Annotated in this window: 52 protein-coding genes and 1 pseudogene (1 of these 53 only partly in view); 29 read left to right on the top strand and 24 right to left on the bottom strand. The window is 69.5% G+C overall.

Annotated elements, in window-relative coordinates:
• The 4 genes from ACZ1HC_RS00420 to ACZ1HC_RS00405 form a co-directional block, all read right to left on the bottom strand.
• Positions 1-953, bottom strand: the 5' portion of a protein-coding gene (locus ACZ1HC_RS00420; protein ID WP_472698257.1) for a hypothetical protein. Its footprint begins 529 nt before the window's first position; the window shows 953 of its 1,482 coding nt (coding positions 1-953); its start codon is at positions 951-953; the stop codon falls past the left edge of the window.
• Positions 950-2,191 carry a glycosyltransferase family 4 protein gene (locus ACZ1HC_RS00415; protein ID WP_472698256.1) on the bottom strand — a complete coding sequence of 414 codons (1,242 nt, stop codon included), beginning with the start codon at positions 2,189-2,191 and terminating at the stop codon, positions 950-952. Before ACZ1HC_RS00415 ends, ACZ1HC_RS00420 begins: the two co-directional genes overlap by 4 nt.
• Positions 2,188-4,146, bottom strand: coding sequence for a hypothetical protein (locus ACZ1HC_RS00410; protein WP_472698255.1), 1,959 nt, complete (start codon positions 4,144-4,146; stop codon positions 2,188-2,190). The genes ACZ1HC_RS00415 and ACZ1HC_RS00410 overlap by 4 nt, the downstream gene beginning before the upstream one ends.
• 90 nt (positions 4,147-4,236) lie before the next feature.
• A complete protein-coding gene (locus ACZ1HC_RS00405; RefSeq protein WP_472698254.1) occupies positions 4,237-5,079 on the bottom strand; it encodes a calcium-binding protein in 843 nt (280 codons plus the stop codon).
• Positions 5,080-5,282: 203 nt separating this feature from the next.
• Here ACZ1HC_RS00405 and ACZ1HC_RS00400 point away from each other — a divergent pair, with 203 nt between their 5' ends.
• The gene (locus ACZ1HC_RS00400; RefSeq protein ID WP_472698253.1) at positions 5,283-6,479 is read left to right on the top strand and encodes a calcium-binding protein; all 1,197 of its coding nucleotides are present in this window, start codon (positions 5,283-5,285) and stop codon (positions 6,477-6,479) included.
• A 293-nt stretch (positions 6,480-6,772) separates the two neighbouring features.
• Here ACZ1HC_RS00400 and ACZ1HC_RS00395 read toward each other — a convergent pair whose 3' ends face one another.
• From ACZ1HC_RS00395 to ACZ1HC_RS00385, 3 genes are read right to left on the bottom strand one after another with little or no spacing between them, the layout of a single operon-like run.
• Positions 6,773-7,093 (bottom strand): hypothetical protein, encoded by a 321-nt coding sequence (locus ACZ1HC_RS00395; protein ID WP_472698252.1) that lies wholly within the window; start codon positions 7,091-7,093, stop codon positions 6,773-6,775.
• Positions 7,090-9,570 carry a cbb3-type cytochrome c oxidase subunit I gene (locus ACZ1HC_RS00390; RefSeq protein ID WP_472698383.1) on the bottom strand — a complete coding sequence of 827 codons (2,481 nt, stop codon included), beginning with the start codon at positions 9,568-9,570 and terminating at the stop codon, positions 7,090-7,092. The genes ACZ1HC_RS00395 and ACZ1HC_RS00390 overlap by 4 nt, the downstream gene beginning before the upstream one ends.
• A 14-nt stretch (positions 9,571-9,584) precedes the next feature.
• Positions 9,585-10,235: a cytochrome c oxidase subunit II gene (locus ACZ1HC_RS00385; protein WP_472698251.1), complete on the bottom strand. Its 651-nt coding sequence runs from the start codon at positions 10,233-10,235 to the stop codon at positions 9,585-9,587.
• A gap of 45 nt (positions 10,236-10,280) precedes the next feature.
• Here ACZ1HC_RS00385 and ACZ1HC_RS00380 point away from each other — a divergent pair, with 45 nt between their 5' ends.
• Entirely contained in the window at positions 10,281-10,856 is a 576-nt protein-coding gene (locus ACZ1HC_RS00380) for a DUF2231 domain-containing protein (RefSeq protein WP_472698250.1), read from the top strand.
• On the opposite strand, the gene ACZ1HC_RS00375 is transcribed toward ACZ1HC_RS00380, so the two are convergent.
• Both ACZ1HC_RS00375 and ACZ1HC_RS00370 read right to left on the bottom strand, forming a co-directional pair.
• Positions 10,823-12,073, bottom strand: coding sequence for a cytochrome c oxidase assembly protein (locus ACZ1HC_RS00375; protein ID WP_472698249.1), 1,251 nt, complete (start codon positions 12,071-12,073; stop codon positions 10,823-10,825). The two genes, ACZ1HC_RS00380 and ACZ1HC_RS00375, sit on opposite strands and share 34 nt — an antisense overlap.
• Complete coding sequence (locus tag ACZ1HC_RS00370; protein ID WP_472698248.1) at positions 12,070-14,397, bottom strand: FdhF/YdeP family oxidoreductase; 2,328 nt, start codon at positions 14,395-14,397, stop codon at positions 12,070-12,072. Before ACZ1HC_RS00370 ends, ACZ1HC_RS00375 begins: the two co-directional genes overlap by 4 nt.
• A gap of 220 nt (positions 14,398-14,617) precedes the next feature.
• Here ACZ1HC_RS00370 and ACZ1HC_RS00365 point away from each other — a divergent pair, with 220 nt between their 5' ends.
• Entirely contained in the window at positions 14,618-15,208 is a 591-nt protein-coding gene (locus ACZ1HC_RS00365) for an exopolysaccharide biosynthesis protein (RefSeq protein ID WP_472698247.1), read from the top strand.
• Here ACZ1HC_RS00365 and ACZ1HC_RS00360 read toward each other — a convergent pair.
• A complete protein-coding gene (locus tag ACZ1HC_RS00360; protein ID WP_472698246.1) occupies positions 15,198-16,676 on the bottom strand; it encodes a DUF2231 domain-containing protein in 1,479 nt (492 codons plus the stop codon). The genes ACZ1HC_RS00365 and ACZ1HC_RS00360 overlap by 11 nt on opposite strands.
• Before the next feature lie 231 nt (positions 16,677-16,907).
• Between ACZ1HC_RS00360 and ACZ1HC_RS00355 the strand changes: the two genes are divergently transcribed.
• The 3 genes from ACZ1HC_RS00355 (at position 16,908) to ACZ1HC_RS00345 (ending at position 20,471) form a co-directional block, all read left to right on the top strand.
• Complete coding sequence (locus ACZ1HC_RS00355; protein WP_472698245.1) at positions 16,908-17,645, top strand: haloacid dehalogenase type II; 738 nt, start codon at positions 16,908-16,910, stop codon at positions 17,643-17,645.
• Positions 17,646-17,709: 64 nt separating this feature from the next.
• A complete protein-coding gene (locus ACZ1HC_RS00350; protein ID WP_472698244.1) occupies positions 17,710-19,851 on the top strand; it encodes an FAD-dependent oxidoreductase in 2,142 nt (713 codons plus the stop codon).
• A complete protein-coding gene (locus ACZ1HC_RS00345) occupies positions 19,848-20,471 on the top strand; it encodes a CDP-alcohol phosphatidyltransferase family protein (RefSeq protein WP_472698243.1) in 624 nt (207 codons plus the stop codon). The genes ACZ1HC_RS00350 and ACZ1HC_RS00345 overlap by 4 nt, the downstream gene beginning before the upstream one ends.
• A 15-nt stretch (positions 20,472-20,486) precedes the next feature.
• On the opposite strand, the gene ACZ1HC_RS00340 is transcribed toward ACZ1HC_RS00345, so the two are convergent.
• Both ACZ1HC_RS00340 and ACZ1HC_RS00335 read right to left on the bottom strand, forming a co-directional pair.
• Positions 20,487-21,563: an FAD-dependent oxidoreductase gene (locus tag ACZ1HC_RS00340; protein ID WP_472698242.1), complete on the bottom strand. Its 1,077-nt coding sequence runs from the start codon at positions 21,561-21,563 to the stop codon at positions 20,487-20,489.
• Positions 21,564-21,598: 35 nt separating this feature from the next.
• Positions 21,599-22,615 (bottom strand): SDR family oxidoreductase, encoded by a 1,017-nt coding sequence (locus ACZ1HC_RS00335; RefSeq protein WP_472698241.1) that lies wholly within the window; start codon positions 22,613-22,615, stop codon positions 21,599-21,601.
• A gap of 158 nt (positions 22,616-22,773) precedes the next feature.
• Here ACZ1HC_RS00335 and ACZ1HC_RS00330 point away from each other — a divergent pair, with 158 nt between their 5' ends.
• Complete coding sequence (locus ACZ1HC_RS00330; protein WP_472698240.1) at positions 22,774-24,441, top strand: alpha-amylase family protein; 1,668 nt, start codon at positions 22,774-22,776, stop codon at positions 24,439-24,441.
• Positions 24,442-24,469: 28 nt separating this feature from the next.
• Here ACZ1HC_RS00330 and ACZ1HC_RS00325 read toward each other — a convergent pair whose 3' ends face one another.
• A complete protein-coding gene (locus ACZ1HC_RS00325) occupies positions 24,470-24,787 on the bottom strand; it encodes a hypothetical protein (RefSeq protein ID WP_472698239.1) in 318 nt (105 codons plus the stop codon).
• A 134-nt stretch (positions 24,788-24,921) separates the two neighbouring features.
• Positions 24,922-26,850 carry a M28 family peptidase gene (locus ACZ1HC_RS00320; protein WP_472698238.1) on the bottom strand — a complete coding sequence of 643 codons (1,929 nt, stop codon included), beginning with the start codon at positions 26,848-26,850 and terminating at the stop codon, positions 24,922-24,924.
• 187 nt (positions 26,851-27,037) lie between these two features.
• On the opposite strand from ACZ1HC_RS00320, the gene ACZ1HC_RS00315 reads away from it, so the two are divergent.
• The 6 genes from ACZ1HC_RS00315 (at position 27,038) to ACZ1HC_RS00290 (ending at position 30,079) form a co-directional block, all read left to right on the top strand.
• Positions 27,038-27,295 carry a hypothetical protein gene (locus tag ACZ1HC_RS00315; protein WP_472698237.1) on the top strand — a complete coding sequence of 86 codons (258 nt, stop codon included), beginning with the start codon at positions 27,038-27,040 and terminating at the stop codon, positions 27,293-27,295.
• Positions 27,253-28,353: an acetamidase/formamidase family protein gene (locus ACZ1HC_RS00310; RefSeq protein ID WP_472698236.1), complete on the top strand. Its 1,101-nt coding sequence runs from the start codon at positions 27,253-27,255 to the stop codon at positions 28,351-28,353. The genes ACZ1HC_RS00315 and ACZ1HC_RS00310 overlap by 43 nt, the downstream gene beginning before the upstream one ends.
• Before the next feature lie 306 nt (positions 28,354-28,659).
• Positions 28,660-28,860, top strand: a complete 201-nt coding sequence (locus ACZ1HC_RS00305) for a hypothetical protein (RefSeq protein WP_472698235.1) — start codon at positions 28,660-28,662, stop codon at positions 28,858-28,860.
• On the top strand, positions 28,857-29,027 hold the full coding sequence (locus ACZ1HC_RS00300; protein ID WP_472698234.1) for a hypothetical protein: 171 nt from the start codon (positions 28,857-28,859) through the stop codon (positions 29,025-29,027). Before ACZ1HC_RS00305 ends, ACZ1HC_RS00300 begins: the two co-directional genes overlap by 4 nt.
• Positions 29,028-29,107: 80 nt before the next feature.
• Positions 29,108-29,623: a hypothetical protein gene (locus ACZ1HC_RS00295; RefSeq protein WP_472698233.1), complete on the top strand. Its 516-nt coding sequence runs from the start codon at positions 29,108-29,110 to the stop codon at positions 29,621-29,623.
• Positions 29,624-29,632: 9 nt separating this feature from the next.
• The gene (locus tag ACZ1HC_RS00290) at positions 29,633-30,079 is read left to right on the top strand and encodes a DUF421 domain-containing protein (protein WP_472698232.1); all 447 of its coding nucleotides are present in this window, start codon (positions 29,633-29,635) and stop codon (positions 30,077-30,079) included.
• A 14-nt stretch (positions 30,080-30,093) separates the two neighbouring features.
• Here the strand turns inward: ACZ1HC_RS00290 and ACZ1HC_RS00285 are convergent, their stop codons facing one another.
• A complete protein-coding gene (locus ACZ1HC_RS00285; RefSeq protein ID WP_472698231.1) occupies positions 30,094-30,291 on the bottom strand; it encodes a DUF3606 domain-containing protein in 198 nt (65 codons plus the stop codon).
• A 175-nt stretch (positions 30,292-30,466) separates the two neighbouring features.
• Between ACZ1HC_RS00285 and ACZ1HC_RS00280 the strand changes: the two genes are divergently transcribed.
• Genes ACZ1HC_RS00280 through ku (ACZ1HC_RS00270) form a run of 3 tightly spaced genes read left to right on the top strand, consistent with a single transcriptional unit; the run spans position 30,467 to position 32,789 of the window.
• Complete coding sequence (locus ACZ1HC_RS00280) at positions 30,467-30,976, top strand: ferritin-like domain-containing protein (RefSeq protein ID WP_472698230.1); 510 nt, start codon at positions 30,467-30,469, stop codon at positions 30,974-30,976.
• A gap of 24 nt (positions 30,977-31,000) precedes the next feature.
• A complete protein-coding gene (locus ACZ1HC_RS00275) occupies positions 31,001-31,927 on the top strand; it encodes an NAD(P)/FAD-dependent oxidoreductase (RefSeq protein ID WP_472698229.1) in 927 nt (308 codons plus the stop codon).
• 55 nt (positions 31,928-31,982) lie between these two features.
• Complete coding sequence (gene ku, locus ACZ1HC_RS00270) at positions 31,983-32,789, top strand: non-homologous end joining protein Ku (RefSeq protein ID WP_472698228.1); 807 nt, start codon at positions 31,983-31,985, stop codon at positions 32,787-32,789.
• A gap of 30 nt (positions 32,790-32,819) precedes the next feature.
• Here ku (ACZ1HC_RS00270) and ligD read toward each other — a convergent pair whose 3' ends face one another.
• Genes ligD through ku (ACZ1HC_RS00255) form a run of 3 tightly spaced genes read right to left on the bottom strand, consistent with a single transcriptional unit; the run spans position 32,820 to position 36,234 of the window.
• Complete coding sequence (gene ligD, locus ACZ1HC_RS00265) at positions 32,820-34,409, bottom strand: DNA ligase D (protein WP_472698382.1); 1,590 nt, start codon at positions 34,407-34,409, stop codon at positions 32,820-32,822.
• A 10-nt stretch (positions 34,410-34,419) separates the two neighbouring features.
• The gene (locus tag ACZ1HC_RS00260; RefSeq protein ID WP_472698227.1) at positions 34,420-35,355 is read right to left on the bottom strand and encodes a DNA polymerase ligase N-terminal domain-containing protein; all 936 of its coding nucleotides are present in this window, start codon (positions 35,353-35,355) and stop codon (positions 34,420-34,422) included.
• A gap of 3 nt (positions 35,356-35,358) precedes the next feature.
• Positions 35,359-36,234: a non-homologous end joining protein Ku gene (gene ku / locus ACZ1HC_RS00255; protein WP_472698226.1), complete on the bottom strand. Its 876-nt coding sequence runs from the start codon at positions 36,232-36,234 to the stop codon at positions 35,359-35,361.
• A gap of 165 nt (positions 36,235-36,399) precedes the next feature.
• Here ku (ACZ1HC_RS00255) and ACZ1HC_RS00250 point away from each other — a divergent pair, with 165 nt between their 5' ends.
• Together ACZ1HC_RS00250 and ACZ1HC_RS00245 are read left to right on the top strand one after the other, a co-directional pair.
• Positions 36,400-37,389, top strand: coding sequence for a quinone oxidoreductase family protein (locus ACZ1HC_RS00250; RefSeq protein ID WP_472698225.1), 990 nt, complete (start codon positions 36,400-36,402; stop codon positions 37,387-37,389).
• A 184-nt stretch (positions 37,390-37,573) separates the two neighbouring features.
• Positions 37,574-38,092, top strand: coding sequence for an SDR family oxidoreductase (locus ACZ1HC_RS00245; protein ID WP_472698224.1), 519 nt, complete (start codon positions 37,574-37,576; stop codon positions 38,090-38,092).
• Between the two features lie 24 nt (positions 38,093-38,116).
• Here the strand turns inward: ACZ1HC_RS00245 and ACZ1HC_RS00240 are convergent, their stop codons facing one another.
• From ACZ1HC_RS00240 to ACZ1HC_RS00225, 4 genes are all read right to left on the bottom strand, one after another.
• Complete coding sequence (locus ACZ1HC_RS00240; RefSeq protein ID WP_472698223.1) at positions 38,117-39,160, bottom strand: HlyD family secretion protein; 1,044 nt, start codon at positions 39,158-39,160, stop codon at positions 38,117-38,119.
• Positions 39,157-40,788 carry an efflux MFS transporter permease gene (locus ACZ1HC_RS00235; protein WP_472698222.1) on the bottom strand — a complete coding sequence of 544 codons (1,632 nt, stop codon included), beginning with the start codon at positions 40,786-40,788 and terminating at the stop codon, positions 39,157-39,159. The genes ACZ1HC_RS00240 and ACZ1HC_RS00235 overlap by 4 nt, the downstream gene beginning before the upstream one ends.
• A complete protein-coding gene (locus tag ACZ1HC_RS00230) occupies positions 40,785-41,213 on the bottom strand; it encodes a MarR family winged helix-turn-helix transcriptional regulator (RefSeq protein WP_472698221.1) in 429 nt (142 codons plus the stop codon). The genes ACZ1HC_RS00235 and ACZ1HC_RS00230 overlap by 4 nt, the downstream gene beginning before the upstream one ends.
• 89 nt (positions 41,214-41,302) lie before the next feature.
• On the bottom strand, positions 41,303-41,614 hold the full coding sequence (locus ACZ1HC_RS00225) for a hypothetical protein (RefSeq protein ID WP_472698220.1): 312 nt from the start codon (positions 41,612-41,614) through the stop codon (positions 41,303-41,305).
• 70 nt (positions 41,615-41,684) lie between these two features.
• Here ACZ1HC_RS00225 and ACZ1HC_RS00220 point away from each other — a divergent pair, with 70 nt between their 5' ends.
• The 6 genes from ACZ1HC_RS00220 to arsB all read left to right on the top strand — a co-directional run bounded on the left by ACZ1HC_RS00220 (position 41,685) and on the right by arsB (position 46,147).
• On the top strand, positions 41,685-41,990 hold the full coding sequence (locus ACZ1HC_RS00220; protein WP_472698219.1) for a hypothetical protein: 306 nt from the start codon (positions 41,685-41,687) through the stop codon (positions 41,988-41,990).
• 98 nt (positions 41,991-42,088) lie between these two features.
• Entirely contained in the window at positions 42,089-42,400 is a 312-nt protein-coding gene (locus ACZ1HC_RS00215) for a co-chaperone GroES (protein ID WP_472698381.1), read from the top strand.
• A 35-nt stretch (positions 42,401-42,435) separates the two neighbouring features.
• Positions 42,436-44,073: a chaperonin GroEL gene (groL, locus tag ACZ1HC_RS00210; protein ID WP_472698218.1), complete on the top strand. Its 1,638-nt coding sequence runs from the start codon at positions 42,436-42,438 to the stop codon at positions 44,071-44,073.
• Positions 44,074-44,267: 194 nt separating this feature from the next.
• Complete coding sequence (locus ACZ1HC_RS00205; RefSeq protein WP_472698217.1) at positions 44,268-44,627, top strand: ArsR/SmtB family transcription factor; 360 nt, start codon at positions 44,268-44,270, stop codon at positions 44,625-44,627.
• A gap of 2 nt (positions 44,628-44,629) precedes the next feature.
• Positions 44,630-45,055 (top strand): arsenate reductase (glutaredoxin), encoded by a 426-nt coding sequence (gene arsC, locus ACZ1HC_RS00200; RefSeq protein WP_472698216.1) that lies wholly within the window; start codon positions 44,630-44,632, stop codon positions 45,053-45,055.
• A 15-nt stretch (positions 45,056-45,070) separates the two neighbouring features.
• Positions 45,071-46,147 (top strand): ACR3 family arsenite efflux transporter, encoded by a 1,077-nt coding sequence (gene arsB / locus ACZ1HC_RS00195; protein WP_472698215.1) that lies wholly within the window; start codon positions 45,071-45,073, stop codon positions 46,145-46,147.
• A gap of 30 nt (positions 46,148-46,177) precedes the next feature.
• Here arsB and ACZ1HC_RS00190 read toward each other — a convergent pair whose 3' ends face one another.
• Positions 46,178-46,576, bottom strand: coding sequence for a hypothetical protein (locus ACZ1HC_RS00190; protein ID WP_472698214.1), 399 nt, complete (start codon positions 46,574-46,576; stop codon positions 46,178-46,180).
• A gap of 60 nt (positions 46,577-46,636) precedes the next feature.
• Positions 46,637-49,978 (bottom strand): M10 family metallopeptidase C-terminal domain-containing protein, encoded by a 3,342-nt coding sequence (locus ACZ1HC_RS00185; protein WP_472698213.1) that lies wholly within the window; start codon positions 49,976-49,978, stop codon positions 46,637-46,639.
• Positions 49,979-50,495: 517 nt separating this feature from the next.
• Between ACZ1HC_RS00185 and ACZ1HC_RS00180 the strand changes: the two genes are divergently transcribed.
• The 5 genes and pseudogenes from ACZ1HC_RS00180 to ACZ1HC_RS00160 form a co-directional block, all read left to right on the top strand.
• A complete protein-coding gene (locus ACZ1HC_RS00180) occupies positions 50,496-52,097 on the top strand; it encodes an ABC transporter substrate-binding protein (RefSeq protein ID WP_472698212.1) in 1,602 nt (533 codons plus the stop codon).
• 71 nt (positions 52,098-52,168) lie between these two features.
• Entirely contained in the window at positions 52,169-53,176 is a 1,008-nt protein-coding gene (locus ACZ1HC_RS00175; protein WP_472698211.1) for an ABC transporter permease subunit, read from the top strand.
• The gene (locus tag ACZ1HC_RS00170; RefSeq protein WP_472698210.1) at positions 53,173-54,072 is read left to right on the top strand and encodes an ABC transporter permease subunit; all 900 of its coding nucleotides are present in this window, start codon (positions 53,173-53,175) and stop codon (positions 54,070-54,072) included. Before ACZ1HC_RS00175 ends, ACZ1HC_RS00170 begins: the two co-directional genes overlap by 4 nt.
• Positions 54,073-54,076: 4 nt before the next feature.
• A pseudogene (locus ACZ1HC_RS00165) lies at positions 54,077-54,917 on the top strand (ABC transporter ATP-binding protein).
• Positions 54,914-55,359: ATP-binding cassette domain-containing protein (locus tag ACZ1HC_RS00160; RefSeq protein ID WP_472698209.1), on the top strand; the 446-nt coding region annotated here is incomplete at its 3' end. The pseudogene ACZ1HC_RS00165 and the gene ACZ1HC_RS00160, both read left to right, overlap by 4 nt.

Here is a 55,359-nt window from a genome sequence, read left to right as displayed (position 1 = left end):
GCGGGATCCAGCAGCCAGCCCGCCGCCAACAGGGCGCCGGACGGAGCCTGGAACACCGCATCCAGGGCGGCGGCGACGGGCAGCGCGGTCGCTGCGAGCGTGTCGATCCCCGGATAGCGGGGACGGCAGATGCGGCGATGGGTGCTGACCGCCTTGCCGTCGCCGGCCAGCCGGGGCAGCATCTGCCGCACGTGGTCTGCGGCCGCTTCGCCGTGCAGCTTGACCACCCGGTCGCGCAGGATCTCCAGCCGCCGCAGGGCGCCGTCCTGTTCGTAGAACAGGCTGTCGAGGCGATCCAGGTCGATCCCGCGCCAGTCCAGCGTGAACAGGCAGAACCCGCCGCCGGGGGCCGGAATGTCGTCGCGCAGGAAGATGGCGATATCGGCGTCGCATGTCCTCAGCGTGCCGTCCAGCCGCGCCAGCGTCTGTCTGCCGGGGACCAGCGACATCGCCCAGCCCTGCGCGAACAACCCGCCCGAGTCGGGGCTGGCCAGGATTTCGACGACCCCCCCCAGTTCGGTCGCCAGGGACAGGAACCGGGTGGCGAAATCGCGGGTGTCGGGGTGGAGATCAGCGCCCGCAGAGCCGGTCAGGAAGTTGAAGACCTCGCGCATGTTCAGGCCGTTGCGCCGGACGAACTCGGCCAGCGAGGCGGGTGAGGCATCGACCGCCCGAGGGGGCGCAATGTCGCAGTCCCGGCCGCAGGCGCCTTGTACCTGGCCCGAGCCCAGAAGCGGCGCCTCGACCAGGGCCAGGGCGACATGACCCTGCGGTCCCGGCCAGCAGACCGACTGCCACAGGGCATTCCCGCAGCAGCCCCGTTCGGGCAGCGGATCGTCCAGCCGGGACAGGGCCAGAAGCGTCCGTCCGCCAGGCAGGATCACCGACAGATCCGGGACCAGCACGGCGGGTGCCGCCAGGGCGTCGGGGAAGGAACCGTCAGCAGGGCTCATGCGGGGATCCCGTGGGTCAGGCTGCGATAAAGGTCCAGATGGGCCGCGACGAAGCCGCGATAGGCGTTGCCGTCACGTCGGGCCCGCTGCGCCGCGGCCAGTCGCGCATGACCCTTGCGGTCGGCCGCGGCGGCGCGCATCACTTGCGCCAGGCTGCGCGGGTCGCCCGGGGGCACGTGCAGGCCGGTCACCTCGTGGTCCACCATCTCGGCCATGCCGCCGATCCCCGAGCAGATCACCGGCAGCCCCGCCGCCCGCGCCTCGAGCAGCACAAGCGGCGCGTTTTCCCACCAGACCGATGGCAGCACCACCCAGTCCGCGCGGCGCATCAGGCCGGGCAGATCATCGCGGAGATAGGGTCCGTGATGGCTGGCGTTCGGCGTCGCCGCCAGGGCATCGGCGAAGGCGCGGCGGAAGCCCTCCTCGGCATGACCAAGGCCGCCGTGCAGATCCAGCGTCACCGCGTCGCCGGCAAGCCGCGCCGCGTTCAGCAGCGTCAGGATGCCCTTGTGGGCCGAGATATTGCCGAAATAGGCGAACCGGTCGGGGCGAGGCCGGGAGCCGGGATCGGCCCAGACCATCGGCCGCACCTGGTTGGGAAGGACGACGATCCGGTTTTCCTCAAGCCCCCAGTCCGCAAGGCGCTCCGCCAGGAAGCGCGAGGGGGCGATGAACCGGTCGGCCAGCGACAGCAAGGCCAGCAGATGCACCTTGCGCAGCAGATGCGCGGCGGAGGGCAAGGCGGGATAGCACGTCCGGCAGGATTCGGGCCGGGGCTGGCGGCAGCGGACCCCGTCCGGGACGGTCAGCATCAGCCCGTCGTTGGGACACAGGATCTGGTAGTCGTGCAGGGTCAGCACGATGCGCGCCTTCGGGGCTAGGCGGCGGATCACCGCCAGAACCTCGGCGCCGATGCGGTCCAGGCCGTGCAGATGCACCACGTCCGGGCGAAGCGCCCGCAGAAGCCGGTCCAGCGAACCCACCCACGCGGTGCCGTCCTGGCGCAGCATGGAAAAGCGGTCATAGCGCCCGGTGCGAAGAAGATGGTCGTCCCCCGCCAGTCCCAGCGTCCCGGGGGCGTCGTCGGGGCGCTGCAAGGCGGTCGTGGCGGCCAGGAACCGGGCGCGGACCCCGGGGGCGTCGTTCAGCGCCCGCGTCAGGTCATGGGCCAGGTGTTCCGTTCCGCCGCTGGTATGGGCGGGATGGTCGTGGGCGATCTGGAGGATCCGGAGGGTCACGGGCTGCCCCTCCCAATCAGGGCGAACTCTGCCTCGGCCAGGGCAGCAGAAAGGGCGTCCCGGTCGGCTGCCGGGGCGAAGCGGCGAAACGGAAAGCGGTGTTCGGAGCGGGTATCCCCGGCAAGGCATCCGGCGATCCATACGGCCGGATCGGGATGCGCCGGGGCATCAAGCAACCGTGCCAGTCCCGCCGGAGCCAAGGCAAGGCAGTCGGGCAAGGGTCTGCCGATCCTGCGGCCCGGCGAAGGCAGATGCCCCACGGTCAGGCCGCGGAAGGGATCGCTGCCCTCGCAGGTGGCGGCGATCGAGCCGTCGGCCGCCAGCAGAACCGGGGCGATGGCCGTCTGCCGGCGCAGCCGCCGCCGCCAGAAGGCCAGCCATCCCGCATGGGCCGGCAGGACATCGGCGCCAAGGATCAGCACGGGCGTGTCCCGTGCCTCGGCCAGGGCGGCGTGAAGGTGTAATCCTGCCGTTGCGGCAGGGGGCAACAGCATTAGCCGGTGCGCGATGCCATAGATCGCCGCCGTCTGGTCCAGGATCTGCCGGGCAGGCGCCGCCAGCGGACCCTCGGCCAGCGTGCAGACGACCTCGACCGGGGCGTCGCGTGCTTCGGCCAGGATCAGGGCGGCCCGCGCCCGGACCAGGTCGGGCGAACCACCGATCGCCGTGACGATGCGCAAGTCGCATTTGCCGATCGCGCCGAACCGCTGAACCGCAACCGGGGCCATGTCCCGTCGAAGAAGGGCGCGCGCCTTGGCAAGAGGCGCAAGGACCCCGGCCCCGGTTTGCCAAGCCTCGGCAAAACCGGTGGGAACAGTGCCGTCAAAGGCTTTGACCGGCACCTGCGCCAGCACCCTGGTCCTGCCGGAATGGCAGATGCCCTCGATCCGGCAGGGATCCGGATGGCAGGCCCTACCTGCCAGATCGGCCAGGCCGACCAGCAGCGCGGTTCCGTCAGCCCCGACCGCCGGTGTCAGTTCGACCCGCTGTCCCGCGCCATCCAGAACGACCGTCCTGACCAGCCGCGATGGATCGTGCAGGTGAAGCAGGTACAGCATTGCCCCGGGAAGCCGCGACAGATGGCCGACGGTTAGGGTCGGATCGACGGCGTCACCCGAAAGCTCGCGCTGCAGGGCAGCGGCGGTTTCGGCGTCAAGGCCCGCGAACAGCCAGTCTCGGCAGGGCTTGCCCCGGGATTGAAGCCAGACCGGAAGCGGCTGCCGCGACGGGGCCGCGCCGGCCGCGGCCAGCCGCAGAGGGGCCGGCCCCGGCACCACGATCTGCGCCTGCGCCTGCGCGGGATGCAGCAGGACATGCAGTTGATCGTTTTCAGCGAAGATCCGCGCCGCGGGCAGGCGGACCAAGCGCCCGTTCAGGATCGCCGTCGCATCGACAGGGCGCGCCGCGCCGGGCAAAACGCCATAGCTGGCCAGGATCCGCCCGCCGATCTCGGTTCTGGCCAGCGGCGGGATCGCCGGGATGGCGCACAGATCCATCAGCCGGCACAGCGCGTCGGTCAGTTCCACCTGGGGGCTGGCGCCGAAAAGCGAGGCGCCCGCCGTCAGCATCATCCGCAGCAGCCGCGCCGTTCCTTCCGCCGACAGCCCGTCCGTCAGCGCCGGAAGTTCGGCCAGAGGCAGTTGCAGCCACGCCGGATCGACTTCGGCCACCGCCATCTCCCCGACCCGCAGCATCAGATGGCGCGCCAGCAGCGCCTGCGCCCCCTGCGGCACGACCAGGACCTGACGGACCCCGCCGGACCGAAGGGGCAGCGCCGCCCCCATGAACGGGCGCGGCAGCGCCTTGCCGTCCTGTTCCGCCCAGAGCCGTCCGCCGTCGCCGGCGGGCCGGTCGATGAACACCGCGCTGCCGCAAGCCCCGAAGGGAACCACCGTCGCCTCGCCCACGGGGGCAGAGGCAGGACGGTGCAAGGATCTGCCGAAGGGAATGTTCATTCCTGAAGTGCCCGAACAAGATCGACGGTGGCCGGGCACCGCGGGGTGCCCGGAGCCCTGCCTAGCAGGGCGGGGTTAAGAATCCGTGTTTCAGACCACCGTGAAGAAGCGCCCCGGATCCGCCGTCACCTCGTCATAGGCCACGCCGTGCAGCAGCACGCTGTCGCCCTGCCCGAAGTCGATCAGGGTTCCCGCATCCCCCAGATCGACGGCGAATTCGGCCACCTGATCCGCCGATTCGACCGTGACCCCTTCCAGCCGCGAGGAAATCTGAAGGATGTCGCCGTCGGTGAAATCCATCACCACGTCCCCGCCGCCGGAAAACACGAACAGGTCGTCGCCCGTGCCGCCGTAAAGGTTGTCGTCCCCGGCGCCGCCATCCAGCGTGTCGCGCCCGGTCCCTCCGACCAGAAGATCGTCGCCCTGCTCACCCAGCAGAAGATCGTCCCCGGAATCGCCCAGAAGCCAGTCGTCGCCCGCGCCGCCCACCAGGACGTCGTCGCCCGACCCGCCCGCAAGGATGTCGTCGCCCTCTCCGCCCGACAGCAGGTCGTTTCCGGCGTCCCCGCTCAGCGCGTCGTTGCCCGATCCGCCGTCCAGCCGGTCCTCGCCCGCGCCGCCCGCCAGAAGGTCGTTGGCGGCGCCGCCCTCCAGCAGGTCGTCGCCCGCACCCCCCGACAGCGTGTCCAGCCCCGCGCCGCCGTCAAGCGAATCATCGCCCGATCCGCCCAGAAGCTGGTCCTGCCCGTCCTCCCCCAGAAGCCGGTCGTCGTCCGATCCGCCGTTGAGCAGGTCGTTCCCCGTCCCCCCGAAGACGAGGTCGTTGCCCGAGCCGGACATGACCGTGTCATGCCCCGCCCCGGCCGCCATGAAATCCGAGAACGACGTCCCGAACAAGAAGTCGCTGAACGCGCCTCCTGGTATCGTGGCCATTGATGAACCCTTCCTTGCTGATGTCCTTGCAAGGCACAGGCTATGAGAGACGGCGGCGCGGCGACGAGCGTTAATTGCTTAAAATGTCGTTCATTTTCCTGATCGCGCCGTGCAGGTGCGGCGATAGGTTTGAGGCGAGCGGCCCCGGTCGGGGTCCGGTTTCGGGCAGAAGCGTCCTCACACCTTCACGCTGGACATTCATCATGACGAACACTGCGATCCCGGCATCGGGGATCATCCCCGGCGCCTTAGCCGGGCCCTGGGCGAACGGCCCGGAACTGGCGGCCGCCCTGGCCGAACGGCAGGCGCTGCTGGACACCGCCCTGGCGCGGTTTCTGGATGCCCTCGCCGGCGGCGTGCTGGCCGGTGGGGCCGGCAGCGACACGATCCGCGGCGGGCTGGGCGACCAGGTGCTGCCGGGATATGGTGCAGACGACCTGCTGCATGGCGGGGCGGGATGGAACCTGCTGCTGGGCGGGTCGGGCGACGATGTCCTGGATGTCCGCTGGCTGACCGATCCGGCGCGCGGCGGCATGTCCCATGACGATTGGTCCTCGGCCAAGCGGGGCGCCTCGGACTGGCTGTTCGGGGGGCTGGGCGATGATGGGCTGTTCGGCTCGTTCGGGTCGGATCTGCTGCACGGGGGCAGCGGCAACGACAGCCTCAGCGGGCAGGACGGCGACGACCTGCTGATCGGCGCCGACGGCAACGACATCCTCGAAGGCGACGCCGGGCGGGACATCCTTCTGGGCGGCGCCGGGCGCGACACGATGACCGGCGGCCTGAGCGACGACCTTCTGCAGGGCGGCGAGGGCAGCGACCGGATGTCGGGCGACAACGGCCATGATCTGCTGGAGGGCGACGCGGGCAACGACACGATCCGCGGCGGCTTCGGCGACGACAGCATCCGCGGCGGCGCGGGCGGCGACTGGGTGGATGCGGGCGGCGGGGACGACAGCATCGACCTGGGCGAGGGCAACGATTTCGTCGCCGCGACCGAGGATCTGGGCCGGGGGGACGATTCGATCTTCGGGCGCGCCGGCAGCGACACCCTGCATGGCGGCCGGGGCAACGACCTGATCGACGGGGGCGAGGGCGACGACGCCCTGAACGGCGGCGCGGGCGACGACTTCCTGATCGGCGGGACGGGCGCGGACCAGTTCCAGTTCCGCAGCGCCCACGGTGTGGACATCATCGCCGACTTCACCGCCGAGGATCGCCTGATCGTCACGCAGAACATCAACGGGCAGCCGATCGACCCGCAGTCGCTGGGCGACAGCCTCCAGGATCTGGGGGATGCGGCGTTCCTTGACCTGGGGAACGGCTATGGCGTCATCTTCCTGGGACAAGACAGCGCGACGCTGGCCGAGCTGCTGCCCTCCCGGCTGGAGTTCTGGTGATCCCGCCCGCACCTTCCGGCAAGGGTGTGGGTCACTGCGATCCGGTCAGGCGCTTCTGGAACTGATCCTCGCTCAGCCGCTGGACGCCGAACCGCTCCAGGGCCTCGACGATGATCTCCGAGGGGGTCCTGCCCGCCTCGGCCGCGGCAACCTCGAGGCCGCGGCGCAGATCGTCGGGCAGATCGACGGGGGTGACGTGCTTTCCATGATGCTTCCTTCAGGCTGGTTTCCGGCGGGCCGGATCCGGTTTCGACCCGGGCCGCGCCGCCGTGGGCAGGGGCGCGGTCCGGGCGCTAAAGACACAGCGAGGTCGTGGCGACCGGCATCAGGCCCCAGACGGTCGCCACCAGGGCCACCCAGGACAGGATCACGCTGACGCGCTGCACCCAGGGCAGGGCCGAGGCGAAGCGCGGCATCCGCAGCCAGACGATCAGCACCACCTGCACGGCAATGGCCGCGGCCCAGGCGGCCAGCAGGAAGGCCCGGCCCCGGTCGGGGTCAAGCCCGGCCGCCGCCAGGTTGCCGGAACAGACGATGCCCTCCAGGCCATAGACCGCGCTGAAGGCGGCGATCCAGACCGACAGCGGCAGCGAAAGGCGCAGGATGTCGGTCATGCCAGCACCCCCGGCAGCCAGGCCGCGCCAAGCCCCAGGGCGGCGACCAGCACGGCATAGTCGATCCACAGCTGCACCACCCGCAGATCGCCGCTGCGCCGGGCCGAGATGAACCCCGCCCGGACCCGGGCGATCAGGAACAGGACCATCAGCGCGGCGATGCCGCTGTGAAAGACGCTGTAGCCGGCGATCACCCACAGCGTCGCGTCATAGGCATGGGCGTTGTAGGTGCTGCCCGTGAAGATCGTCCAGGCTCCGCAGGTCAGGGCGATCATGCCCGCCACGCTGCCCGCCAGCCAGATCCAGGGTGCCCGGCCGGCAACCACGGCGCGCACCGCCAGGCGGATGGCCAGGGCGGCGACCACCGCGCCGCCCGCCGCAAGCGCCGGCCCCAGCACGCCCGGCTGCAGGATGGCCGGCGGCGGCCAGTTCGGCGCCACCGTCCACAGGAAGGCATAGCCGAACAGCAAGGACCCGAACAGGACGGAATTGGCCAGCAGCAGGAACAGCGACCCCCACCAGCCGGGCGGGTGGGAAATCTCGGCATGGGTGGGCAGCGACAGGCCGCGGCCAGCGTCCAGCAGCCCCTCGTCCCGGCGCGATCCGCCCCGCCAGACCCAGATCAGGGCCAGCACCGTCACCACCAGGGCGGCGGCGAACATCAGCCACCACCACTTGAAAACCGGCGCCAGGAAGACAACGCTGGTGACGACCGCCATCGCGAAGGGGATGATCGAGTTCTGCGGCATGACGGTGATGAATTCCGGCCGCGCGCCCGAGACGCTGACGCCCAGCGTCTCGCGGCGCTTGCGGACGGGATGGCCCAGGAACCCCTCGCCCCGGGCGACCTGAACCGGCAGGTCGGGGTTGTCATAGAGGGGATAGCGGCTGCCGACCGTCGGGATCGAGGCGAAGTTGTAGGCCGGGCCGGGGATCGGCGTGGCCCATTCCAGCGTCCCGGCCTTCCACGGATTGCGCCGCCCGCGCACCGCCACCAGGGTGTTCACGGCCACGTCCAGGACGATCAGGGCGAAGCCGATCGCCATGATGAAGCCGCTGATCGAGGCCAGCAGGTTGATGAACTCCCACCCCGACCCCGCTTCGATCGTGTCGACCCGGCGCCGCATCCCCAGAAGCCCCGCCCAGTGCAGCAGCAGGAAGGTGCCGTGGAAGCCCACCATGACCAGCCAGAAGGCGGTCTCGCCGGTCCTGAAGAACCGCTTGCGCCCCGACAGCACCGGCAGCCAGTAATAGACGGCGGCGATCATCGGAAAGACATAGCCGCCGATCAGCACGTAATGCAGGTGCGCGACCACGAAATAGGTGTCGTGCGCCTGCCAGTCGAAAGGCACCATCGCCACCATGACCCCGGTCAGCCCGCCCATCACGAAGGTCACGAAGAAGCCGAGGATCCACAGCATCGGCAGGTGCAGTTCCGGCCGGCCCTTCCACAGCGTGCCGATCCAGGCGAAGATCTGCACGCCCGTGGGCACCGCCACCAGCGTCGAGACCGCCGAGAAGAAGGCCAGCCCCATATGCGGGATGCCGGTGGTGAACATGTGATGGACCCACAGCCCGAAGCTCAGCACCGCCAGCGAGATCGCCGCCGCCACCACCCAGCCATAGCCCAGCAGCGTGGTGCGGGCCATCACCGGCAGGATCATCGAGATGACCCCCGCCGCGGGCAGGAAGATGATATAGACCTCGGGATGGCCGAACAGCCAGAACAGGTGCTGCCACAACAGGCTGTCGCCGCCGTTCTCGGCCTGGAAGAAGGGCATGTCGAAGGCCCGTTCCAGTTCCAGGATCAGCGAGCCCAGGATCATCGGCGGAAAGGCCGTCAGGATCATCACCGCCACGACCAGCATGTACCAGGCGAAGATCGGCAGCTTGTCCAGCGACATGCCCGCGGCGCGATAGCGCAGCACGCTGACGACGATCTCGACCGCGGCGCTGATTGCGGAAATCTCGATGAAGCTGATGCCCAGCAGCCAGATGTCGGTGTTGATGCCGGGGGAATAGACGGCCGAGGACAGCGGCGGGTACATGAACCAGCCGCCGTCGGGCGCCACCCCCGCCAGCAGCGCCACGATCATGCTGGTGCTGCCGATCATGTAGCACCAGAAGGCGAAGGCGCCCAGCCGGGGGAAGGCCAGATCGCGCGTGCCCAGCATCCCCGGCAGCAGGATGATGGTCAGCGCCTCGAAGAAGGGGATCGCGAACAGGAACATCATGATGGTCCCGTGCATCGTGAAGATCTGGTTGTAGATCTCGGGACCCATGAAGGCCGAACTGGGCGAGGCGAGCTGCGCCCGGATCAGCATGGCCAGAACGCCCCCCACCAGGAACATGCCCGCCGCGCCGATGATGAACATGCCGCCGATGGTGTTGTTGTTGACGGTGGTCAGGATCCCCTTCCAGCCGGGATCGTTCTTCCAGATCGGATACAGGGCCTTGTGCAGGCGCAGCGCGGTCATGCGGGGGGTGTCGGTCACGGCGTCTCCTCGGCCAGGAAGGCGTCCCAGGCCGCCCCGTCATGGGCGACCACGGTGAAGGTGTGGCGGCGGTATCCGGCGCCGTTGAACTCGGCGCTGAGGCCGGCGTATTCGCCGGGCTCCCAGGCCTGGATGCGCAGGACGTTCACATGGCCCGGGATCGCGTCCAGCTTGCCCGCCAGGCGCGGCACCCAGAAGCTGTGGATGACGTCGGTGCTGGTGATGCGCACGTCGACGGGGCGGCCCGCGGGGATGTGCAGCTTGCCTTCCGTCACGCGGCCCGCCGCGTCGGGATAGCTGAAGCGCCATTCCCACTGCCGCCCCACCGCCTCGACCGTGACGACGTCGGGCGCGGGGCGCGGCAGCAGCCTTTCGCCGATCCACAGCCCCCAGGCCGTCAGGGCGACCAGCACCGTCATCGTGAAGCCCAGGCCCAGCCCCTTGATCCAGACCGTCTCGCGGCGCGCCTCGGACGGGCCGTCCGCCGCCTCGCCCCCGCGCCGGAAGGCCAGCACCAGCAGCACCGACACCAGCAGGAAGATCGCCGCCGCGCCCGCCAGCATGACCCACCACAGCGTGGCGATCAGATCGGCTGCGGGTCCGGCGGGATGGACGGCCGAAAGCCGCTTCTCGCAACCAGCCAGCATCAGCGGCGTTGTCCCCCACACGATCATCCGCGAAAGGGAACGGCGATGGCCCAGGACGGCGAGACGATGCAGGCGGGCAGGCATCCGCAAGGCGCGACCGGCACCGGCGGGCGTCCGGATCAGGATCTGGAAGCCGAGCTGGAAGATCCGGTCCAGGAGCTTCCAGGGTTCCACCAGACCTCGTCGATGATCGCGATCGCGGGCCATCCCCTGCACGCCATGAGCGTGGCCTTCCCCGTGGCGCTGACCTTCTGCAACTTCGGCGCCGACCTGTTCTACTGGTGGACGGGCGACACGTTCTGGGCGCGCGCGGCGGTCTGGGCGGCCGGAATGGCGTTCCTGATCGGCATCGCCGCGGCGCTGACGGGCACGCTGGAGCTGCTGTTCGTGTCGGGCATCAGGGCGCGCGCGGCCGCCTGGACCCATGCGGGGATCGCCGTGGTCCTGCTGTCGATCCTGGGCGCCAACTGGGGCTATCGGCTCTATGGCTACGAGGACGCGATCCTGCCCTACGGCATCCTGATGTCGACCTTCAGCGTCGTCATGGTGGGCGCGACCGGCTGGCATGGCGGCAAGCTGGTGTTCGACTACCATCTGGGAACCTCCGAGACCGGCAACTGACGCCCCTGCGGCTGGGTCAGCCAGCCCGGCACGGGGATTTCCTCAAGCTCGGGCTTCAGCAGGACCAGGATCAGGATGGCCAGGACCGGCAGCAGAAGCACCAGCAGCGGCACCAGGGGCCGCGGGGTCTTGTGGTGGCCCTCGGTCTCGCCCACCTTGACGATGTGGTGGCCGACCCAGGCGTGAAAGCCGATCAGCAGCGCCACGAAGACCAGCTTGGCGAACATCCAGGGCACGAAGACCTCGCGCAGGAAGATCAGCCAGGTCCCGGCGATGATCGCCGTCAGGGCGGCGGGGGTGATGATCCAGGTATAGCCGACATGTGAGGCCAGGCGGATGCGGGTATAGTCCGCCTGCCCGATTTCGGGATCGTGGCGCGACAGCAGGACCGGCAGGCCGAACAGCCCGCCGACCCACAGGGACAGGGCGATCACGTGCAGCGCCTTCAGATGCGGGATGACGGGGTCCAGCCACGAGATCATGCGGCGCGGCCCCTGCAGCTGCCGCCAGCCCCGCAGCGCCACCAGGGCGCCCAGGACGGCATAGGGGATGCCCGCCGGAACCCACATGATGATGCCGCCAAGCTGCTGGTCGCTCAGCGACGTGAAGCCCCAGGCCAGCGGCGCCGTCTGGTGGATCGCGTAAAGCGCGTCCGGCGCGAAGGTCAGCAGCGCGCCCAGAAGCCCCATCTGCATGTAGGCGCCCAGGATCGCCAGACCCGCCTGCCCCGCCGGCTGGGCCGGCGCCAGCACCGCCCGCCAGAAGGCGGTCGCCGAACCCAGCAGCGACGCCTGCATCACCCAGTAGATTCCCTTGTTCGCCATCGCCGCGTCATAGGCCTGGGGCAGGTGCCACGCCCACAGGATGCCGGTTGCCACGACCAGCAGCGGCGTCGCGGCAGCCGGCCTGCGGGCGGGCCATGCAAGCGCGATCAGCGGCGCCGCCACGGCCACCAGCAGCAGGTGATGGACCACCCGGGCCGAGAACAGCGCCGCCGACAGCGCGCAGAGCGGCGAGACGAAGGCCACCGCCAGCACCGCGACCGCCGCCGCGCCCGGCCGCGACCGCCCCAGCACCAGCCCAAGAACCGCCAGCGTCCCCAGCAGCAGCGGATCCAGGTTCCAGCTGGCCCACAGTGCGTCCGGGGCCGGCGCCGGGCCGCAATAGGTGCCCGCCAGCCCGCGGCCCGGCCCGTCCGACAGAAGCCCGGCGATCATCGCGCCGCGCCCTGAAGCGCCGCGCCGTCCTGGCGGACGCGCACCGGAACGCCCTTGTAGGCGGGGGTGTGGGACAGCTCGTCGCGGTATTGCACCGGGATCAGCGGGTTGACCTCGGGGTAATAGGCGGCGACGCAGCCATCGGGCAGGTCGTAGCCCACGACGCGCAAGCCCACGACGATCCGCCGGTGGCCGTCCTCGACCGCGCATTCCAGCCTGACCGGCTGCCCTTCGCTCAGGCCCAGCCGGGCCATTTCTTCGGGGTTGATCAGCATGATGTCGCGGCCCGTCAGGCCCCGCAGCCGGTCCGAGAAGCCGTAGATCGTGGTGTTGAACTGGTCGTTCGACCGCAGCGTGATGAGGGTCATCTCGTCGGGTCCCTCGGGTTCCTCGCCAAGCGCGCTGATGGTGTCGGGCGCGGTGAACCTGGCCTTGCCGTCGTCGGTCTTCCAGACCCGCTCGCGGGCCTCGTTGCCGCGATAGAAGCCGCCGGGGGTGAACAGCCGGTCGTTGAAGTCGCGGAACATCTCGGGATAGGTCGCCTCGATCATGTCGCGGATCAGGGCATAGTCGGCCGTCCAGTCGTCCCAGCGGACCTTCGGATTGGGCGGCAGCGTGGCCTTGGCGATGCCGGCGACGATGGCGACCTCGGACTTCAGATGAGGCGAGGCCGGCTTGCGCTTGCCCAGCGAGCCGTGGATCATGCTGAGGCTGTCCTCCATCGACACCGCCTGCCGTCCGCCGGCCTGCATATCCTCCTCGGCGCGCACCAGGCAGGGCAGCAGCCAGGTATGGCGGCCCGGGTAAAGATGCGACCGGTTCAGCTTGGTGGCGATCTGCACGTTCAGGTCCAGATCGGCCCAGCGGGGTTCGATCCGCTCGCGGTCCGGGATCGCGCGGGCCAGGTTGCCCCCCAGCGAGATGAGCCCCCGGACCGAGCCATCCAGCAGCCCCTCGACCAGGGCGGTGGTGTTGCGGCCCTCCTCCATCGGCGGCTCGAAGCCATAGAGCGTCCGCAGCCTGTCGTTGGGCACCAGGTCCGGCTTTTCGGTGATGCCCACGGTGCGCTGCCCCTGCACGTTGGAATGCCCCCTGACCGGAGAGATGCCCGCGCCCTCGCGGCCGATATTGCCGCGCAGCAGCAGCAGGCTGACATACATCCCCAGGTTCAGCCAGCCCTTGACGTGCTGCGTCAGGCCCATGCCGTAGATGCCGATGGTCCGTTCGGCCTTGCAGTACATGTCGCCCACGGCCTCCAGATCCGCGCGCCGCAAGCCCGTGGTGCGCTCGATCCGGTCCCAGGGGATCTGCTTCATCCGCGCGACGAAGTCCTGATAGCCGCTGGTGTGGCCGTCGATGAAGGCGCGGTCGATGATCCCGCCGCCGCTGCGTTCGTCCTGTTCGATCACCCGCTTGCAGATCCCCGCCAAGGCCGCGATGTCGCCGCCCGGCTTGATCTGCAGGTAGAGGTCGGAAATCTGCGTGGGCGGCGTCACCGTCATCTGCACCGGGTTCTGCGGGCTGACGAACTCGACCAGGCCGCGTTCGCGGATCGGGTTGAAGGTAACGATCCTGCAGCCCCGGTTGCGCGCGGCCTTGAGCTTGTGCAGGAAGCGCGGAGAGTTCGACCCGGTGTTCTGCCCCATGAAGATGATCATGTCGCAGTGGTCGAAATCGTCAAGGATGCAGGTTCCCACCGACACGCCGATGAACTTCTTCAGCGCGACGCTGGTCGTCTCATGGCACATGTTGGAACTGTCGGGCAGGTTGTTGTGCCCGTAGAGCCGCGCGAACAGCGCGAACAGATAGGCGGTCTCGAGGCTGGCCTTGCCCGAGGTGTAGAAGACGGTCGATTTCGGATCGAGCGCCCCAAGCCGTGCCGCGATGCCCCGGAACGCCTCGTCCCAGGTCGTCTCGACATAGCGGTCGCTGGCCGCGTCATAGCGCATCGGATGGGTCAGGCGGCCGGCCTCTTCCAGCTCGTGATCGGACAGGTTGCGCAGGTCCGACAGGCTGTGGTCGGCGAAGAAGTCGGGGCCGCAGCGGTCGCGGGTCAGATCCCAGGCGGTCGCCTTGGCGCCGTTCTCGCAGAACTCGAAGGGATGGGGATGCTTGGGCTTGGTCCAGGCGCAGGAGGTGCACATATGGCCGCCCGGCTTGTTCTGCCGCATCAGGGTCCGCAGCACCCCCGCCGAGGGCCGCTGGTCGGCCAGGATCCGGGCAACCCCCTTCAGCGATCCCCAGCCGCCGGTGGCGTGGTCGTAATAGGGCGTGTCCTCCCGCTGCCGAAGGGACTCGGGGCTGTCCTGGTCGTTCTTGCTCATCGGATCCTCCTCGGGGCGGCGCCGCGCAGATGGGGTCCTGTCGGCAACACCGCGCGGGGGCGCAGGTTCCGCACCGCGCGGACATGAACCGGCCTTGCGGCGTCCCTGTGACAGAGCCGCTGCCGGCCAGATCGGAACAAGGCAACGGCCCGTTGGTTCCCCCTGGGCCTGGCGCCGCGATGCCTGCGGCCGGGCGCGTCCAACAGCCTGCAGGTGAGCCATGCCCGAAGACCAATCCCACAAGCTCAGCGAGGTGCTGGATCACCTGGAAGCCGCAGCCGACAGCGATCGCATCACCGTCCGGCACGTGATGGACAAGCTTGGCGACAAGTCCTTCGCCTCGCTGATCCTGATCGCCACGCTCATCTCGACCTCGCCGGCAAGCGCCATCCCGGGGCTGACGGCGGGCGTGGCGCTGATCGTGTTCGTCCTGATGCTGCAGATGATCGCCGGGCGCGACAGCGCCTGGCTGCCGGACTTCATCCTGCGCCGCGAACTGCCGACCGACAAGCTGTGCAAGGGGATCGGCTGGCTGCGCAAGCCCGTGCAGTTCGTCGAACGCTTCCTGAAGGAACGCCTGACATGGCTGCTGCACCGGCCCTGGCTTTATCTGCCCCAGATGCTGGTGCTGATGCTGACGCTGTTCATGCCCTTCATGGAGGTGATCCCCACCTCGGGCTCCATCGCCTCGGCGGTGATCGCGCTGTTCGCGGCCGGCGTCCTGACGCGCGACGGCGGGCTGGTGGTGCTGTCGATGCTGCTGCTGCTGGCGGTTCCCGTGGCGGTCTGGCAGTTCGGCTTCAGCGGCTAGCCCCTTCCAGCAGGCGGATCTTCACCGCGCGGAAGGCGCGGCGGGCGCGAGAGTCCCGTTCGTGGTCCAGCATCGCCTCGATCTGCGCGCCAAGCTGGCGCAGCCGCGCATCGCCCAGGCGCTGCGCCTCCTTGAACATCGACCGCTCCTCGGAGGAGGCATGGTGATCCACCGCCTCGTGCAGGGCGCGAAGCTGTTCCTCGAAGGCCGGGGTCGAGGGGCCAAGCCGCAGGGCCACGGCCAGCATGTCGGCAAGCTGCTGGTGTTCGGCATGGGCCACCGGCACGTCCTCGCTGACCGGGCGGACGGCGGGGTAGAAGATCTCGTCCTCGACATGCTCGTGGATTTCCAGCTCGGATGCCAGCATCCGCATCATGTCGCGCCGTTCGGGATCCTGGGGGTCCATCGCCTCGACCGTCTCGAACAGCCGGCGCAGCAGTTGATGATGCTCGAACAGGACCTCGTCGGCCTTGCGCGCGCCGGCGGGGATCTCGGCCGCGTCCGCGACCGAAGCCCGGGCGCGGGCGGCCTCGATTTCCTCGGGCGTCAGGGCCTCGTCGCCGGGTTCGGGGATGCGGCGGACCTCGATATGGCCCTCGCGGATGCGCAGCGCGAAGCGCGGCTGCGGACTGGTCGCGGGGCCGTCCAGCACCCGCCCGCTGGACAGGCAGAAGCGGCTGCCGTGCCAGGGGCAGACAAGCCCGCCGTCCTGGACCCAGCCCTCGTCCAGGGGGCCGCCCATGTGCGAACAGCGCGACCCCATCGCGTGGACCTGGCCGCGATGGCGCACCAGCACGATGCCGATCATGGCGCGCGCGGCCTCGTCCCATATTTCGACGCGGCGCGGCCGATCCTCGGCCAGGGCGTCGAGGGGCAGCACCGGCTGGAAGGCCCGCGGCTCGGGCGAGCGGTCCGCCTGATCGACGCCCACCCGCCGGCGATAGACAAGATGCCCGCCCAGATAGGCGCCCGCCGCCAGCGTCAGCCAGCCCGCCGCGCTCAGCGCGCGCCCGGCGCCCAGGCGCCCGCGCCGGCGCATCGCCAGCGAGCCGACGGTCAGGCCAAGCGCGGTCGAGTTCAGCGCCGCATGGGCAAGCCCGGTGCGCCGGTCGCGGCCGTGGACCTGGCGCCAGTCCGCCGCCCCCGCCGCCGCCGCGGCGACGGCCCCTGCCGCGCCGACGCTCAGCGCCAGATCCGCCGCCCGTGCCGCCCCCCGCGGCGCCAGGCCAAGCGCATCGCAGAGATCCAGCCCCAGGGCCATCGTCCAGGTGCCGACCGGCACCGTCGCAAGCGCGGGGTGCAGCGGGTGCCCCAGCCAGGTGCCGTGCAGCGCGTTCTGGATGGGCTGCGCGGCGGTGCCCGTCAGTTCCAGCGTCGTGGACAGGACATCGGCCACCGCATAGGCGGGACTGTCCAGCCGCTCGGCCTGTTCTATCGACGCCGTGAAACCTTCCGTTGCCGATGCCATTCCCGCCCCCCGTTTGAAATTGTGACCGTGAACCAGAAGGCCACGATAGCATCCCGTCCCCTGCGGTAAAGGCTTGGGACGGACCCCCGGCGCGGCGCGCCCGTCTCGCCCGCCGCCTGCCGATCTGCTAGGCTGGGCGATCCGGAAGGGGGCGAGGCGGAGGGTCCAGCCTGCCCGGGGCTTGCCGGCCTTCGCCCCCGACCCAAACCCGCACGCAAGGAAAACCTGTCCATGACCCGCCCCATCCTGGTCTTCGACGTCAACGAGACCCTGCTTGACCTGGCCCATCTGGAACCGCTGTTCGACCGGTTGTTCGGCGACCGCGCGGCGATGCGCGACTGGTTCGCGCAGTTGGTCCTGTATTCGCAGGCGATGACGCTCAGCGGGACCGGGGGGGACTTCGCCAGCCTTGGCGCCGCCGTCCTGCGGATGATGGCGGCGATCCGGGGGCGCGAGGCGACCGAGGAGGACGTGGCCGACCTTCGCGGGCGGTTTGGCACCATGCCCGCCCATGCCGATGCGGCCGACGCGCTTGGGATGCTGCGCGAGGCGGGGTTCCGCATGGTCACGCTGACCAATTCGCCGCTGTCGGGCACGGCGCCCTCGGCCCTGGACCGGGCGGGGCTGGGCGGCTATTTCGAGCGGCAGTTCAGCGTGCTGCCCACCGGCGTCTTCAAGCCCGCGCCGCAGACCTATCGCCTGGTGGCCGATGGCCTTGGCGTCGCGCCCTCGGCCCTGTGCCTGGTGGCCTGCCATGTCTGGGACACGATGGGGCTGCAGGCGCTTGGCGGCCGGGGCGCCCTGGTCACCCACGGCGTCAACGCCCCCCTGCCCCATCCGGCGGTGCCGCAGCCCGATCTGGTGGCGCCCGACCTGACGGCTCTGGCCCGCCAGATCGTCCGGCACTGGGGCGGGGACGAGGCGGCGCCGGCTGCCAAGGACGGCGCCAGCCGCGCGGGTTTGCTGTAGCATCGGCCGGCGCGGGTCCCGCCCGGGATTCGGGGACTGTCATCCGTCAGGCAAGGAAAGCCCGTTGAAGAAACCGCTGCTGTTCGCGGCCCTGGCCATCCTGGTCGTCCTGACGGCGCTGCTGCTGTCGGGCGCAGGTCGCGGGGCGGGGATCCTGTCGGTCCTGCAGGCGAGGATCGACACCCACCCCGTCGCCACGGCGTTTCTGTATTTCCTGGTCTATCTGGCGGTGGCGGCCCTGTCGCTGCCGGTGGCCACGCTGCTGACGCTGCTGGGGGGCGGCCTCTTCGGCTTCTGGCCCGGCCTGCTGATGGCCTCGCTTGCGGCCAGCCTAGGGGCGACGCTGGCCTTTCTGGCCGCGCGCCATCTGCTGCGCGACTGGGTCCGCGCCAAACTGGGTGCCAGGGCCGCCGGGATCGAGGCCGGCCTGGCGCGCGACGGCGCCTATTACCTGTTCTCGCTGCGCCTGATCCCGGGCGTGCCGTTCTTCGCGGTCAACCTGCTGATGGCCCTGACGCCGATCCCCGCCCGGACCTTCTACTGGGTCAGCCAGCTCGGGATGCTGCCGGGAACGGCCGTCTATGCCAATGCCGGCACGCAGCTGGGCGAGGTCGACGACCTGTCGGGCTTCGTCAGCGGCCCGGTGCTGCTGTCCCTTGCCGCCCTGGCCGCCTTTCCCTGGGCCGCGCGGGCGGCGGCGGGGGTCGTCAGGCGCCGCCGCGTCTATCGCGGCTGGACGCGACCCCGGCGTTTCGACCGCAACCTGGTGGTCGTCGGCGCCGGCTCGGCGGGGCTTGTCGCGGCCTATGCCGGGGCGGCAATGAAGGCCCGCGTCACCCTGGTGGAGATGGCCGACATGGGCGGCGAGTGCCTGAACACCGGCTGCGTGCCGTCGAAGACGCTGATCCGCAGCGCGACGCTGGCCCATCAGATGCGCCATGCCGACCGCTGGGGTCTGACCCCCGCCGCGCCCGATATTCCGTTTCGCGCGGTGATGGCGCGGGTGCAGGGCGCCATCGCCCGGATCGCCCCCCATGACGGGGCCGAACGCTATGCCGGCCTGGGGGTCGAGGTGCTGCACGGCCATGCCCGGCTGGAGGATCCCTGGACCGTTCTGGTCACCTTCCCCGACGGGGCGACGCGACGCCTGACCACCCGCGCGGTGATCCTGGCCACCGGCGCGCGGCCGGTCCTGCCGCCGCTGCCGGGGCTGGATCTGGTCGATCCGCTGACATCCGAGACGCTGTGGGCGCGGCTGGCCGGGCAGGATCACCCGCCGCGGCGGCTGGCCGTGCTGGGCGGCGGCCCGGTCGGCTGCGAACTGGCCCAGGCCTTCGCGCGGCTGGGATCGGCCGTCACCCTGATCCAGGGCGGCCCGCGGCTGCTGGAACGCGAGGATCCCGAGGCCTCGGACCTGGTCGCGGCGGCGCTGCGGGCGGACGGGGTGCAGGTGCTGACCGGCCACCGGGCCATCGCCTGCGGCAGGGACGACGCCGGCACCTGGATCGAGGCCGATCACCGCGGCGGCCGCCGGCGCATCCGCTTCGACCGGATCATCGTGGCCGCGGGCCGCGAGGCCCGGCTGCAGGGCCTTGGGCTGGAGAGGCTGGGCATCGCCACCACCGGCCGCGGCATCGAGGTGAACCCCTTCATGCAGACCCGCTTTCCCAACATCCTGGCCGCGGGCGACGTGGCCGGGCCGTTCCAGTTCACCCATGTCGCCGCGCATCAGGCCTGGCTTGCCGGGGTGAATGCCCTGTTCGGCAGCCTCAGACGGTTCCGCCCCCAGGACGGCATCATCCCCTGGGCGACCTTCACCGACCCCGAGGTGGCCCGCCTGGGCCTGTCCGAGGCCGAGGCCCGCGCCCGGGGCATCGCGGTCGAGGTGACGCGCTTCGATCTGGCGGGGCTTGACCGCGCCATCACCGACGGCGCGCCGCAGGGCTTCGTCAAGGTGCTGACGCCGCCGGGCCGCGACCGGATCCTGGGCGTGACCATCGTCGGGCAGCACGCCTCCGAGATCATCGCCGAATTCGTGCTGGCGATGCGGCAGGGGCTGGGCCTGGGCAGGATCCTGTCCACGATCCACGTCTATCCCACCTGGGCCGAGGCCGCGCGCTCTGCGGCGGGCGTCTGGCGCCGCGGCCATGTCAGCCCCCGCGCCCTGGCGGTGCTGGACCGCTTCCATGCCTGGAGGCGGGGATGATCGACGCCCGCATCCTGCCCCTGCAGCGCGCCGCGATGCGGCCCCTGGCGCGCATCCTGGCCGGCCGCGGCATCCGCGCCGATGCGGTCAGCATCGCGGGCTTCGGGCTGGGCCTGCTGGCGGTGCCGGCCCTGGCGCTTGGCCATTTCGGCGCGGCCCTGGCGCTGATCGCCCTGAACCGCCTGCTGGACGGCCTGGACGGAGAGATCGCCCGGCTGACGCGCCCGACCGACCGGGGGGCTTTCCTGGACATCTCGCTGGACTTCGTGTTCTACGCGCTGATCCCGCTGGGCTTTGCGCTGCATGACCCGGCGGCGAACGGCCTTGCGGCGGCGGTCCTGATCGCGGCCTTCGTGGGCACCGGGTCGTCGTTCCTGGCCTTCGCCGCCATCGCCGCCCGGCGGGGCATGACCTCGGCCGCCTTTCCGCGGAAGGGCATCCACTACCTCGGCGGCCTGACCGAGGGGTTCGAGACCCTGACGGTCTTCGTGCTGATGTGCCTGCTGCCGGGCCGGTTCCCGGTGCTGGCCTGGGTCTTCGCGGCCGCCTGCGCGCTGACCACGCTGCTCCGCTGGCGGGCGGGCTGGGTCGCCTTCGCCGACCCGCGGCAGGGTCCGTGACCCGGCAACCGGCGCTCAGGACTGCAGGCGCGCCATGAAGCGGCGGTCGATCCGGTCCTTCAGATGCCACAGCCAGCGGCCCTGAAGCGACAGCCCGCGCCATTCCGCCAGGGCCGTCCTGCCCCCCAGCGAGACGATCTTCAGATAGTCGTCCTGCGGATGATCCGGGACCGGCGGCAGGCCGCGCTGCAGGGCGATCAGGTTGCGCACAAGCACCGGCGCCTGCCGGACGGCGAAGACCCCGGCCTTGGGGCGCGGCGCATGGATCATGGTGGCGCAGTCCCCGACGGCCAACAGGGTGGGATGCCCCTCGACCTGCAGGCAGGGCCCGACGCGCACGAAGCCCGCCGCATCCGCCGGCAGATCGCGCCCCGCCCAGGGATGCGCCCGGGGTCCGGCGGCGCCGATCGTCAGGGCGCTTGCGACGCGCCGCCCGTCGGCCAGGATCGCCGCCTCGGCGGTGACCTCCTCGACCCGGGCGCCGGTCAGAACCGCCACGCCCGCCTGTTGCAACGCCGCCCGCAGCCCCGCCGCCGCCCGCCGGCCCAGCGTCGCGGCGATCCGGGGACCCTGTTCGATCAGCGTGACGGGCCGGGACCGGCGCAGCGCCAGGGCGATCTCGGTCCCGGCGATGCCGCCGCCGATGACCGCCACCGGCCCGCCCGGCGCCAGCCCGTCAAGGCGCGCCAGAAAGCCGTCCAGCGGCTTGACCGGCACCGCATGGCGCGAAAATCCCTCGATCCCGGGCAGGGCCGAGTGGCTGCCGACGTCCAGCACCGCAAGGTCATAGTCCAGGGCCTCGCCGGTGCCCAACTTGACGCTCTGTGCCACGGGGTCCAGGCCGGTGATCCGGGCCTGCCGGAACCGGATGCCGTGGCGCCGCGCCAGCCAGGCCAGATCGACCCGGGCCTGCGCGGCATCGTAATGGCCCGCGACGACGCCCGGCACCATGCCCGAATAGGTGGCGAAGGCGGCCGCGTCGATCAGCGTGATCGCGGCATCCGGCAGCGCGGCCTTCAGCGGGCCGACCGCCAGAAGATTGGCGTGTCCGCCCCCCAGCAGCAGGATCCGGGTGGGGGATGATCGCGGCATCGGCCCCTGGGGGTTCCGGCGCGGCCGGGCCGGCCTCAGGACCGCTTCCCGCGGTCGCGCAGCCGGTGCAGGATGCCCAAGGCCACCGCGCCGGCGATCGCCGCGGCGCCGGCGCGCAGGCGCGCGGGGTGATAGGCCGACACATGGGGCCGCGCCTGGTCGCCGAACCGGCCCGCGGCGCCATAGTCCCGGCTCTCGTCCATCGGCGCGAACAGGTTGTCGGGCCGCGGGCCTGCGGCTTCGTCGGCCTGCTGGTCGGAATAGCCCTGCCGCGCCAGGATGCGGTCCACCACCACCGGGGCCGCGGCATCGCCCAGGATCGCCTTCACCGCAGAGCCTGCCAGCCAGACCTCGCGCGGGGCGGCCAGGGCGGCACGATAGACCTGGCGGGCGATGGCCTCGGGGCTGTGGATCGGCGGGACCGGCTGGGCCTTGCGCGGCATCTTGTTGCGCGCCCAGTCGAACTGGGGGGTGTTGACGGCGGGCAGGTGGATCTCGGTCACGCGGATGGGGCTGTTCTCGTGCAGAAGCTCGGTCCGCAGGGAATCGAAGAAGCCCCGGGTGGCGAACTTGGCCGCGCAATAGGGCGCCTGCAGCGGGATGCCGCGATAGGCAAGCGCCGAGCCGATGCTGACGATGGTGCCGTGGCCCTGGGCGCGCATCCGGCGCAGGGCGGCCTGGGCGCCGAAGACCTGGCCCAGATAGGTCACCTCGGTCACGCGGCGGAACTCGTCGGGGGTGACCTCCGAAACCGGTGCCAGCACGGTGGCCATGGCGACGTTGATCCACAGGTCGATCCTGCCCCAGCGGTCCACGACCGCCTGCGCCGCATCCTCGAGCGCCGCTGCGTCGGCCACGTCGGCGGGCAGCACCAGGGCCGCCCCGCCCCGCGCCTCGACATCGGCGCGCGCGCCTTCCAGGCCGGCCCGGCCCCGCGCCACCAGGCCCAGCCGCCAGCCATGCGCCGCGAATTCCTGCGCCACCGCCCGACCCACCCCGGCCGAGGCGCCCGTGATGACCGCCACGCGCGGCCCCTGGCTGATGTCCGTCATGGCCTTCTCCTTCTTGTCCTGCACCCCCAACGCGCGGGCGCGCCCGCGGTTCGGCCCGCTGCCGGCCGCGCCCCCGGGATGAACCGATCCGAAGCGCGCGACGTTCCATCGGCAGGCCGCGCCGGATGCCTGGCCGCCGTTCACGGACAGGAGCTTGCATGGACATCAGCCGCACGGGCGACGTCTGGTGGAAGAACGCGATCTTCTACTGCCTCGATGTCGAGACCTTCCAGGACAGCAACGGCGACGGCATCGGCGATTTCGCCGGGCTGACGCGCCGCATCGACCATCTGGCCCGGCTGGGCGTGACCTGCATCTGGCTGATGCCGTTCTATCCCACGCAGAACCAGGACGACGGCTACGACATCACCGACTATTACGGCGTCGATCCGCGGCTGGGGACGCTGGGGGATCTGGCGGTCTTCCTGCGCACCGCCAAGGACCGGGGCATCCGGGTGATAGCCGACCTGGTGGTCAACCACACCTCGGACCGGCATCCGTGGTTCCTGTCGGCCGCGTCCGACCGCAACTCGCCCTATCGCGACTGGTATGTGTGGCGCGACGAGATCCCGCCCGGCGGCCCCAAGGATCTGGTCTTTCCCGACGAGGAGACCAGCAACTGGGAATGGCACGAGCAGACCGGCCAGTATTACCTGCACCGCTTCTATCGCCACCAGCCCGATCTGAACATCGCCAACCCCCGCGTCCGCGAGGAGATCCGCAAGATCGTCGGCTTCTGGCTGCAACTGGGCCTGTCGGGCTTTCGCGTCGATGCGGTGCCCTTCCTTCTGGAAACCCAGGGCCTTTCGGACCCGCCCGAACTGGACCTGCACGACTGGCTGCGCGACCTGGCCAGCTTCGTGCAGCGCCGCTGCGGCGACGCGCTTCTGCTGGGCGAGGTGAACCTGGCCTATCAGGAGGTGCGGCGCTTCTATGGCGACGAGGACGGGGGCGAACTGAACATGTGCCTCGATTTCAACATGAACCAGTCCCTCGCCTTGGCCCTGGTGCGCGAGGATGCGGGGCCGCTGGTCCATTCCCTGCGCGCCATGCCCGACCTGCACCCTGACGACGGCTGGGCGCATTTCGCGCGCAACCACGACGAATGGTCGCTGGACAAGCTGACCGAGGCCGAGCGCCTGCAGGTGTTCCGCGCCTTCGGCCCCGACAAGGACATGCAGCTGTTCGGCCGCGGGCTGCGCCGGCGCATCCCGACCATGCTGAAGGGCAACCAGGACCGCATCCGGCTGGTCTATGCCCTGGTCTTCGCCCTGCCCGGCGCGCCCGTCCTGTTCTACGGCGAGGAGATCGGCATGGCCGAGAACCTGGACATTCCCGGCAGGCTCAGCGTGCGCAGCCCGATGCAGTGGGCCGACGGGCCGAACGGCGGCTTCTCGACCGCGCCCGAGGAGCGGCTGTCCCGTCCCGTGGTTTCCGGCAGCCGGTGGGGCCCGAAGGGCGTCAACGTCGCCGCGCAGGAACGCGACCCGCAGTCCCTGTTCAACTGGCTGGAGCGCCTGATCCGCTGCCGTCGCGAGATGCCCGAGGTCGCCTTCGGCCAGTGGAGCTTCATTCCCTTCCCCGATGCCCAGGTCTTCGCGCTGCGCTATGACTGGGGGGACCGGACGGTTCTGCTTCTGCACAACCTGGGCAAGCGGGCCTGCACGTCCCGGTGCCGCCTGGACGGGGCCGGGGATCTGGGCCCCCTGACCTGCATCCAGGGGGACGGGCGGCTGGACCTGGGCAAGGACGGGACCGCCAGCCTCGATCTGCCGGGCTATGGCAGCCTGTGGCTGCGCGCGGAGCCCGCGGCGCGGCCGGGCTGAACGCCCCCGGGGCGCGGCGGTCTGGCGCTCAGCGGCGCCTCAAGCCGCCGCCCACCGGGAACATGTCCTCGCCGGCATGGTGCAGCTTCATGTGGTGGCGCCGGCACAGCCACCTGACGTTCAGCGGCTCGTCATAGCTGTCGTGATGGGCATCGACCCTGCCCGACCCGCAGACCTCGCAGACCTGCCTTTCAAGCCTGCCCGCGGACACGGCCTGCTGGACGGCAAGATGGGCGGAATACTTGGCGGGATTGGCCAGGCGCCAACTGGTCTGGCGGGTCTTGCTTTTCAGCATCGGGCTTCTCGTGGGTTGCGGGTCAGGCGCGGCAGCCATTCTGCCGGTCATGTCTGCGATCCAGCGTCAGCGGTCTGGGGTGGTGCGCCATCATGAAAGACAAAGGCCCCGGCATCAAGGCCCCTGTTCCCGCCGTCCGGCCGATCCGGAGCCCCTGGCCTGGCCCATCCCCCTCCTGCGGCCCGCTAGAAGCGCATCGCCACCCCGGCGCCAAGCGCCGTCTGCGCGCCCGCGTCATGGCCGATGCGCCCGTCCACAGACAGCCAGCCCGTCGCCGCGGGCGACAGCCGCATCTGCGCCGACAGGCCGATCCGGCCGAAGCTGTCATCCGCGCCGGCGATGCCGATCCGGCGCGCGGTTCCCTGGCTGTCGGTGACGGTCACCGCCTCGGGCCGTCCATCGGCCAGTTCGCGCACCCAGACGGCGTGGCCGGCCAGCGTCACGTCCCGGCCCTGCACCGCCAGCGTCTGGCTGACCTGCCCGCCAAGCTGCACCTCGAGGCTTTCGAAATCCTGCCCGTCGTGGCGGAGGGCCAGCCGGTCGTCCCCCTCGGACGCCGCGCCGATCCGGGTGCGGGCGTAATCCAGCCCCAGCAGCGGACCATAGCGCAGGCCCCCGCGGCCGAAGTCATAGCCGCCCATCACCGTGGCGCCCAGCGTATAGGCGTCGCTGTCCAGGTCGAAGTCGCGTGACAGGATTTCCGCCCCCAGGCCCGAGATCAGGGCGAAGGACCGCTCGGCCTCCAGGCTGGACTTGGCATAGCTGACGCCCGCGACGGCCCAGGCGGCATCGCGGCGAAAGGCGATGTCCAGCCCGGCGGCGGCGCCCCTGGCCGTCACCTCGCCGCCGTCCTCCAGATCGTCGCCGTCATGCTGATAGGCCAGCCGGCCGCCGATGCTCAGCCCGGGGCTGGCCTGCCAGAAGCCGCCCGCCTCGGCGGACAGGCGGCTGCCGCCCTCGGTCCCCAGGTCGCCGTTGTCGCCGGGCCGTGCAAGCCCCTGGACCGACACCGTGGGGGTGAAGCGCCCGACCTGGCCCGGGGCGTCCAGGCGCGCCCGCGCCGAGGCCACCGCCTGCGCGGCAAGGTCGTCCTGCTGCCGTCCCGCCAGGTCGATCAGCGCCGCCCCCGTCGCCGCCGCGCTGCGGGCCGAGGCGACCAGATCCGCCCCCGTCGCCTGAACCAGCAGCCGGGTCACGATCAGCGAATAGTCGTGCAGCCGGTCCCTGATGCGGTCCTCTCCGAAGGCTTCGGTCAGCACGTCCCATCGGTCCTCGGCCGGGTCGTGCCAGGTCGATCCGCCGGGGATCGCCGGATTTGCGGTCTGCGTGTAGCCGTCCAGGTCGCCCAGTTCCCAGTTCGTCGCCTCCAGCCACAGGACGGGAATAGCAAGCGCCTGGAACGGCTCTGCGTCCGAACAGCAGCCGGTATCGACGGGATAGTGCGGGTTCAGGCCCGGGTTCGACCGCAGGTCGATGCCCGCCTCGTCGGCGATGGCATGGGCCTGGCGCCACAGCGACTTGAGGTCGGGGTCGGCAAGGTAGTTGGTCCCGGCATGGGCATACATGTGATCGCCGGTGATCAGGCTGTCGATGTTGATCATCCCGGCAATGTCGCGGCGCTGCCGGTCCGTCAGGGTATCGACATGGTGGCGGCTGCCGACCAGGCCGATTTCCTCGGCGCCGAAGGCGTTGAAGACGATGCCGGTTTCGGTTTCCAGCCCGGCCATGTGGCCTGCCAGTTCGGTCAGCAGCGCCGCCCCCGAGGCATTGTCGTCCACCCCCTGCAGATCCGGGAAGCGGCCGGCCGTGTCGAAATGCGCGCCCACCACGATGAAGCGGCCGCTGCGGCCGGGCAGCGTCGCCAGAACGTTCTGCGATGGCCCGGCCGGGGTCGAGAGATCCTGGCGCGACAGCGTCAGACCGTCGAACGTCATGCGCTGCTCCATATAGTCGGCCGCGCGGGGAAAGACGGTGCTGCCGGTATGGCGGCCCGGATAGTCGAAGGCCAGACCCCGGATCGTCGAGTAGCCATGGTCGCCGAAGGTCTGCGCCTGACCGGCCGTCGCGGCGATCAGCGCCGCTGTGGCCAGAAGCATGGCAAGCCGATGATGCATGGAAGTCCCCCCGCCCTGTCCTGATCTTGGTTAACGTTTCCGCAAACCGCCGGCGGATGCAAGGCGCGCGGTGGCGTGGGGGCGCGATCCCGGGCCGGCGCGCCGCAAGGCCCCTTCGGGGCGCTTGCTTCTGCGGCCCGGGCCGCTAAACGTTTGTTCTGTCCTGACAGCAACCTGGGGGGTTTCCATGCCGGATGGCAGCATCGCGCCGTCGCGCCGCAGCGTCGTCGTGACCGAGTTCACCAACAGCGTCCTCGACCCCGCCGCGCCCATGCTTGGCCCGGTCGAGAACGGCGGCACCATCATCGCCAACACCGCGCCGGGCTGCTGGGGGCCGATGATCACCCCCGCCTGCGCGGCGGCCACGAGGTCACCACCCCCGTCCGGGTCGAGGGCGCCGAGGTGGGCGACGCCGTGGCCATCCGCATCCGCGACATCACCGTGACCTCGACCGCCACCGCCTCGGGGCACGACAGCTCGCCCGAGGGGTTCTGCCTGGGCGATCCCTATGTCGCCGCGCGCTGCCCGGTCTGCGACACCGTCTGGCCCGAAACCCATGTGGACGGCATCGGCCAGGACGCGGTGAGATGCGACCGCTGCGGCAACCCGGTCACGCCCTTCCGCATCGTCCACGGCTATACCGTCACCTTCGACGACACCCGCAGCGTGGGCCTGACCCTTCCCGCCCCCGCGGCCGAGACGATCGCGCGCAACGCCGACCACTACGCGGCCCTGCCCGACGGCAGCCGCCAGCATTCGGTCCTGACCTATGCGCCCTCGGACATGCCGGGCACCCTGGTGCGGATGCGGCCCTTCCTGGGGCAGTTGGGAACCTGCCCGTCCATGCCGATGCCCGACAGCCACAACGCGGGCGATTTCGGCGCCTTCCTGGTCGGCGCGCCCCATGACTATGCGATCAGCGCCGAGGATCTGGCCCGCCACAAGACCGACGGGCACATGGACATCGACGCGGTGCGCGCCGGGGCGATCATCGTCTGCCCGGTCAAGGTGCCCGGCGCGGGCGTCTATATGGGCGATATGCACGCGGGCCAGGGCGACGGAGAGATCGCCGGGCACACGATGGACGTGGCGGGCAGCGTGACCCTGCAGGTCGAGGTGGTGAAGGACTATCCCATCGACGGCCCGGTGCTGTTCCCGCTCGAGGAGGATCTGCCGCCCCTGGCGCGCCCCTTCACCGCGGCCGAGATTGCCAAGGGCCGGCGCCTGGCCGCGAAATGGGGCGTGACCGAGATCGAGCCGCTGGCCCCGATCAGCGTCATCGGCACCGCCGCGAACCTGAACGCCGCCATCGAGAACGGGCTTGAACGCGCCGCGGCCCTGCTGGGCATGACCGTCCCCGAAGTGCGCAACCGGGCCACCATCAACGGCGCCATCGAGATCGGCCGCGCCCCGGGCGTGATCCAGGTGACCTTCCTGGCGCCGCTGGCGCGGCTGGACGCCGTGGGGCTGGGCCATCACGCGCGCGAACAATACGGGCTCTGAGGGCGCGTCATGAAGGCCCGCCGGGATCGGGCGGCGCAACGCCCGCGGCGGGCGATCCCGCATCCGTTCCCGGCCCGGCGGGGGCCAAGGCTTACCCCATCGTCTTGCCGCCCGCCGGGAACGGAACCCGCGGACGGCGTGTTCCCCTGGACGTTCATGCGTTCGGGAGAACGACCATGACCAGAGCCCCAAGTCTTCGGGCGGACCGCCACCATGCCCCCTGGCCCCGAGGGTCCGGTAGGCGGGGCGGCGGGGTGAGGTCGTTGCAAGGCGCTGCTGCCAAGGCTTCAACAGGGAACCAGGATCATGTCCAGCACTGAAGACGGCGACAAGAAGACCGAGGGCGGGCGGCTCGACCGATCGGCGGGCACGGCCGGAGAGGCATCGGACACCGACTACGTCCGCGCCACCCAGCCGGTCCGCAACCGCCTGGCCTGGCAGGTGCTGATCTGGCCCGCCGCCATGATCCTGCTGGTGATCCTGGGCGCGGTCTGGGCGCTGTCGTGACGGGCGGGGCGGGCAAGCCGGGGCCGCGCAGGCTGGGACGCGCGGGCATCGCCGCGGTCGCCATCCTGGTGGTCATGGTGCTGGTGATCTTCTTCGGGCGCACCCTCTGGCACGCGACCGAGGTCGAGGAGGCGCCCCCGGCCATCGACCAGACGCAGCGGCCCTGACGCCAGGCTTCTTCAACCGGAACCGAAATCGCTTCGGCGGGCTTCTGCCAGCATAAGCAGCCGGTTGGGGGACACGGACGATGACCGCAGAGAGCAGATCGGAGATGCCTCCGGTCCGGCCGGACGGATTGCAGCTGACCGAGACGCGCGACCAGCAGCGGCGCTACTGGCGCGTGCAGCGCGTCGCCTGGTGGGGCTTCGGCGCGGTGATGCTGGCGGCGGTGCTGGGCCTGACCGGCAGCGGCGGCGTCTTCCACAAGCAGACCGTCACCTTCGCCGCGGCCACCGTCGAGATCCCCCGGGTGTCGCGGTGGGAAGCCTCGGACGACCTGACGATCACCTTCCGCGATCCCGCCGGCAGCCATCAGGTGGTCATCGCCCAGCCCTTCTTCGACCGCTTCGCGGTCGAGCAGATCCAGCCGGAACCCGAAAGAAGCGAGCTGCACCCGGGCGCGCAGGCGCTGAGCTTTCCGGCCCGGGACACCCCGCCCCACCGGGTCGGCATCGCCATCCGCGCCCTGCACTTCGGCTGGACCGGCTTCGACATGACCATCGCCGGCGAGACCCGCCGCATCAACACGCTTGTCCTGCCCTAGGAGGGGACCATGGATTCCGTCATCCGCGGCGTCTCGATCTACATCGTCCTGCTGATCGTGACGCGGCTTTCAGGCCGCCGGACGATGGCGCAGATGACGCCCTTCGATGTCGTGCTGCTGCTCATCATCGCCGAGACCACGCAGCAGGCGCTTCTGGGAGACGATTTCTCGATCAGCAACGCGGTGGTGCTGATCCTGACGCTGTTTGCCACCGACGTTCTGCTTGCCTGGCTGAAAGGCCGGTCGCCACGCGTCGCCGGGCTTCTGGATGGCAATCCCACCGTCCTGATGAGCCGCGGCCGGATCGACCACGAGGCGATGGAACGCGCCCGCGTCAGCATCGATGACGTGCTGGTGTCCGCGCGCACCCAGCACGGGCTGAAGACCCTGGCCGAGATCGACGCCGCGGTGCTGGAGGTCAGCGGCAACATCAGCATCATCCCGCGGGAAAAATAGGCCGCGACCGCGGCCTATTCCTTCAGCTTGCGCTCGACCTTGCTGCGGCTGTTGCCTTCGGACTTGACCGCCTGCCGGACCTCCTGGCGGGACACGTCCATCTTCTCGGCCTCGTAGCGGACCTCGTGTTCCTGCCCGCCCGCCACCTTGCGGCGGTCCTGCGCGCGGCCGCGATCCTTGCCTTCGCCCTGACCCTTGCCTTCGCTTGCCATCGGCTTCTCCCTGCGGTTTTTCGCGACCGATCAACGCCCTTGCCCCGGTTCCGTTTCCACGCGGGGCGGCGGATTAACCTTTGTTGAGGCCCGCACAAGGGAACGGATGCCGCGCATGCCGGTTGCTTGGGTTCAACACCCGGCCATGCGCCGTCAATCGGAAAGGACCAGGATCATGACAAATGCTGCCCAGGACGTCTTCCTCGACGGGTTGCGCAATGCGCACGCGATGGAAAACCAGGCGCTGTCGATCATGCAGCCGCAGCTCAACCGGCTGGAGCATTATCCCCAGGTTTCCGCGATGCTTGACCGCCATATCCGCGAGACCGAAGGCCAGATCCGGCGTCTCGAGCAGATCCTCGAAAGCCTGAACGAATCCGCCTCGGGGCTGAAGGACACGATGCTGTCGCTCAGCGGCTCGATGGCCGCGATCACCCACAGCATGGCCACGGACGAGATCCTCAAGAACTCGCTGGCCAACTTCGCCTTCGAGAACTTCGAGATCGCCTCCTATACCGCGCTCATCACCGCTGCCGAACAGGCCGATGCCGCCCAGGCCATTCCGCTGCTGAAGCAGAACCTGGACGAGGAAGTGGCGATGGCCGCGCAGATCCAGGAAGGCCTGCCCGAGGTGGTGCGCCAATACATCGCCCTGTCGGCCAGCGATCAGCGCGCCGACGTGTAAGCGGCGGGGGACGGGACCGCTGTCATGACATCGGCCATCCTGGATTGTGCGATCGTCGGCGGCGGTCCCGCGGGGCTGACGGCGGCGATCTATCTGGCTCGCTTCCGCCGGCGGGTCGTGCTGATCGACGGGGGCGACAGCCGCGCCTCGCTGATCCCCCGGTCGCACAACCATCCCGGCTATCCCGACGGCATCCACGGCGACGACCTGCTGGAGCGGATGCGCCGGCAGTTGCTGAACTATGACGTGGCGGTGGTGCGGGAAGCCGCGACGCAGGCCGTAATCGGGTCCGACGGCCTGATCCGTGTGGTGGCGGGACGCGACATCGCCGCATCGCATCTGATCCTGGCCACCGGCATAAGGGACCGGCTGCCGCCGATCGCCGGCGCCCGCGACCATGTTCACGAAGGGCTGATCCGGCAATGCCCGGTCTGCGACGCCTACGAGGTGACCGGCCAGCCCGTCGCGGTGATCGGCACCGCCGAATGCGCGGCGGGCGAGGCGCTGTTTCTCAGCCACTACACCCCCGACATCACGCTGCTGACGCTGGGCGAGGATCTGTCGTTGTCCGACAGGATCATGCAGAAGCTGGCCGATGCGGGGGTGAAGATCGTCCGCGACCCGGTCCTGGACTGGGACTTCGGCAGGGCCAGCGTCGCCGCGCGCTTTGCCGGCGGCCATGAGGTTCGCTTCGCGGCGCTCTATTCCGGCCTGGGCAACGACCCGCGCAACGATCTGGCCGCGGGGCTGGGGCTGGATCTGGCCGATGACGGGCGCATCCTGACGAACCCCCACCAGCAGACCTCGGTGGCCAATGTCTTCGCGGCGGGCGACGTGGTGACGGGGTTGAACCAGATCGCCGTCGCCATGGCCCAGGGCGAGATCGCCGCCACCCGGATCCACAGCCTGTTGCGGGTGGCCGAGAACCGCTGCGTGCCCGACACCCTGTAAGGCGGAACAAAGCCCCCTTGTCGCCGTTGGGCTGGGCTGGCAAGGAGCATCTGTCATGGCGCCGCGGACCTATTGGAAAGGCTATCTGAAACTGTCCCTGGTGACCTGCCCGGTGACGCTGATGCCCGCCGTCACCGAAAGCGACAAGGTCCGCTTCCACACGCTGAACGCCAGCACCGGCAACCGGGTCGTCAGCCAGTACGTCGATTCCGTCACCGGAAAGCCCGTGGCCGACGACGACGAGGTGAAGGGCTATCAGCGCGGCGAGGATGACTATGTCATGCTCGAGGACGCCGAGATCGAGGCCGTGGCCCTGGAAAGCACCCGCACCATCGACATCGACATGTTCGTTCCCGACCATTCGATCGGCTGGGTCTGGTACGACCGTCCGCATTTCCTGATGCCGGGCGACGAGGTCGGGCAGGAAGCCTTTGCCGTCATCCGCGACGCCATGGCCGCCAGCGGCACCGTGGGCATTTCCCGGCTGGTGATGTATCGGCGGGAACGCGCGGTCATGCTGAAGCCGCGCGGCAAGGGCATGGTGCTGTGGACCCTGCGCTATGGCGACGAGGTGCGCGACGAAAGCGAGTATTTCGACGACATCTCGCACGTCCGGCCCCAGCCGAAGCTGATGACCCTGATCCGCAAGCTGATCGACGAGGAGACGACCCAGTGGGATCCCGCGATGGTCAACGATCCGGTGCAGGAACGGCTGCTGGACATCATCGCCGCCAAGAAGAAGGGCAAGAAGCGTCCCGCGAAGCCCAAGCCCCCTGCCCACGACGCCGGGGACAACGTCATCGACATCATGACCGCGCTGAAGAAAAGCCTGCAGGCCGAAGGCAAGCGCGGCAGCCGGTAAGGGGTCTGCGCGATCGCGGGGCGCGGGCGATCAGCCCTTGCCGCGCCCGCCCTTGCCGCGCCCGGGCCTGACGTCCAGCGGGTGGGCGGCTGCGCGGAAATCCTCCCAGGGATCGCGGGCCTGGGCCTCCAGCCTTGCGGGCGTGTTCGTCACCGTGAAGACGGCGGGGCCGATCCGGTCCAGTTCCTCCCAGGCGACCGGCATCGACACGGCAGCGCCGGGCCGGGCGCGGGTGGAATAGGCCGCGACCGCCGTCATGCCGCGTTGATTGCGCAGATAGTCGATCAGGATCCGCCCCTTGCGCTTGGACTTGGTGATCGTGGACACGTAGTCCTGCGGGGAATCCGCGGCCATCGCCTCGGCCAGGCTCTTGGTGAAGGCCTTGGCGGCAGGCCAGTCGGCCTTGGGCGTCAGCGGCGCCACGACGTGCAGGCCCTTGCCGCCCGAGGTCTTGACGAACGCCGCCAGCCCCGCACCCTCGAGCCGCTGCCGGACCTCTTGCGCGGCGGCCACCACCGCACCCCAGTCCACGCCCTCGCCGGGGTCCAGATCCAGGGTGATGGTGTCGGGATGGTCCCAGTCCGCCACGGTGGAACCCCAGGGGTGGATTTCCAGCGTCGCCGCCTGCACCAGGGCCATCAGCCCGTCCAGGTCGTTGACCGCGACCATGGCTTCCTCGTCCCGGGTGACGGGATCCCGGACCTGGGCGATGTGCCTGCTGATGCCGCGCCAAGCGTGCTTCTGGAAGAACCTCTGCCCGGTGATGCCGTCCGGACAGCGCAGCAGCGCCAGCGGCCGGCCGACGATGAAGGGGGCGATGCGCGGCCAGACCTGGGCATAGTAGTCGGCCAGCCCCTCCTTGGTGATGCCGTCGTCGGGCCAGTAGAGGCGGTCGGGGTGGGTCAGGGGCACGCGGCGTTTCTGCGGCGGTGGCGCCGCCTTGGCCCCCGCCCTGGTCGGGCCGCTTTCGCGCACCACGTCGGTCGCCGGCTTGTCCTTGCGCAGCCCCCGGAACGAGGCATGGCGCAGAACCCCGTCGGCGGTCCAGGCGCGGAACTCGACCTCGGCCACCAGTTCGGGGCGCACGAAGCGGACCCCGCGCGCCTCGTCGGCGGTCAGCCTGCGGGCGAAGGGGCTTTTGTCGATGCGCATCGCCTCCAGGCGGTTTTTCAGATCCTCGGCCACGCTGGCCGAAAACCCGGTCCCGACGCGGCCGACGTAATCCAGCTTGCCGTCCTCGAAGACGCCCAGCACCAGCGACCCCACCAGTTTCTCGGACGTGGTCGAGGGCAGATAGCCCGCCACCACGAATTCCTGCCGGGCCGAACATTTGGACTTGATCCAGGTCTTGCCCCGGCCGGACCGATAGGGAGCCTGGGCTTCCTTCGAGACGATCCCTTCAAGGCTCAGCCGGCAGGCGTGGCGCAGCACCATCGCGCCGGTTTCCCCGAAATGCGCGCTGAAGCGGATCCGGGCGGGTTCGGGGCCGACCAGATCCTCCAGCATCGCCTTGCGTTCGATCAGCGGCGCCTCGCGCAGATCCTGGCCGTTCAGATACATCAGGTCGAAGACGTAGAAAACATACCGGTCCGTGCGCCCGGCGCTGAGATCGGCTTGCAGGGCCGAGAAGTCAGAAGCCCCCGCCCCGGATCTCGACCACCAGTTCGCCGTCGATGATCGCCTGGTCCGCCGGCAGGGCGCGCAGCGCGGCGGGGATGTCGGGGCCGAAGCGGTCGGTCCAGTCCAGCCCGCTGCGGGTCAGCAGCCGCACCTGCCCGCCCTCCAGCCGCGCCTGCAGGCGGTAGCCGTCGAACTTGACCTCGTGCAGCCATTGCGGACCCGTGGGCGGCGAGGGCTTCAGCGTGGCAAGCGCCGGTTCGATGAAATCGGGCATGGCGGCCGGGCCTGCGTTGCCGCCAGCCGCCTTGGGCCTGGCGCGCGGCTTGCGGGGCGCGGCGGGTTCGGGCTTGGCGGGCCTTGGGGCGTCCGCGCCCTCGCCGGCCACCTCCTCGACGGTGCGGCCGGTCTGTACGGATTCGGGGCGTTCGGCCAGGATGTCGGGGGCCTCCGCCGGCCGGGCCGCGGCATCCTCGGCCTTGATGAGCAGCCAGTTCTCGCGCGTCTCGCCCCGCCTGGGGCGCATCCGCACCAGATGCCAGCGGCCCGACAGCTTTTCCCCCTTCAGCTCGAACTCCAGCTTGCCCTGGGCATAGTCGCCATCGACCGGCGACCATTCGCCCCGGTCCCAGACGATCACCGCGCCCGCGCCGTAGTTGCCCTTGGGGATGGTGCCTTCGAACCCGGCGTAATCCAGCGGGTGATCCTCGACATGGACGGCCAGGCGTTTCTCGCCGGCGACAAGGCTGGGTCCCCGGGTCACCGCCCAGCTTTTCAGCACCCCGTCCATCTCGAGGCGCAGGTCGTAATGCAGCCGGGTCGCGGCGTGCTTCTGGATCACGAAGGACCGCCCGGCCTTGCCCGCCTTGCGGCCGCGCGGCTCGGCGGTCTGCGTGAAGTCGCGCTTGCGGTTATAGGTCCGAAGCCCCGCATCCGATGTGCCCGCCATGACCTAGCCGGCCTTCTTGCTGCCAGGCGACCGGGACGGCGCCTTCCTGCCGCCGCCGCGCGGCTTGCCGCTGCTGCCCGCGCCGCGCCGGTCGGCCTTGCGCCCGCCCATGCCCGCGCTTTCGCGCAGCGCCGCCAGCAGATCGGCGGGGGCCACGAGCTTGGGTTCGGGGCGGGGCTGGATCTTGCGGCCCTCGATCTTGGCCTTGACCAGTTCGGCCAGGGCGGCCTCGTAGCGGTCGTCGAAATCGCGCGGGTCGAAGGTGCCCCGCTTGGTCCTGATGATGTGCTGGGCCAGATCCAGCATCTCGCCCTGGATCGCCAGATCGGGAATGTCGGCGAAAGCCTCGTCGGCGTCGCGCACCTCGTAGTCGTAGTTCAGGGTGGTGGCGATCAGGCCGTTGTCGTGGGCGCGGATCAGCACGGTGCGGACGCGGCGGAACAGGACCGTCTGCGCCAGGGCCGCGACCTTCTTGCCGCGCATCCCCTCGCGGATCAGGACGAAGGCTTCCTCGGCCGCGGCATCGGTGGGCAGCAGGTAATAGGGCTTGTCGAAATAGAGGTCGTCCACGTCGTTGCAGCCGATGAAGGCCGTGACGGACAGGGTCTTGTCGCTGTCGGGCACGGCCGACGCGACCTCGTCGGGATCCAGCACGACGTATTCGCCGGCGCCGATCTCGTATCCCTTGACCTGGTCCTCGCGCTCGACCGGCTCGCCGGTGTCGCTGTCCACGAAGACGCGGCGCAACCGGTTGCCGGTCTTGCGGTTCAGCGTGTGGAAGGCGATCCGCTCGGAGGTCGAGGCGGCGGTATAGAGCCCGACCGGGCAACTGACCTCTCCGATCCTGAGAAAGCCCTTCCAGTTCGCCCTGGCTGCCATGATCCGGCTCCTGCGGTGATGCTGTCGGGAACGGCGGGCCGGGGCGTCCGGTTCCCGCCGGCCCGCCGTTCGGGCCGGCCTGCCGCGCCCCCGCGGGGCGGACGCAAAAGCGGCATCGACGCCCGCATCGTTTCGGGGCAGAGTTCGCCAAAAGAGGAAGCGATCATGACGACGCAGATCCAAGCCATCCGCCTTTCCCGGTTCGGCGGGCCCGAGGTTCTTTCGCTGCAGCCCGTGGACCTGCCGCCCCCCGGCCCCGGAGAGATCCAGCTGCGCCACAGCGCCATCGGTCTGAACTTCATCGACATCTACCACCGCAAGGGCGTCTTTGCCGCGCCCCTTCCCCTGCCCAGCGGCCTGGGGCTGGAAGGCGTGGGCGAGGTGGTGGCCGTCGGCGAGGGGGTGGCGGGCTTTGCGCCCGGCGACCGCGTGGCCTATGTCGGCGGCCCGCCGGGCGGCTATGCGACCGCGCGCAACCTTCCCGCCGCGCGGGCCGTCATGGCGCCCGAGGACATCGACGACACCACCTTGGCGGCGATGATCTTCAAGGGTCTGACCGCCGAGTACCTGATTCACCGCTGCGTGCCGGTGCAGGCGGGCGATGCGGTGCTGTTTCACGCCGCGGCGGGGGGCGTGGGCTCGATCGCCTGCCAGTGGCTGAAGGCCATCGGCGCCGAGGTGATCGGCACGGTGGGTTCCGACGCCAAGGCCGAGACCGCGCGGCGCAACGGCTGCGACCACGTGATCGTCGCCCCTGCGGCCGAGCTTGCCGACCGCGTCCGCCAGATCACCGGCGGCAAGGGTGTCCGCGCAGCCTTCGATTCCGTGGGCGCCGATACCTTCGCCGCCTCGCTGGACAGCCTGGCGCCGCGCGGCATCCTGGTCAGCTTCGGCGAAAGCTCGGGTCCGGTGCCGCCGCTGGCGGTGGGGTCGCTGGGGGCCAAGGGCTCGCTGTTCGTGACCCGCCCCTCGATCGCCCACTATACCGCAGACCCGGCCGAATACCGGGCCGCGGCCCAGCGGCTGTTCGCGGCCATCGCGGACGGCACGCTGGCCGCGCCGCAGGTGGCGACCTATCCGCTGGCCCAGGCCGCGCAGGCCCATGACGCCCTGGAAAGCCGCCGCACCCAGGGGTCGGTCGTGCTGCTGCCCTGAGGCAGGGTTGCGGACACCGGCATGGAGCAGCGGGACACGGCGGTGGTGATCGGCGCCCAAGGCGGCATCGGCGCGGCGCTAGGCGCCGAACTGCGCCGGCGGGGGCTTTTCCAGCGTCATCGGGCTGACGCGGGCCGACCTGGACCTGACCGATCCGGCCAGCGTCGCGCGTGCGGCGAATCACGTGGCAAGGCGGGGCACGCCTGCGCTGATCCTGGTCGCGACGGGGCTTCTGCACGGCCCGGGGCTGCAGCCGGAAAAGACCATCCGGGCCCTGGACCGCGACGCCATGGCGGTGGCTTTCGCCGTCAACGCGATCGGGCCGGCCCTGGTGCTGCGCCATTTCCTGCCGCTGATGCCCAGGGACCGCAGGGCGGTCTTTGCCGTGCTGTCGGCCAGGGTGGGCAGCATCGCCGACAACCGGCTGGGCGGCTGGTATTCCTATCGCGCCTCGAAGGCGGCGCTGAACCAGATCATCCGCACCGCCGCGGTGGAACTGCGCCGCAGCCATCCCCGCGCGATCTGCGCTGCCTTCCATCCGGGGACCGTTGCCACCCGGCTATCGGACGGCTTTGCCAAGACCGGCCTGCAGGTCCAGCACCCGCACGAGGCCGCGACCGCCCTTCTGGACAGCATCGAGCGTCTGGATCCCGCGGACAGCGGGGCCTTCCTGGACCGCTTCGGCAGGCCGATCCCCTGGTAGGGGACCAGCCGCAGCCGGCGCGCATCAGCCGGGCGCGCTGTCGGTATCGACATGGACCACCACCGACATGCCGGGCCGCAGATCCTCGGTCCGGGGCTGGGTGCGGTCTATGGCGATGCGCACGGGCAGGCGCTGCGCGATCTTGGTGAAGTTCCCGGTGGCGTTGGTGGGCGCCAGCAGGCTGTATTCCGACGCCGTCGCAGGCGAGAAGGATTCCACCCGCCCGGTGAAGTCCACGTCGGGGATGGCATCGACGGTGAAATGCACGATCTCGCCCTCGCGCAGGCCGGTCAGGCTGGTTTCCTTGAAGTTCGCGATCACCCAAGTGTCCGTGCCCACATGCGAGACGAGCGCGCTTCCCGGCGTCACGTACTGGCCGACCCGGACCCCGATCTGCCCCAGCTGCCCCTTGGCCGGCGCCCGGATCACGGTGTTGTCCAGCTCGATCCGGGCCAGTTCGACCGCAGCCTGGGCGGCGGAAATGTCGGCCTGGCGCGACTGCAGGGCCACGCGCGCCGACTTCACCGATTCCCGCTGCACATCGACCTGGGCCTCGGCCTGGGTGACCGCCGCCTCGGCCTGTTGCAGCGACAGTTCGGACTGTTCGGCCGCCGACTGCGAGGCCACGCCGCGCGTGCGCAGTTCTTCCGCCCGGTTCCAGTTGGTCCGGGCCGTCGTCAGAGCCGATCGCGCGGCCTCGACGCCCGCCTCGTCGGCCCGCAGCACCGCCTCGGCCGAGGCGACGTCCTGGGTGGCGACCTCCATCGCGGCGCGGGCCGCGGCCAGTTGCGCCTCGGCCTGGGCCAGCTTCTGGCGCGCGATGCGGTCGTCGATGCGGGCGATCACGTCGCCGGCCTCGACCTCCTGGAAGTCGGTGGCTTCCACCGCCGCCACGTAGCCCGCGACCTGGGGCGCGATCGAGGTGACCTTGCCGCGCACATAGGCGTTCTCGGTCGTGGGTTCGGCCGGCTGGAAGGGCGGCAGGTGCCAGGCGTACAGCAGCAGCAGCACGCCCGCGATCCCGATCACCACGGCGATTGCGGTCGGCAGCAGGTTCTCTTTCTTCATGCGTTCACATCCGGTTCTGCCTGAGGCGCGAAGCGCTGCGCCAGCCGGTCGCGCAGCATGTGCAGGACCAGGGCAACGGCAGCGGCAAGGGCGATCAGGGCGGTCAGAAAATAGGCGTCGTTATAGGCCATGACGCTGGCCTGGGCGGTGGCTTCCTGCGCGATCTGCGCGGCGGCCTGGGCGGTGCGGGAGGCGGCGTCGGGAAGCTGCGTGGCAAGCGCCGAGGCGCGCTCCGCAAGGGCCTGCGCCGTCGGCCCGTCGCCGGCCGCGAACTGTTCGACAAGGGCCGCGTAATGGGCCGCCTGGCGGTAGTTGATGAAGGTCGTGAACAGCCCCGACCCCAGCACCCCGCCCAGCGACTGGGTCGAGATGAACACGATCACGAAGGACAGCAGGTATTGCGGCCCCCGCGCAAGCGCCGACAGCAGGCCCGCCAGCATCGCCGGCGGCAGGAACAGCATCCCCGCGAAGGCGATCAGCGACTGGCTTACGATCATCTGCTCGGGGCGGGTGGCGACTGTGGACTGCGCGTCCATCAGCGCGCCCGTGGCGATCAGCAGCAGCGCGATCAGGTGCAGGACAGGCACGCGGTCGGCCCGCATCCAGGCGATGCAGGCCAGCCCCCCCAGCAGGCTTGCGCCGACGATGATCGCGAACAGCCCCGTCATCTGCGAGGGCGCAAGTCCCAGCGTCTGGAACATCCGCGGGGCGCCCGCGCTCTGTTCCGACAGGACCAGCCGGAACAGGAACAGCGTCGCGGTCAGATGCAGCATCGCCGGGCTGGCCAGCCAGCGGATGTCCAGGATCGGCGCCTGGCGGTTCAGCTCCACCACCACCGCAAGCGCCAGCGACGCGACCGAGGCCGCCAGCAGGATCCCGATCCAAGGCATGTCGGTCCAGTAGTGGATCGGCCCCATCACGAAGCCGATGGTCAGCCCCCCGAAGCCGAAGCCGATCAGCAGGAAGCTGAGGAAGTCCAGCGACTGGATGACCTTCATGCGCGGCACCGGGCGCAGCGGCAGCCGAAAGACCAGCATCAGCGACACCATCGCCATGCCAAGCGCGGTCAGGTGGATGCCCGTCAGCCCGCCGTCGCCGATCAGCGCGGGCGAGACGACGCGCGCCAAGGTCGGCCCCGACATCATCACCGCCATCGCCAGCGGCAGGCCAAGGCGCATCTTCCACTGCTGGGACAGCGGCTCCAGCATGTACATGAAGCCCAGCGTGGACATCGGCGCCGCCGCCGCCCCCGACAGCGCCTGAAGCACCACCGCGGATCTGAAGTCGGTGATCCAGACCGAGGCGATCGCCACCACCACATAGGCGATGATGCCGATTTCGGCAAAGCGGCGCAGCCCGAACTGCGTGCGGACCTTGATCAGCAGCAGCGGCAGCGAGGCGCGGGGGATCATGTAGGCCGCCATCAGCCAGCTGGCCTGGGTGGTGGTGATGCCCAGATCGCCGGCGACCTGCGGGATGTTGGCCGACACGAAGCCCTGCCCCAGGCCCTGGGACAGCGCCAGCATCACGGCCGCGCCCATATAGGCCAGGGCCTGGGGCAGCGGCAGCGGCGGGTGGACCACCGGCGCGGGCGCGGCCGGGGTCGAGGCGGGGGATGCTTCGGTCATTGGCGCTCCAGCCTGGCGATGTTTGCGGCGATGCGATCCAGCACGCTTTGCGCAACTTCCAGATCCCCCGGCGGGATCCCGGCGATCAGGTCGGCGCGCATCTGGCGGGTGAACTCGACGATCTCGTTGTCGCGACCGCGGGGGGTCAGGAACAGGGCGTTCTTGCGCCCGTCGCCCGGCGCCGGGCGGCGCTCGACGAAGCCGGCGCGTTCCAGGGCGTCGATCTGGCGCTTCAGCGTCGGCGCCTCGATGTCGAGGGCGGCGGCCAGTTCGGCCTGGGTCGCCCCGTCCATGCGCGACAGGGCGGTCAGCGCCCGGGCACGCGACAGCGTCAGCCCCACCGCCTCGGCGCGGGCGTCATAGCCGCGCCGCAAAAGCCGCATCAGGTGCATCAGGGTGTCGAAGAAGTGGGGCGAATGGGGCATGGGGGGATCCTTGGGTGCTTAGCTAGCTAAGGATCGGGCCGCGCCGCGTCAAGGCCCGCTTGGGGCGCTGTCTTCCATCATTTGCAGCCTCAATGCCCGAGCCGCGGCGAGATGATGAGGATCCTGCGGTCGGCCCTTTCGCCGCCCTCGCCCCCCGGCTGCGGCAGGGGCCGGACCTCGACCGCCGGGCGGCTGGCGTGCAGGACGTCCAGCATGTCGGGAAAGCCGCTTGCCACCTCGGGCATGCCGGCGATCTCGTAGGCGGTCTGACCGACCGCCGCGTAATGAACCACCGTGCCGCCCTGCCGGGTCAGCCGGGCCGCGAAGAACGCGCAGGATATCAGGCATTCGTCGCCGATGCGGCGCGATTCTGCCGGTCCTGGCCCCTCGTTGCGCGGCATCCATCAGCCGGATCGTCAGCCGTTCGGGGGCAAGGGGCCGCTGCATGTACCGGGCCAGGGTCGAGGCCAGGTGAAATTCAAGGTCCGCCGACAGCGCGACCTGGCTTTCGCGCATCCCTTCGACCACAAGATCCCGAGCGGCGGAAAGGTAGGTGTCCATCATGAAGTCCTCGACATCAAGGTGACAGAAACGGGTCGTCCGATCAGGAAAATTGTGCCGCAGCGCCGCCGCAGGTCAAGCCCCCTTGCTGCCGGACCAGGCGTGAAATCACGAAATTTCGCATGGTCTTTCATGGCCTTGGCAGCATCCTTGGGCAAGTGCCAACAATCTTGCAAGGACCCTCTTGAAATCGGCAGCGGTTGTGCCAATTCATAGGCCGCGCGATGCCGAAGCCGGGTCGCGCACCCCGCCCGGCCTTAGGGGCCGGCGCGGAGGAACCGCTCGACGATCTGTTTGTCCATGAGGAAAACGATATGACGTTCCGTCCACTCCAAGACCGCATTCTGGTCCGCCGCATCGATGCCCAGGAAAAGACCGCAGGCGGGCTGATCATCCCCGACACCGCCAAGGAAAAGCCGCAGGAGGGCGAAGTCCTGGCCGTCGGCACCGGCCTGCGCGATGACAAGGGCGAGCTGATCCCGCTCGCGGTCGGGGTTGGGGACCGCATCCTGTTCGGGAAATGGTCCGGCACCGAGATCCGCCTGGATGGCGAGGATCTGCTGATCATGAAGGAAAGCGACGTCCTGGGCGTGCTGGACACGCCGGCGGTCGCGAAGGCCGCCTGATCCGACGACTGCCGCTCAGAGAGGAGTGAACCGAAATGGCTGCGAAAGAAGTGAAGTTCAACACGGATGCGCGCGACCGGATGCTTCGGGGCGTGAACATTCTTGCGGATGCGGTGAAGGTGACGCTGGGGCCGAAGGGCCGCAACGTGGTGATCGACAAGTCCTTCGGGGCGCCGCGGATCACCAAGGACGGGGTTTCGGTCGCCAAGGAGATCGAGCTGGCCGACAAGTTCGAGAACATGGGCGCGCAGATGGTGCGCGAAGTGGCCTCGCGCACCAATGACGAGGCCGGCGACGGCACCACCACCGCCACGGTTCTGGCCCAGGCGATCGTCAAGGAAGGCATGAAGGCGGTGGCCGCCGGCATGAACCCGATGGATCTGAAGCGCGGCATCGACCTGGCGACCTCGAAGGTGGTCGAGGCGATCAAGGCCGCCGCCCGCCCGGTCAGCGACAGCGACGAGGTGGCGCAGGTGGGCACCATCTCGGCCAACGGCGAGGCCCAGATCGGCCGCTTCATCGCCGACGCGATGCAGAAGGTCGGCAACGAGGGTGTCATCACCGTCGAGGAAAACAAGGGCATGGAGACCGAGGTCGAGGTGGTCGAGGGGATGCAGTTCGACCGCGGCTATCTGTCGCCCTATTTCGTGACCAACCCCGACAAGATGGTGGCCGAGCTCGAGGACGCCTACATCCTGCTGCACGAGAAGAAGCTGTCGTCGCTGCAGCCGATGGTGCCGCTGCTGGAGGCGGTGATCCAGTCGGGCAAGCCGCTGGTGATCGTGGCCGAGGACGTCGAGGGCGAGGCCCTGGCCACGCTGGTCGTCAACAAGCTGCGCGGCGGGCTGAAGATCGCCGCCGTCAAGGCCCCGGGCTTCGGGGATCGGCGCAAGGCCATGCTGCAGGACATCGCCATCCTGACCGGCGGCCAGGTCATCAGCGAGGACCTGGGCATGAAGCTGGAGAATGTCGGCATCGACATGCTGGGCCGCGCCAAGAAGGTGTCGATCAACAAGGACAACACCACCATCGTCGACGGCGCCGGCGACAAGGCCGAGATCGAGGCCCGCGTCAGCCAGATCCGCCAGCAGATCGAGGAGACCACCTCGGACTACGACCGCGAGAAGCTGCAGGAGCGGGTGGCCAAGCTGGCCGGCGGCGTGGCCGTCATCCGCGTCGGCGGCATGACCGAGGTCGAGGTCAAGGAGCGCAAGGACCGCGTGGACGACGCGCTGAACGCCACCCGCGCGGCCGTGCAGGAAGGCGTGGTCGTGGGCGGCGGCGTGGCCCTGGTGCAGGGCGGCAAGGTGCTGGACGGGCTGACGGCGGCCAACAGCGACCAGGAAGCCGGCATCGCCATCGTGCGCCGCGCCCTGGAAGCGCCGATGCGCCAGATCGCCGAGAACGCCGGCGTGGACGGCGCGGTGGTCGCGGGCAAGGTGCGCGAATCCAGCGACAAGGCCTTCGGCTTCAACGCCCAGACCGAGGAATACGGCGACATGTTCAAGTTCGGCGTGATCGACCCGGCCAAGGTGGTGCGCACCGCGCTCGAGGACGCGGCTTCGGTCGCGGGCCTCTTGATCACCACCGAGGCGATGATCGCCGAGAAGCCCGAGCCCAAGGCCGCCGCCGGCGGCATGCCCGACATGGGCGGCATGGGCGGCATGATGTAAGCCGCCCCCACACCACACACTCCCGAAGGGCGCCCCCGAAAGGCGCCCTTTTCCATGCCCGCTAACCATCCCTTCAGACCTGCGCGGTAAGGAAGGGGGGAACGGCTTGACGGCGTTACGCTCATGCCATGGGACATCTTGACAGCCGGAGGCTTCCGCGTCATCGTATCAACAGGTTTTGAGATGTTGATGCGATGGACGAACCTCACGCCCTGACTGCCCTTGCCGCCCTGGCGCAGGAGACGCGGCTGCGCGTGGTGCGGCTGCTGGTTCGGGCGGGACCGGACGGCATGGCCGCCGGGGCGATCGGCGCGGCCCTTGGCGGGGCCACCACCTCGCGGCTGTCCTTCCACCTGAGCCATCTGGAACATGCCGGGCTGATCCGGTCGCGGCGCGAGGGGCGCTTCGTCATCTACAGCGCCGCCTATCCGGCCCTGGCGGGCCTGGTGGGCTTCCTGATGCAGGACTGCTGCCAGGGCCATCCCGAGATCTGCGCCCCTGCCGTCGCCGCCCTGGGCGGCGGCTGCCACCCTGCCCCCACCGAAAGCGCCTGACCATGGATGTCGTCATCTACCACAACCCCGCCTGCGGCACCTCGCGCAACACGCTGGCGATGATCCGCAACGCCGGGATCGAGCCGCATGTCGTCGAATACCTGAAATGCCCGCCCTCGCGCGCCATGCTGGAACGGCTGATCGCGCGCATGGGCATCGCGCCGCGCGACCTGCTGCGCCAGAAGGGCACGCCATACGACCAGCTTGGCCTGCACGACCCGTCCCTGTCCGATGCGGCGCTGATCGACGCGATGATGGCGCACCCGATCCTGATCAACCGCCCCATCGTGGTCAGCCCGCGGGGCGTGCGGCTCTGCCGCCCGTCCGAGCAGGTGCTGGACCTGCTGCCGCCGCAACAGGCCGCCTTCACCAAGGAGGATGGCGAGCAGGTCGTGGATGCCCAGGGCAACCGCACCCGCTCTGCCTGACCAGGGGACATCGCCATGAATGCTGCACGACCGGCCCGCCGGCTTTCCGTCCTCGACCGATACCTGACGCTGTGGATCTTTGCGGCGATGGCCTTGGGCATCGCGCTCGGGACGGTCTTCACCGGCCTGCCGGATGCCCTGAACGCCATGTCGGTCGGCTCGACCAACATCCCGATCGCCATCGGCCTGATCCTGATGATGTATCCGCCGCTGGCGAAGGTGCGCTACGAGGAGCTGCACCGGGTCTTTGCCGACAAGCGCGTGCTGCTGCTGTCGCTGGTGCAGAACTGGATCATCGGCCCGGTGCTGATGTTCGCGTTGGCGGTGATCTTCCTGCGCGACAGCCCGGAATACATGACCGGGCTGATCCTGATCGGGCTGGCGCGCTGCATCGCCATGGTGCTGGTCTGGAACCAGCTTGCGCGCGGCGACAACCAGTATGTCGCGGGGCTGGTGGCCTTCAACTCGATCTTCCAGATCCTGTTCTTTTCCACCTATGCCTGGCTGTTCCTGACCGTCCTGCCGCCCCTGTTCGGGCTTGAGGGCAGCGTCATCGACGTGAGCTTCCGGACCGTCACCGAGGCCGTGCTGATCTACCTGGGCCTGCCGTTCCTGGCGGGGTTCCTGACCCGGCGCGTCCTGATCGCGCGCAAGGGGGCCGATTGGTATCGGGACGTGTTCCTGCCCAGGATCAGCCCGATCACGCTGGCGGCGCTGCTGTTCACCATCGTCGCGATGTTCAGCCTCAAGGGCGGCGACGTGGTGGCGCTGCCGCTGGATGCGCTGCGGATCGCGGTGCCGCTGGTGCTGTATTTCGCCATCCAGTTCCTGCTGAGCTTCGCCCTGGGCCGGCTGATCGCCCGGGACTATCCCCGCACCACCGCCATCGCCTTCACCGCGGCCGGCAACAACTTCGAACTGGCGATTGCCGTGGCCATCGCGGCCTATGGCCTGGCCTCGCCCGTGGCCTTCGCCGCCGTGATCGGCCCCTTGGTCGAGGTGCCGGTGCTGATCCTGCTGGTGAATGTCGCCCTGCGGCTTGGCAGCCGCTGGTTTTCCGAAGACGTGGCGCTGAAGAAGGCCCGCGCCTGATCCCGGCAGGCCGGGCGCGGCGCCATCGGCCTATTCCTGATACAGGACAGTGTAGAGGGTGATGGCGGCCGGTGAGCCGGGCTCGACCTGCGTGCTGCCCCGGGCCAGCAGCCAGCCGTCCGGGCGCTGCAACTCGGCCACGATCTGCCGGGGCGAGGATGTCTCGGCCAGGGGCAGGGCAAGGGCAAGCCTTGCCGTTCCCCTGCCCCCGTCGCTGTCCAGCCTGGCGATTTCCGTCATGGGCCGGTCGGCGGGCGCGTCCAGATAGACGACCAGCCGCCCCTTGGGAATAGGTCCGCCGCCCTCGAAGCCGATGGTGACATCGACAGGATGCGACGCCGCCGTGCCGGACCATCCCGGCCCCACAGCCGCGGCCGCGACCGCGGCGGCGGCCAGCAGGATCGTCCGGCGGTCTGCAAGCCGCGTCATCCCCGTTTCCCTTCAGGCGCTTGCGGCATGGGACGACGGATCCCGCCCCATGCCGCTGGTTCAGACGATGTAGAAGTCCTGGGCCGACAGGTCCAGATCCGCGCCCAGCCGCGCGAACCTGACCGCCTCGGCCTGCCCCGAGCCGTCCGCGTCGTAGGACAGCAGACCGTCGTCGCTGTCATAGAGGATGCGGTCGTCCGCATCCAGTGCGCTGCCGGTCGAACTGCTGCGGAAGGTTCCGAAGGCCAGCGCCCCCAGATCGCCGATCGCGTCGAACACGTCCCGGGCCAGAAGGATCAGGTCGTCGGCCACGTCGAAGTCGCGGATCCGGTCGATGGCGCCGTCGCCCAGGGCGGTGGAAAAGCGGAAGCTGTCCTCGCCCGCGCCGCCGATCAGCACATCCGCGCTCAGGCCCCCGTCCAGAAGGTCGGCTCCGGCCCCGCCGCGCAGGCTGTCCTGTCCTGCGACGCCCGGCTGGACGGGTTCGGGCGGGAATTCGACCGACACGTTCAGCTCGTAGGTCGAGCCCTCGGGAACCGAGGCGGACCAGCCGTTGCCCGGCGCATCGGGCGACCAGCTTCCTTCGACGATGTAGTAGGTGCCGGTTTCCGCGACGGTGAAGACGGTCGAGGAATCGCGGTTGCTGGTCGATCCCGGATCGCCGCCGCCATCGTCGTTTTCGGCGACGATGTTGCCCTCGCTGTCCAGCAGCCTCACCCAGCTGTCATGGACATTGGGATCGGCGATGCCGTCGATGTCGATCGTGATCAGCGTTCCGGCGGCCAGGTCGATCCGGTAATAGCCAGCCTCGCCGGTGCCCGTGGCATTGACCGTGGTGTGCAGGACGGTGGTGGAATCGAAGATGTCCGGGTCCGCGGTCAGCGAGAAGTTGTCAGACAGGTCGAAAGCCGTCTCGACCGAGGTGTTGGTCGCGTCCGCCCCCAGCGTGGCATAGCCGCTGCCCAGGCCCGGGCGCGGCACGGCCTGGCCCTGGTCGGCGAAGTCGCCCAGCAGCGTGTCGTCGCCGCGCGCGCCCTGCAGGTCGTCGTCGCCGCCCTGCCCGATCAGCAGGTTGGCGCCCGAATTCCCGTCCAGCCGGTCGCCCGAGCCCGAACCCGAGACATTCTCGATCGACAGGTAGGTGTCGCCCTCCGATCCGCCGAGGCCCAGCCCGACCCGCACGCCGGCCGAGGCATCGGCATAATCCGCGGTGTCGCGCCCCGCGCCGCCCGCCAGCGTGTCGCGGCCTGCGCCGCCGGACAGGGTGTCGTCGCCTGATCCCCCCGAAAGCCGGTTGGCCGCGTCGTTGCCGATGATGGTATCGTCGTAGAACGAGCCCTCGGCATTCTCGAGCCCGGCCAGGATGTCGTGGCGGATGACGGTGCCCCGCCCGACGATCTGCACCGGCCCGTCGGCGTCGCCGCCGCGGGCGGAACCCGCGGCAAGGTCGATCCTGACCGCCGCCGAACTGCCGGCGTAAACCACCGTGTCGCTTCCCGCGCCGCCGTCCAGGTAATCCTGCCCCGATCCGCCGATGAGCGTGTCGTTGCCGGCTTCGCCATACAGGATGTCGCCGTCAGCGCCGCCATCCAGCAGGTCGTTGCCGGCCCGGCCGCTGAAATAGTCGCCGCCGCCCTGGCCGCGGAAGTGGTTCGCCGCCGCCGTGCCGATGAAGCGGTCAAGCCGGTCGTCGGACCCGATCAGGTTCTCGATGCCGTAGAAGGTGTCGCCTGACGCCGTGCCGCCGCTGGCCACGTTGGTTTCCAGGTTGACCAGCAACTGGAAGGGACTCTCCCGGCTGAAATCCACGGTGTCGCTGCCGGCGCCGCCGCGGAACACGTCGACCCCGTCCTGGCCCATCATCAGGTCGTCGCCGTTGCCGCCGTCCAGGGTGTCGTTCCCGGCGCCGCCGAAGATGGTGTCGTCGCCGTTCCCGCCATAAAGCGCGTCCGCCCCGTCATCGCTTTCGGTCTGGTCCTCCAGATCCGCCACCGCGATGGTGTTGTTCACGTCGCGGCTGGCCAGCGAATCCCGCCCGCCGACGATCAGATCGTCGCCGCCAAGGCCGAAGATGGTGTTGCCGCCGGCGCCGCCGTCCAGGCTGTTGCTGCCCTGATCGCCCAGCAGGATGCTGGCCAGGGGCGTGCCGCCGCTGCCGGCGGGCAGGCCGTCGTCGTCGCGGCCGGGGCCGACCGGGGTCGCGCCGGAATAGACGATGGTCTCGACATTCGCGACCGGGCGCAGGGTCAGCCCTTCGGCCAGGACGATGATGGTGTCGTTACCGCCGTCCGCGGTCTCGCGCACGATGTCGCTGGCGGAATCCACGAAATAGACGTCGTCGCCGCCGTTTCCGGCCATGCGGTCGGCGCCGCCGCGCCCGTCGAGGACGTTGGCCCCGTCGTTGCCGATCAGGATGTCGGCGTAGCGGCTGCCGATGCCGCCCTCGATGCGGTAGCCGGTCTGGTCGGCGTTGTGGCCGGCAAAGATCGACACGTTGTTGCTGTGGCCGTTCACGCTGGAGAACTGGCCGGCGCGCAGATCCAGGATGGTGCCCGCGGTCGAGCCCGAGAAGTCGATCGTGTCGTTGCCGCCGGTGTCGTGGATGACGAAGCCGATGTCGCGCTGCGGCCCCGTCGAGGCCAGCCTGAAGCCGGGGCTGGTGCTGTTGAAGCCGTAAACGTCGTCGCCGGTGTTGAGCTCGATCGTCTGATAGACGCGTTCCCCGTCAGGCCCCAGCGTCGAGAAGAACCGGCGGATCACCGCCTCGACATCCGCCATCAGCGGGGTCACGGCCGACCAGCGGCTTTCCTCGCCCACGTCGATGCCGTCGAAATAGGACATGACGCTGTATTGCTGGCGGTCATAGATCCAGGTCGCGTTGTTCAGATAGTTGATCTGCACCCCGCCCGGACCGCTGTAATTGTAAAGGCCGGGATGGTTCAGGCCGAACTCGTGGCCGAACTCGTGGACGAAGGAATCGAACACGTAGCCGCCCGGCTCGGTCAGGTCGGGCTCGGTGTCGTGGAACCGCTGGCCGATGCTGACGAAGCGGTTGCTGGAAAAGGCGCTGCCGTCGTTGCGTTCGCCCAGTTCGGGGCTGACCACCTGCATCCAGTCGGTGCTGCGGTCGAAGGGGGCGTCATCGACCACCTCGAACCGCAGCGGCGTGACCGAAGACCACATCGTCAAGGCGCCGACGGCGGCCGCCTTGTAGTCGGGATGGTTGTTCAGTTCGTGGACGTTGATCCGCAGCGGCTCGGCGGCGATGGCGGGGGTCAGGCTGCGGTTCAGCGCGCCCAGATAGTCCAGGAAGGCCTCGTAATCCTCGCTCTTGCCATAGGGATTGTCCGGGGTCTGGTCGTTGACCCACCATTCTTCATCGGTGCGGATGGATGTCGGCATGGTCTGGCTCTCCCTGTTGGTCAACTCTTGATGGTTCCGGCAGCGCGGCCCGGTGCCGCGCCGGCTGGCTGCGCCGGCGGGCCGAGGCTCTCACTTCAGTTGATGATGGTCCGGGGGATGCAACCTGTCCACGATTCACGGCCGCGTGTGCGGCGTGGATTTTCTGCCTATCTTCAAGAACGTGCCGGCCGCCCGTCCAAGCAAGGGCGGTTTTCCGCCTGCCGGTCCCGCCCGGTCGGCATCATTCGGCGCATGATCTTTGGCAAGGGAACCATGAACGAAACCATGAAACGGCCGCTGAGAAGGCTTCAACCGCAGGATGACGTTGCGCGCCGCCGCATCGGTAAGCGAGGCTGACCTTGATTCCCGCGCCTCGATCGGCCATGAGCGGAGGGTCGCGGTCTTTGCCGGTGGAGCATCCTGCCCCATCCGGTATATGATCGGGAAATACGCACCGCGAACCTTCGGGATGAAACGCGGTCACGACATCAACAGAGAGCGATAAGGAATCACTCGCATGAAACACCTGTCCCGGGGACTTCTGGCCGTCTCCGCCCTGGCGCTGACGACGGCCTTCGTCGAAGCCAAGACCTTCGTCTATTGCTCGGAAGCCTCGCCCGAGGGCTTCGACCCCTCGCCCTATACCGCCGGCACCACCTTCGACGCCTCGGGCCATCCGATCTACAACCGCCTGACCGAGTTCAAGAAAGGCACCACCGAGATCGAGCCGGGCCTGGCCGAAAGCTGGGAAGTGTCGGAAGACGGCACCGAATACACCTTCAAGCTGCGCCAGGGCGTCAAGTTCCACGCCAACGACCGCTTCACGCCGACGCGCGACTTCAATGCCGACGACGTGATCTTCTCGTTCCAGCGGCAGGGCGATCCGAACCACCCCTGGCACCAGTACATTCCCGGCGTCACCTATGAATACTATACCTCGATGGACATGCCGAACCTGGTGAAGTCCATCGAGAAGATCGACGACTACACCGTGAAGTTCACCCTGAACCGTCCGGAAGCGCCGTTCCTGGCCAACATCGCCATGCCCTTCGCGTCGATCGTGTCCAAGGAATACGCCGACACGCTGGACGCGGCGGGCGCCAAGGAGGACCTGAACAACGCCCCCATCGGCACCGGTCCGTTCCGCTTCGTGGCCTATCAGAAGGACGCGGTGATCCGCTACCAGAAGAACGCCGACTACTGGGGCGAGGCGCCCAAGATCGACGACCTGATCTTCGCGATCACGCCCGACCCCTCGGTGCGCCTGCAGAAGCTGAAGGCCGGCGAATGCCACCTGATGCCCTATCCCTCGCCCGCCGACCTGGATTCGATCCGGGCCGACGACAGCCTGAAGATGGACGAACAGCCGGGCCTGAACGTGGGCTATCTGGCCTACAACACCACCGTCGCGCCCTTCGACAATCCGAAGGTCCGCAAGGCGCTGAACATGGCCATCAACAAGGAGGCCATCATCGACGCCGTCTTCCAGGGCGCCGCCGAACCCGCCAAGAACCCGATCCCGCCCACCATGTGGTCCTATAACGACGCCATCGAGGACGATCCCTACGATCCCGAAGCCGCCAAGGCCATGCTGGAGGAGGAAGGCGTCACCGACCTGTCGATGAACATCTGGGCCATGCCGGTCCAGCGGCCCTACATGCCCAACGCCCGCCGCACCGCGGAACTGATGCAGGAAGACCTGTCCCGGATCGGCGTCAATGCCGAGATCGTCTCCTACGAATGGGGCGAATACCTGCAGAAGTCGATGGAGGCCGGCCGCGACGGCGCGGTGATCCTGGGCTGGACCGGCGACAACGGCGATCCCGACAACTTCCTGTCGGTGCTTCTGTCGTGCGAGGCCGCCCAGGAAGGCGGCGCCAACCGGGCCTTCTGGTGCAACGAGGAGTTCTCGGACCTGCTGCGGCAGGCCAAGGTGACCGCGGACCAGGAGGAACGCACCCGGCTCTACGAACAGGCCCAGGTGATCTTCAAGGACCAGGCGCCCTGGCTGACCATCGCCCATTCGACGCAATACGTGCCGATGCGGTCCGAGGTGACGGGCTTCGTCATGAGCCCGCTGGGCGACTTCACCTTCGAAGGCGTGGATCTGGCCGAATAGGCCCGCACCGCACCGTCTGACAAGCGGACGCGCGGGCCGAAAACCCGCGCGTTCCCCAAGGGACAAGGCACATGGTCCGCTTCCTTCTTTCCAGACTGCTCTACCTGATCCCCACCTTCCTGGGCATCACCATCATCGCCTTCAGCTTCGTCCGCATCCTGCCGGGCGATCCTGTGCTGCTGATGGCGGGAGAGCGCGGCGTCACCCCGGAACGCCATGCCGAACTCAGCGCGCAACTGGGCTTCGACCAGCCGATCGTGATGCAGTATCTCGACTTCCTGGGACGCCTTCTGCAGGGCGATCTGGGTAATTCGCTGGTCACCAAACGGCCGGTTCTGGACGAATTCCTGGCGCTGTTCCCGGCGACGCTGGAACTGGGCCTCTGCGCGATCGTCATCGCCACGCTGATCGGCGTGCCGGTGGGCGTGCTGGCCGCGATCAAGCGCGGCAGCTGGTTCGACCAGGTGTCGATGACGGCGGCCCTGGTGGGCTTCTCGATGCCGATCTTCTGGTGGGGCCTGCTGCTCATCATCTTCTTTTCGGGCATCCTGGGCTGGACGCCCGTCTCGGGCCGCATCAGCCTGATGTATTACTTCCCCGAAGGCACCGGCTTCATGCTGATCGACAGCCTGATGTCGGGACAGGAGGGCGCCTTCACCTCGGCGCTCAGCCACCTGATCCTGCCCTCGGTCGTGCTGGCCACGATCCCGCTGGCGGTGATCGCGCGCCAGACCCGGTCGGCCATGCTGGAGGTGATGGGCGAGGATTACGTGCGCACCGCCCGCGCCAAGGGGATGCCGTCGCGCCGGGTGATCGGCGTGCACGCGCTGCGCAACGCGATGATCCCGGTGGTGACCACCATCGGCCTGCAGATCGGCGTGCTGATCGCCGGGGCCATCCTGACCGAGACGATCTTCAGCTGGCCCGGCATCGGCAAGTGGATGATCGATTCCATCTCGCGGCGGGACTATCCGGCGGTGCAGTCGGGCCTGCTGCTGATCGCCGGGCTGGTGATGGCGGTGAACCTGCTGGTCGATCTGACCTATGGCCTCATCAACCCGAGGATCCGCGCATCATGACCCAGGCCGCCCCCCTGTCCACAGCCGCGATCCGCCGCCAGATGCTGGCCGAGTTCTGGTTCTATTTCCGCCAGAACCGCGGCGCCGTGGCCGGGCTGTTCATCTTCGTCCTGCTGGTCCTGACCGCGGTCCTGGCCCCCCTCCTGGCGCCGCACGACCCGACGATGCAATACCGCGACGCCTTCCTGCTGCCCCCCGTCTGGCAAGAGGGCGGCCGGCCCGAATTCCTGCTGGGCACCGACGCGGTCGGGCGGGACATGCTGTCGCGGCTGATCTTCGGCGCGCGCTATTCGCTGTTCATCGGCATCGTCGTGGTGTCGATCGCCCTGGTCGGCGGCGTCGTCATCGGCCTGATCGCGGGCTTCTTCCGCGGCTGGGTCGATGCGGTCATCATGCGCGTGATGGACGTGATCCTGGCCTTTCCGTCGCTGCTGCTGGCGCTTGTGCTGGTGGCCGTGCTGGGGCCGGGGCTGACCAACGCGATGATCGCCATCGCCATCGTCTATCAGCCCCATTTCGCCCGCCTGACCCGCGCCGCGGTGATGGGGGAAATGCAGCGCGAATACGTTGTCGCCGCACGCGTGGCGGGGGCGGGCAACCTGCGGCTGATGTTCAGGACCATCCTGCCCAACTGCCTGGGGCCGCTGATCGTGCAGGCAACGCTGTCCTTTTCCTCGGCGGTGCTGGATTCCGCGGCGCTTGGCTTCCTGGGGATGGGCGCGCAGCCGCCCGCGCCGGAATGGGGGACCATGCTGGCCGAGGCGCGCGAATTCATCCTGCGCGCCTGGTGGGTGGTGACCCTGCCCGGCCTGGCCATCCTGGTCTCGGTCCTGGCGATCAACATGATGGGCGACGGCTTGCGCGACGCGCTTGACCCGAAGCTGAAGCGGAGCTGATGCCATGTCCCTGCTGACCATCCGCAACCTGACGGTCCGCTTCGCCACCGCCACCGGCAGCTTCACCGCCGTGGACGGGGTCGATCTTTCGGTGGACCGGGGCGAGGTCCTGGCCATCGTCGGCGAGATCCGGGTCCGGCAAGTCGGTGTCGATGCTGGCGGTGATGGGGCTTCTGCCCGACACCGCGACCGTCACCGCCGATGAGATGACCTATGATGGCCAGGACATGCTGGCGATGACCGAGGCGCAGCGGCGCCGCCTGATCGGGCGCGAGATCACGATGATCTTCCAGGAACCCGTGGCCTCGATGAACCCGTCCTTCACCGTCGGCTTCCAGATCGAGGAGGTCCTGCGCCTGAACCTGGGCCTGTCGGCCCGCGCCGCCCGGCAGCGCGCCCTGGAGCTGTTCCGCGCCGTCGGCATCCCCGACCCCGAGGAGAAGCTGAAGTCCTATCCCCACCAGATGTCGGGCGGGCAGTGCCAGCGGGTGATGATCGCCATCGCCATCGCCTCGAACCCCCGGCTGCTGATCGCGGACGAACCCACGACCGCGCTCGACGTGACCATCCAGAAGCAGATCTTGGATCTGCTGATGGCCCTGCAAGAGGATTACGGCATGGGCCTGATCCTGATCACCCATGACATGGGCGTGGTGGCCGAAACCGCCGACCGCGTGGTGGTCCAGTACAAGGGCCGCAAGATGGAGGAGGCCGACGTGCTGGACCTGTTCGAGAACCCCAAAAGCCCCTATACCCGCGCGCTGCTGTCGGCGCTGCCGGAACACGCGACCGGCGACCGGCTGCCCACCGTGTCCGACTTCTTCGACGCCGAGGCCGCCCGATGACCCCCGTCGTCGAGGGGCGCGGCATCGTCCGCGACTATCACCTGCCGGGCAACATGCTTCGCCGCGCCCGGACGGTGCGCGCGGTGAAGGGCATCGACTTCAGCGTGCAGAAGGGCAAGACCCTGGCCATCGTCGGGGAATCGGGGTCGGGCAAGTCCACGCTGGCCCGCATCATCGCGCTGATCGACCCGCCGACGGGCGGAGAGCTGCTGCTTGACGGGCAGCGCGTGGACATCGCCGCCCGCCGCCCCGGCCCCGAACTGCGCTCCAAGGTGCAGATGGTGTTCCAGAACCCCTATGGCAGCCTGAACCCGCGCCAGAAGATCGGCGACGTGCTGACCGAACCGCTGGTCATCAACACGGACACCCCCGCCGCCGAGCGCCGCGACCGCGCCCGGGCGATGCTGCAGAAGGTCGGCCTGCTGCCCGAACACTACAACCG

Source organism: Paracoccus sp. BR5-17, from assembly GCF_055693925.1.
Note: the sequence above shows the minus strand (reverse complement) of the source record. Positions and strands in the feature narration are given on the sequence as shown.

Bases quoted from the DNA above. Each gene is read 5' to 3' on its own strand.
- ACZ1HC_RS00410 (WP_472698255.1), bottom strand. From the start codon at position 4,146: ATGAACATTCCCTTCGGCAGATCCTTGCACCGTCCTGCCTCTGCCCCC.
- ACZ1HC_RS00405 (WP_472698254.1), bottom strand. From the start codon at position 5,079: ATGGCCACGATACCAGGAGGCGCGTTCAGCGACTTCTTGTTCGGGACG.
- ACZ1HC_RS00400 (WP_472698253.1), top strand. From the start codon at position 5,283: ATGACGAACACTGCGATCCCGGCATCGGGGATCATCCCCGGCGCCTTA.
- ACZ1HC_RS00395 (WP_472698252.1), bottom strand. From the start codon at position 7,093: ATGACCGACATCCTGCGCCTTTCGCTGCCGCTGTCGGTCTGGATCGCC.
- ACZ1HC_RS00390 (WP_472698383.1), bottom strand. From the start codon at position 9,570: ATGACCGCGCTGCGCCTGCACAAGGCCCTGTATCCGATCTGGAAGAAC.
- ACZ1HC_RS00385 (WP_472698251.1), bottom strand. From the start codon at position 10,235: ATGCTGGCTGGTTGCGAGAAGCGGCTTTCGGCCGTCCATCCCGCCGGA.
- ACZ1HC_RS00380 (WP_472698250.1), top strand. From the start codon at position 10,281: ATGGCCCAGGACGGCGAGACGATGCAGGCGGGCAGGCATCCGCAAGGC.
- ACZ1HC_RS00375 (WP_472698249.1), bottom strand. From the start codon at position 12,073: ATGATCGCCGGGCTTCTGTCGGACGGGCCGGGCCGCGGGCTGGCGGGC.
- ACZ1HC_RS00370 (WP_472698248.1), bottom strand. From the start codon at position 14,397: ATGAGCAAGAACGACCAGGACAGCCCCGAGTCCCTTCGGCAGCGGGAG.
- ACZ1HC_RS00365 (WP_472698247.1), top strand. From the start codon at position 14,618: ATGCCCGAAGACCAATCCCACAAGCTCAGCGAGGTGCTGGATCACCTG.
- ACZ1HC_RS00360 (WP_472698246.1), bottom strand. From the start codon at position 16,676: ATGGCATCGGCAACGGAAGGTTTCACGGCGTCGATAGAACAGGCCGAG.
- ACZ1HC_RS00355 (WP_472698245.1), top strand. From the start codon at position 16,908: ATGACCCGCCCCATCCTGGTCTTCGACGTCAACGAGACCCTGCTTGAC.
- ACZ1HC_RS00345 (WP_472698243.1), top strand. From the start codon at position 19,848: ATGATCGACGCCCGCATCCTGCCCCTGCAGCGCGCCGCGATGCGGCCC.
- ACZ1HC_RS00340 (WP_472698242.1), bottom strand. From the start codon at position 21,563: ATGCCGCGATCATCCCCCACCCGGATCCTGCTGCTGGGGGGCGGACAC.
- ACZ1HC_RS00335 (WP_472698241.1), bottom strand. From the start codon at position 22,615: ATGACGGACATCAGCCAGGGGCCGCGCGTGGCGGTCATCACGGGCGCC.
- ACZ1HC_RS00330 (WP_472698240.1), top strand. From the start codon at position 22,774: ATGGACATCAGCCGCACGGGCGACGTCTGGTGGAAGAACGCGATCTTC.
- ACZ1HC_RS00325 (WP_472698239.1), bottom strand. From the start codon at position 24,787: ATGACCGGCAGAATGGCTGCCGCGCCTGACCCGCAACCCACGAGAAGC.
- ACZ1HC_RS00320 (WP_472698238.1), bottom strand. From the start codon at position 26,850: ATGCATCATCGGCTTGCCATGCTTCTGGCCACAGCGGCGCTGATCGCC.
- ACZ1HC_RS00315 (WP_472698237.1), top strand. From the start codon at position 27,038: ATGCCGGATGGCAGCATCGCGCCGTCGCGCCGCAGCGTCGTCGTGACC.
- ACZ1HC_RS00305 (WP_472698235.1), top strand. From the start codon at position 28,660: ATGTCCAGCACTGAAGACGGCGACAAGAAGACCGAGGGCGGGCGGCTC.
- ACZ1HC_RS00295 (WP_472698233.1), top strand. From the start codon at position 29,108: ATGACCGCAGAGAGCAGATCGGAGATGCCTCCGGTCCGGCCGGACGGA.
- ACZ1HC_RS00290 (WP_472698232.1), top strand. From the start codon at position 29,633: ATGGATTCCGTCATCCGCGGCGTCTCGATCTACATCGTCCTGCTGATC.
- ACZ1HC_RS00285 (WP_472698231.1), bottom strand. From the start codon at position 30,291: ATGGCAAGCGAAGGCAAGGGTCAGGGCGAAGGCAAGGATCGCGGCCGC.
- ACZ1HC_RS00280 (WP_472698230.1), top strand. From the start codon at position 30,467: ATGACAAATGCTGCCCAGGACGTCTTCCTCGACGGGTTGCGCAATGCG.
- ACZ1HC_RS00275 (WP_472698229.1), top strand. From the start codon at position 31,001: ATGACATCGGCCATCCTGGATTGTGCGATCGTCGGCGGCGGTCCCGCG.
- ku (WP_472698228.1), top strand. From the start codon at position 31,983: ATGGCGCCGCGGACCTATTGGAAAGGCTATCTGAAACTGTCCCTGGTG.
- ACZ1HC_RS00260 (WP_472698227.1), bottom strand. From the start codon at position 35,355: ATGGCGGGCACATCGGATGCGGGGCTTCGGACCTATAACCGCAAGCGC.
- ku (WP_472698226.1), bottom strand. From the start codon at position 36,234: ATGGCAGCCAGGGCGAACTGGAAGGGCTTTCTCAGGATCGGAGAGGTC.
- ACZ1HC_RS00250 (WP_472698225.1), top strand. From the start codon at position 36,400: ATGACGACGCAGATCCAAGCCATCCGCCTTTCCCGGTTCGGCGGGCCC.
- ACZ1HC_RS00240 (WP_472698223.1), bottom strand. From the start codon at position 39,160: ATGAAGAAAGAGAACCTGCTGCCGACCGCAATCGCCGTGGTGATCGGG.
- ACZ1HC_RS00235 (WP_472698222.1), bottom strand. From the start codon at position 40,788: ATGACCGAAGCATCCCCCGCCTCGACCCCGGCCGCGCCCGCGCCGGTG.
- ACZ1HC_RS00230 (WP_472698221.1), bottom strand. From the start codon at position 41,213: ATGCCCCATTCGCCCCACTTCTTCGACACCCTGATGCACCTGATGCGG.
- ACZ1HC_RS00225 (WP_472698220.1), bottom strand. From the start codon at position 41,614: ATGCCGCGCAACGAGGGGCCAGGACCGGCAGAATCGCGCCGCATCGGC.
- ACZ1HC_RS00215 (WP_472698381.1), top strand. From the start codon at position 42,089: ATGACGTTCCGTCCACTCCAAGACCGCATTCTGGTCCGCCGCATCGAT.
- groL (WP_472698218.1), top strand. From the start codon at position 42,436: ATGGCTGCGAAAGAAGTGAAGTTCAACACGGATGCGCGCGACCGGATG.
- ACZ1HC_RS00205 (WP_472698217.1), top strand. From the start codon at position 44,268: ATGGACGAACCTCACGCCCTGACTGCCCTTGCCGCCCTGGCGCAGGAG.
- arsC (WP_472698216.1), top strand. From the start codon at position 44,630: ATGGATGTCGTCATCTACCACAACCCCGCCTGCGGCACCTCGCGCAAC.
- arsB (WP_472698215.1), top strand. From the start codon at position 45,071: ATGAATGCTGCACGACCGGCCCGCCGGCTTTCCGTCCTCGACCGATAC.
- ACZ1HC_RS00190 (WP_472698214.1), bottom strand. From the start codon at position 46,576: ATGACGCGGCTTGCAGACCGCCGGACGATCCTGCTGGCCGCCGCCGCG.
- ACZ1HC_RS00185 (WP_472698213.1), bottom strand. From the start codon at position 49,978: ATGCCGACATCCATCCGCACCGATGAAGAATGGTGGGTCAACGACCAG.
- ACZ1HC_RS00180 (WP_472698212.1), top strand. From the start codon at position 50,496: ATGAAACACCTGTCCCGGGGACTTCTGGCCGTCTCCGCCCTGGCGCTG.
- ACZ1HC_RS00175 (WP_472698211.1), top strand. From the start codon at position 52,169: ATGGTCCGCTTCCTTCTTTCCAGACTGCTCTACCTGATCCCCACCTTC.
- ACZ1HC_RS00170 (WP_472698210.1), top strand. From the start codon at position 53,173: ATGACCCAGGCCGCCCCCCTGTCCACAGCCGCGATCCGCCGCCAGATG.